This is a genomic window from Macrococcus capreoli, from assembly GCF_025628935.1.
Taxonomy (GTDB): Bacteria; Bacillota; Bacilli; order Staphylococcales; family Staphylococcaceae; genus Macrococcoides; species Macrococcoides capreoli.
In genome coordinates this window covers 57672-100408 of the sequence record NZ_JAOTIS010000011.1, presented here as the reverse complement: position 1 = coordinate 100408, position 42737 = coordinate 57672, and the positions used below count along the sequence as shown (strand labels likewise).

44 protein-coding genes, 2 tRNA genes and 1 other annotated feature (1 of these 47 only partly in view) are annotated in these 42737 nt (G+C 33.0%); of the genes, 24 read left to right on the top strand and 22 right to left on the bottom strand.

Going from position 1 to position 42737, the window contains the following annotated elements; all coding sequences use genetic code 11:
- Position 1 precedes the first annotated feature (1 nt).
- The gene (locus OCL94_RS13320) at positions 2 to 124 is read left to right on the top strand and encodes a hypothetical protein (protein ID WP_411268498.1); all 123 of its coding nucleotides are present in this window, start codon (positions 2 to 4) and stop codon (positions 122 to 124) included.
- A 19-nt stretch (positions 125 to 143) separates the two neighbouring features.
- Here the strand turns inward: OCL94_RS13320 and OCL94_RS09520 are convergent, their stop codons facing one another.
- The 5 genes from OCL94_RS09520 to OCL94_RS09500 form a co-directional block, all read right to left on the bottom strand.
- Entirely contained in the window at positions 144 to 755 is a 612-nt protein-coding gene (locus OCL94_RS09520; protein WP_262996687.1) for a metallophosphoesterase, read from the bottom strand.
- A 112-nt stretch (positions 756 to 867) separates the two neighbouring features.
- Entirely contained in the window at positions 868 to 1446 is a 579-nt protein-coding gene (locus OCL94_RS09515; protein ID WP_262996686.1) for a Fic/DOC family protein, read from the bottom strand.
- Positions 1446 to 1604 carry a hypothetical protein gene (locus OCL94_RS09510; RefSeq protein WP_210152346.1) on the bottom strand — a complete coding sequence of 53 codons (159 nt, stop codon included), beginning with the start codon at positions 1602 to 1604 and terminating at the stop codon, positions 1446 to 1448. The genes OCL94_RS09515 and OCL94_RS09510 overlap by 1 nt, the downstream gene beginning before the upstream one ends.
- 233 nt (positions 1605 to 1837) lie before the next feature.
- Positions 1838 to 2380: a hypothetical protein gene (locus tag OCL94_RS09505; RefSeq protein ID WP_262996685.1), complete on the bottom strand. Its 543-nt coding sequence runs from the start codon at positions 2378 to 2380 to the stop codon at positions 1838 to 1840.
- 4 nt (positions 2381 to 2384) lie between these two features.
- Complete coding sequence (locus OCL94_RS09500) at positions 2385 to 3902, bottom strand: serine/threonine-protein kinase (protein WP_262996684.1); 1518 nt, start codon at positions 3900 to 3902, stop codon at positions 2385 to 2387.
- 116 nt (positions 3903 to 4018) lie between these two features.
- Here OCL94_RS09500 and OCL94_RS09495 point away from each other — a divergent pair, with 116 nt between their 5' ends.
- From OCL94_RS09495 to OCL94_RS09395, 21 genes are all read left to right on the top strand, one after another.
- Positions 4019 to 4327, top strand: coding sequence for a hypothetical protein (locus OCL94_RS09495; RefSeq protein ID WP_262996683.1), 309 nt, complete (start codon positions 4019 to 4021; stop codon positions 4325 to 4327).
- 45 nt (positions 4328 to 4372) lie between these two features.
- On the top strand, positions 4373 to 4849 hold the full coding sequence (locus tag OCL94_RS09490) for a GIY-YIG nuclease family protein (protein ID WP_262996682.1): 477 nt from the start codon (positions 4373 to 4375) through the stop codon (positions 4847 to 4849).
- Between the two features lie 38 nt (positions 4850 to 4887).
- Positions 4888 to 6420, top strand: a complete 1533-nt coding sequence (locus tag OCL94_RS09485) for a DUF6038 family protein (protein WP_262996681.1) — start codon at positions 4888 to 4890, stop codon at positions 6418 to 6420.
- A gap of 114 nt (positions 6421 to 6534) precedes the next feature.
- A complete protein-coding gene (locus tag OCL94_RS09480; protein WP_262996680.1) occupies positions 6535 to 6846 on the top strand; it encodes a hypothetical protein in 312 nt (103 codons plus the stop codon).
- 59 nt (positions 6847 to 6905) lie between these two features.
- Positions 6906 to 7547: a hypothetical protein gene (locus OCL94_RS09475; protein ID WP_262996679.1), complete on the top strand. Its 642-nt coding sequence runs from the start codon at positions 6906 to 6908 to the stop codon at positions 7545 to 7547.
- 80 nt (positions 7548 to 7627) lie between these two features.
- Positions 7628 to 9379 carry a DUF927 domain-containing protein gene (locus OCL94_RS09470; RefSeq protein WP_262996678.1) on the top strand — a complete coding sequence of 584 codons (1752 nt, stop codon included), beginning with the start codon at positions 7628 to 7630 and terminating at the stop codon, positions 9377 to 9379.
- A 180-nt stretch (positions 9380 to 9559) separates the two neighbouring features.
- The gene (locus OCL94_RS09465) at positions 9560 to 10930 is read left to right on the top strand and encodes a recombinase family protein (protein WP_262996677.1); all 1371 of its coding nucleotides are present in this window, start codon (positions 9560 to 9562) and stop codon (positions 10928 to 10930) included.
- A gap of 63 nt (positions 10931 to 10993) precedes the next feature.
- Positions 10994 to 12619, top strand: coding sequence for a recombinase family protein (locus OCL94_RS09460; protein ID WP_262996676.1), 1626 nt, complete (start codon positions 10994 to 10996; stop codon positions 12617 to 12619).
- Positions 12620 to 13037: 418 nt separating this feature from the next.
- On the top strand, positions 13038 to 13400 hold the full coding sequence (locus OCL94_RS09455) for an SAUGI family uracil-DNA glycosylase inhibitor (RefSeq protein ID WP_262996675.1): 363 nt from the start codon (positions 13038 to 13040) through the stop codon (positions 13398 to 13400).
- Between the two features lie 63 nt (positions 13401 to 13463).
- Entirely contained in the window at positions 13464 to 13796 is a 333-nt protein-coding gene (locus OCL94_RS09450; protein ID WP_262996674.1) for a DUF960 domain-containing protein, read from the top strand.
- A 12-nt stretch (positions 13797 to 13808) separates the two neighbouring features.
- Positions 13809 to 14312 (top strand): DUF1643 domain-containing protein, encoded by a 504-nt coding sequence (locus OCL94_RS09445; protein WP_262996673.1) that lies wholly within the window; start codon positions 13809 to 13811, stop codon positions 14310 to 14312.
- A gap of 19 nt (positions 14313 to 14331) precedes the next feature.
- Complete coding sequence (locus OCL94_RS09440; protein WP_262996672.1) at positions 14332 to 14775, top strand: JAB domain-containing protein; 444 nt, start codon at positions 14332 to 14334, stop codon at positions 14773 to 14775.
- Positions 14776 to 14954: 179 nt separating this feature from the next.
- A complete protein-coding gene (locus OCL94_RS09435; RefSeq protein WP_262996671.1) occupies positions 14955 to 15854 on the top strand; it encodes a helix-turn-helix transcriptional regulator in 900 nt (299 codons plus the stop codon).
- The gene (locus OCL94_RS09430; RefSeq protein ID WP_262996670.1) at positions 15838 to 16314 is read left to right on the top strand and encodes a hypothetical protein; all 477 of its coding nucleotides are present in this window, start codon (positions 15838 to 15840) and stop codon (positions 16312 to 16314) included. The genes OCL94_RS09435 and OCL94_RS09430 overlap by 17 nt, the downstream gene beginning before the upstream one ends.
- A gap of 21 nt (positions 16315 to 16335) precedes the next feature.
- Entirely contained in the window at positions 16336 to 16584 is a 249-nt protein-coding gene (locus tag OCL94_RS09425; RefSeq protein ID WP_262996669.1) for a hypothetical protein, read from the top strand.
- A 209-nt stretch (positions 16585 to 16793) separates the two neighbouring features.
- Positions 16794 to 17078: a hypothetical protein gene (locus OCL94_RS09420; protein WP_262996668.1), complete on the top strand. Its 285-nt coding sequence runs from the start codon at positions 16794 to 16796 to the stop codon at positions 17076 to 17078.
- Positions 17079 to 17162: 84 nt separating this feature from the next.
- Complete coding sequence (locus tag OCL94_RS09415) at positions 17163 to 17900, top strand: hypothetical protein (RefSeq protein ID WP_262996667.1); 738 nt, start codon at positions 17163 to 17165, stop codon at positions 17898 to 17900.
- Positions 17901 to 17902: 2 nt separating this feature from the next.
- A complete protein-coding gene (locus OCL94_RS09410; protein WP_262996666.1) occupies positions 17903 to 18094 on the top strand; it encodes a hypothetical protein in 192 nt (63 codons plus the stop codon).
- A gap of 160 nt (positions 18095 to 18254) precedes the next feature.
- Positions 18255 to 18638, top strand: coding sequence for a hypothetical protein (locus OCL94_RS09405; RefSeq protein ID WP_262996665.1), 384 nt, complete (start codon positions 18255 to 18257; stop codon positions 18636 to 18638).
- An 83-nt stretch (positions 18639 to 18721) separates the two neighbouring features.
- A complete protein-coding gene (locus tag OCL94_RS09400; RefSeq protein ID WP_262996664.1) occupies positions 18722 to 20818 on the top strand; it encodes an HsdM family class I SAM-dependent methyltransferase in 2097 nt (698 codons plus the stop codon).
- Complete coding sequence (locus OCL94_RS09395; protein WP_262996663.1) at positions 20806 to 21960, top strand: restriction endonuclease subunit S; 1155 nt, start codon at positions 20806 to 20808, stop codon at positions 21958 to 21960. Before OCL94_RS09400 ends, OCL94_RS09395 begins: the two co-directional genes overlap by 13 nt.
- Positions 21961 to 22019: 59 nt before the next feature.
- Here OCL94_RS09395 and rlmH read toward each other — a convergent pair whose 3' ends face one another.
- From rlmH to OCL94_RS09355, 8 genes are all read right to left on the bottom strand, one after another.
- Positions 22020 to 22499, bottom strand: coding sequence for a 23S rRNA (pseudouridine(1915)-N(3))-methyltransferase RlmH (gene rlmH, locus OCL94_RS09390; protein WP_262996662.1), 480 nt, complete (start codon positions 22497 to 22499; stop codon positions 22020 to 22022).
- A gap of 317 nt (positions 22500 to 22816) precedes the next feature.
- The gene (locus OCL94_RS09385) at positions 22817 to 23608 is read right to left on the bottom strand and encodes an MBL fold metallo-hydrolase (protein WP_262996661.1); all 792 of its coding nucleotides are present in this window, start codon (positions 23606 to 23608) and stop codon (positions 22817 to 22819) included.
- A 16-nt stretch (positions 23609 to 23624) separates the two neighbouring features.
- A complete protein-coding gene (locus OCL94_RS09380; RefSeq protein ID WP_262996660.1) occupies positions 23625 to 24416 on the bottom strand; it encodes a two-component system regulatory protein YycI in 792 nt (263 codons plus the stop codon).
- Positions 24416 to 25741, bottom strand: coding sequence for a YycH family regulatory protein (locus OCL94_RS09375; protein WP_262996659.1), 1326 nt, complete (start codon positions 25739 to 25741; stop codon positions 24416 to 24418). The genes OCL94_RS09380 and OCL94_RS09375 overlap by 1 nt, the downstream gene beginning before the upstream one ends.
- Positions 25722 to 27560 (bottom strand): cell wall metabolism sensor histidine kinase WalK, encoded by a 1839-nt coding sequence (walK, locus tag OCL94_RS09370; protein ID WP_262996658.1) that lies wholly within the window; start codon positions 27558 to 27560, stop codon positions 25722 to 25724. The genes OCL94_RS09375 and walK overlap by 20 nt, the downstream gene beginning before the upstream one ends.
- A gap of 6 nt (positions 27561 to 27566) precedes the next feature.
- The gene (yycF, locus tag OCL94_RS09365; RefSeq protein ID WP_262996657.1) at positions 27567 to 28268 is read right to left on the bottom strand and encodes a response regulator YycF; all 702 of its coding nucleotides are present in this window, start codon (positions 28266 to 28268) and stop codon (positions 27567 to 27569) included.
- 147 nt (positions 28269 to 28415) lie between these two features.
- Positions 28416 to 28488: transfer RNA gene (locus OCL94_RS09360), tRNA-Asp, on the bottom strand.
- A gap of 14 nt (positions 28489 to 28502) precedes the next feature.
- Positions 28503 to 28577: transfer RNA gene (locus tag OCL94_RS09355), tRNA-Glu, on the bottom strand.
- Between the two features lie 133 nt (positions 28578 to 28710).
- Between OCL94_RS09355 and OCL94_RS09350 the strand changes: the two genes are divergently transcribed.
- Positions 28711 to 29598: a YitT family protein gene (locus OCL94_RS09350; RefSeq protein ID WP_262996656.1), complete on the top strand. Its 888-nt coding sequence runs from the start codon at positions 28711 to 28713 to the stop codon at positions 29596 to 29598.
- A gap of 71 nt (positions 29599 to 29669) precedes the next feature.
- Here the strand turns inward: OCL94_RS09350 and OCL94_RS09345 are convergent, their stop codons facing one another.
- The 7 genes from OCL94_RS09345 to serS all read right to left on the bottom strand — a co-directional run bounded on the left by OCL94_RS09345 (position 29670) and on the right by serS (position 38228).
- Positions 29670 to 30965, bottom strand: coding sequence for an adenylosuccinate synthase (locus OCL94_RS09345; protein WP_262996655.1), 1296 nt, complete (start codon positions 30963 to 30965; stop codon positions 29670 to 29672).
- A gap of 312 nt (positions 30966 to 31277) precedes the next feature.
- Entirely contained in the window at positions 31278 to 32675 is a 1398-nt protein-coding gene (gene dnaB / locus OCL94_RS09340; protein WP_262996654.1) for a replicative DNA helicase, read from the bottom strand.
- 20 nt (positions 32676 to 32695) lie between these two features.
- Positions 32696 to 33142 (bottom strand): 50S ribosomal protein L9, encoded by a 447-nt coding sequence (gene rplI / locus OCL94_RS09335; protein ID WP_262996653.1) that lies wholly within the window; start codon positions 33140 to 33142, stop codon positions 32696 to 32698.
- Positions 33142 to 35112 (bottom strand): DHH family phosphoesterase, encoded by a 1971-nt coding sequence (locus OCL94_RS09330; protein WP_262996652.1) that lies wholly within the window; start codon positions 35110 to 35112, stop codon positions 33142 to 33144. The genes rplI and OCL94_RS09330 overlap by 1 nt, the downstream gene beginning before the upstream one ends.
- Positions 35113 to 35136: 24 nt before the next feature.
- Complete coding sequence (locus OCL94_RS09325; protein WP_262996651.1) at positions 35137 to 36057, bottom strand: YybS family protein; 921 nt, start codon at positions 36055 to 36057, stop codon at positions 35137 to 35139.
- A 134-nt stretch (positions 36058 to 36191) separates the two neighbouring features.
- On the bottom strand, positions 36192 to 36707 hold the full coding sequence (locus tag OCL94_RS09320; RefSeq protein WP_262996688.1) for a YceI family protein: 516 nt from the start codon (positions 36705 to 36707) through the stop codon (positions 36192 to 36194).
- Positions 36708 to 36956: 249 nt separating this feature from the next.
- Positions 36957 to 38228 carry a serine--tRNA ligase gene (gene serS, locus OCL94_RS09315; RefSeq protein WP_262996650.1) on the bottom strand — a complete coding sequence of 424 codons (1272 nt, stop codon included), beginning with the start codon at positions 38226 to 38228 and terminating at the stop codon, positions 36957 to 36959.
- A gap of 65 nt (positions 38229 to 38293) precedes the next feature.
- Positions 38294 to 38498 (bottom strand) — a binding site (T-box leader).
- Between the two features lie 117 nt (positions 38499 to 38615).
- Here serS and OCL94_RS09310 point away from each other — a divergent pair.
- Positions 38616 to 39428, top strand: a complete 813-nt coding sequence (locus OCL94_RS09310; RefSeq protein ID WP_262996649.1) for an NAD(P)H-hydrate dehydratase — start codon at positions 38616 to 38618, stop codon at positions 39426 to 39428.
- Between the two features lie 32 nt (positions 39429 to 39460).
- Here the strand turns inward: OCL94_RS09310 and gyrA are convergent, their stop codons facing one another.
- Together gyrA and gyrB are read right to left on the bottom strand one after the other, a co-directional pair.
- Positions 39461 to 42124, bottom strand: a complete 2664-nt coding sequence (gyrA, locus tag OCL94_RS09305; RefSeq protein WP_262996648.1) for a DNA gyrase subunit A — start codon at positions 42122 to 42124, stop codon at positions 39461 to 39463.
- A 27-nt stretch (positions 42125 to 42151) separates the two neighbouring features.
- Positions 42152 to 42737, bottom strand: the 3' end of a protein-coding gene (gyrB, locus tag OCL94_RS09300) for a DNA topoisomerase (ATP-hydrolyzing) subunit B (RefSeq protein ID WP_317618554.1). The gene runs 1337 nt beyond the window's last position; only the last 586 of its 1923 coding nucleotides appear in the window; the start codon falls outside the window, past its right edge; it ends in the stop codon at positions 42152 to 42154.

The window sequence follows — 42737 nt, the reverse complement described above, 5'->3', positions numbered from 1 at the left end:
AATTGGTTTCATTCCATTATTCGTATTTTCAATCGCCTCATTTGTATACGCAATATTAGGTATTGTGACAACTAACAAAGGTGAAGATTATGTAGTGCCTTTAACGTTTCCAATCATCAAATAATTTTTCCCCTATCCTATAATTAAGGATAGGGGGTATTTTTTATCATTAAATCTTCAATGATTATACCTGATAACTTATTTCCTAAGCCCATTCCTGTATCAATGTTACAAGAATTACTTTGTTGATTGATTTCAACATCTCCACTATGAGTTGGTGTATGCCCATGAATTTGAAATTTATTTAATCTCTTCAATGGCAATCTATTCCACAAAATCCCATGTTCATTATCTTCATCCCAATAATCCGTTTCTATATTCGCGATCCCTGCATGCGTCACCAGAATATCATCCGTTTCGTACTTCAGTGGTCTATGATTTAACCAATTGATATATTCCTCGTAATTATCACTTAGCTGTTCTAATGTTTGTTTTCCCATTTGATTGTACCAATACTTATTCATACCAGATTCATGATGAAGCAACAACTCAAATTCATGATTTCCCTTTAAAAAGATATATTTATCTTCTTGATCTAACTTGATAGCTAAATCCAATACTTCTTTCATCGAAGGCCCACAGTCAATTAAATCACCTAACTGTATCACTATATCTACTTTATCCGCATACCTATCGATTAATTGCTGAAATGGCTGAAAGTATCCATGTACATCACCAATGATCAATATTTTCATAAATAATCTCCTCTAACTACTTATTGATATATCAAAAAATAGCATTTTTAAACAATTATTAGAACTTCTCTTACTTTATTTAATTAACAGCAAATAAAATATTCGAAAGGATTTAATGAATAGGAAATAATGTATTTTCAAAAACTATTATTAAGGGGCGCTCATCAAAACTTGATTTTCTCATAGCATTTAAATAACTTTCTCTATCTAATAATTCAGTACGCCAATCAAATCCTTTCTTTCTGGCCATTTCTCGAACAATTATCCTTATTGTTCTTCCGTTACCTTCACGAAATGGATGAATCATATTGATCTCTGTTTTAAAATACGCCAATCTTTCTGTGGCAATTTTTATATCTGACCATTCATTTTCTGAATTAAATTTATCAAATAGATCTTTCAAATTTATATTAATATACTGAGATTCACAAAACCTTGTCTCATCTTTCATAAGACTAACTTCTCTAAATTCGCCGGCAAAACTGTATATGCTTCCAAACAACTTTTTATGAAGTAATTTAATTGATTTTATCGTTAAAGGAAATAAAAACTCAAATCCCTCTCCTTCTATTAAGCCTTCTGCAATATAAAAAGCAACTTTCTCAAGTTGCTCTAATTCCTCTATTGTTTCTGCTCCCAGTAAGTTAGAAGTTAAAAGATATTCCTCTTGAAAAGTTGCTTTATATTTCATTATTTAAATGCAATTTTACGAATGAGTTCATTCGTAATTTCTTTCTTATTATTAATTACTTCAAGAATTTGTTTTTGTTGTTTCTTTGTTACTTCCATACCTTCAAGCGAAAGATTTTTAGCGATTTGTTTATTAACTCTTGAATCTATTGTAATCATAACATCGCCTCCTAATAGTAATATTATACCATAATTATTATTATTCTATCGACAAAGATATATCAATGTTTCACACATTTATCTCAAGATACTATTCTACCGAAAACCTCATCACTTATGATAACTTTCAGCGTATCGGTTAAGAGTGAGGTTTATTTCAATTGTCCAAGCCATCATTAAATATCAACGGTGTGCTTTTTATAATAAATTACATAAGACTATCAAGTTTATCATTATATCCTTCTAACCTCATTAAACAATTGCTCTATTACATTCATTGCTTTTGGATTACTTTCAAAAATTTTATTTTCTTCTACAGTTAAATTTATATTTAAAGGCAAATCGATATCAGTTGTTGCATTTGACCAGTCGTTTAAAGAATAACTTTGTTTAGTATACCTACCATTACCTGAATTATTTTTTTGGGTTACATGCTCTTTTTCATGGATTTCATTTACCATGACAGATATACGATCCATTAATACATGAACATTTTTACTAACTGGATCTTGATCAATAGACTGGAGTTCAATTATAAAATGCCAATACCTTTTGTCAAAATAGAAGCTTCCCTCAATATACATCCAATTAGTTAAATCAAACTCAGCTATGCTTCTTTTTCTCGTATATGCACTCGATCCTTGACTACCTTTCTTCACTACACCATCAAATGATTTTTCCAAATATAGTTTTAGTAGCTCACGTAAATCATCTCTTTCAGTTTTTCTAGCACCTTTATATCTATCTTTCATATCTTGAAAATGATTAACTTTCATCTCATCACTCTCCCTGTTCTGTCAAAATATCTTCAATCATTGGGTCAATTCCAAAATTAATTACTTCTTTAACAAGATCTTGTGCATAAAATCTATTCACTGAACAAGCAACAAAAACTAAAATTTTAGCAGATATCTCTAAAACTATAAATGAAAATGACATTTTAAGAATGGTTGATGAAAGTTTTGCAAATCCATCGTATCGATTATAATCTTTACCTGCCACATCAATATAATTATTAAATATCTTAGCTATCATAATTTGAGCCTGTTTATCATCATTTTCCATGCATTTAATAATAGCTTGATTAATATTATTATGCTTATTAGCTATTAACTCACATATTCTGTTTCCTGCTAATCCATATAAATATTCTAAAACATCATCTTCATATTTACCTTTAATAATCTTAGCTAACATCTTCTCATCATGATTTTTATCATTGATAATTTTCATCCTGCGTTCAAAGTTTATATACAAATCGCTAGCATTATTAAAACGGTAAGCTGGATTTTCATTACATGCTTTGTCAATTAAATTCATAAATTGATGATCATCAGATTTTATTTCTCCTGTCAATACAAAAGTTATTATTCTGCCTAATGAATATACATCACTTTTCATGTCTCCATCTTTAAGCAACATAAACTGTTCGGGTGCACAATAGTAGAATTGTCCCACACCGTGTGTTGTTATAGTTTGATGAGAGCTAAACATATTTAAATCTTTCCCCAGACCAAAATCCGAAATTTTAATCATGCCATTTAAAATAAATATATTAGTAGGACTTAAATCTCTATGAATAATATCTCTTTCATGTACTTTACTCATTATATCCAATATTTGTCTTATCAATGTGATTCTTTGTTCAAAAGTTATATCATAGTTTTTTATATATTTTTCTAACGTAACTTCCGCCTTTTCCATCTGGTAAGAACAACTTTGTTCATCAAAGTCATATACCCTTATAATATTCGATAAATCATTCAATGATTTTGTAATATTAAATTCTCTCTTGAATCGGCTTCTTATTGCACTATCAACAACAAAATCCTCTTTTAGCTTTTTCACTATATACCCTGTAGATTGTTGTAGATATACGTTAGCATAGCCACCACTAGCAACATATATTAAATCTTTATTAATACTAACTAATTTTACTTTACTATCATTACTTTTAATTAAATCATAAGAATATGGCCTTAGTATTCTTCTTAGCTCTTGAAAAATTACAGTTGAATGACTTATTGCATCAACTTCATCCTTTTTGCGTTCTGTTAAAATGAATTCTTTACTAAGAATCAACGTAAAAAACTGATTGATCTTACCTTTGTTATATAAATCAATCAAGTTATTACTGACATAAAACCATCGACTTGGAAACCCCTGTTTATATACATCTCTATAGTTAAAATATTGATTAAAGAATTCTACTAGCTTTGCTCCTGTTTTATAATTATATAAATCAACTTTATCTCCAATAAAAACATTTGATATCTCTTTAAATGCTTCATTTAGCAATGTCATCACAACTCCAAATTTTGATAATTTGTATCAATTATTTTCAATTCTATTATCTCACAATCACGCTTATTTGATATGATTATATTACTTAACTAGAAGAGGGAGCAGGGATAATGTCGCAAATAAAACTCAATGATTTACTTGGCTTTACAGAAGAAGAAATGAATCATGTAAAAATCAAGTTCAACCAATCAAATGGTTTTGTTGATCCTATGGAAGTATTTAAGCAAAACCCAGAAGAAGTGAATACACAATGGCTATTTTGGAGGAACAAATCGAGGTACTTTAATATAGGTCAGACAGCAGTATGTTTACTCAAACTTTCATACGATACGTGGTTACTTACGACTATTAAGAAAGTGACTAAAGAATTAGATGTATTAGAAGGTATCAATTATGAAGGTGTTGAACTGCCACAATAAGAAAAATATTATGGTCGAGTTATCATCAAGTTTAAAAAATCTTTCATGGCACAAGGACGTTTTTATAAAGATTTACATCAAGAGTTAATCGTTCAACAGATATTACCTACAATCTATGACGGCGATGATTTCCCAGGTTATGATAAGGTTATGCTATCCTATCAACAACTCGCAACAATTATTCACCGTGGCAAACGTGACTGGATTGCCGCCCTTGAGAATCAAAAAGCAGTTTATCTCATTACCGATAAAAGTAATGGTAGGTTATATGTAGGATCAGCAACGAGTATGAGTAAGATGTTGCTTACAAGATGGTCTAACTATGTAGCAAATGGTCATGGTGGTAATAAAGAGCTAATAGCACTAGTTGAAGAAAAAGGCTTTGATTATATTAAAGAAAATTTCCAGTATACGATACTTGAGAACTACAATGGTAAGGTCGATGATAAGTTGGTACTTCAAAGGGAGTCATACTGGAAAGAAGCATTGCAAAGTCGACAGTTTGGTTATAACTCTAACTAAAGTTTCTCTATAAAAATAAATACAAAGGGAGATAAAATATGGATAAAAATTTTATGAAAGATGAAAGAGAGTACTTTAAAGTATACTCTTCAGCAGATATAAAAAAACAATTAAACATTACAGCTAAGATGTTTGATAATAGATCTAAAGCAATTGAGGCCGTTTATGGAATTTCAATAGATGATTTTCGTGAAGATCCAACGAATAGACATTCAAACTTCAAACTGAATATATATGAATTCGAACTCTTAAAGGTTATATTCTCAAATATAGCTGACTATCCTTTCGGTACTGGAAAGAAGTTGAATGATTTAGAAAAAAAGAAGCTCGAGAAAAAAGAAGGTGCTGCTTTTACAAACTATTTAAAAAATATTTCAAATTCAATTGATAGCATTCAAAATGTAAAGCTTAAAGCATATATATATGCTTCCAGTACATATGAAAGTACGATGGAATGGATTAGCGCTCATGACAAGTTAAATGAAACATTATCAAACTTCTTTCAATATACCAACACGTTAAATGATGATAGGTGTTCAGATTTATATAGGAAATTATCATATAAAATTGATGAAGTAATATATGAATCTATCGAAGAGCATGTAAATAATGAGCATTTTTCATCTCAATATGAGAGCGATTCATTATTTCATGATTTAAAAGATTATAAATTTTCTTATTCAAAGAATAAATGGTTAAAAAGAAATAATCCTGATGCTCTTAATACAACTTTAATATACGAAGACCAGGAAATTCAGAGTATCCTTAAAGAGTATAATATTCCTAATATTGATAACATTATTAACACAAGAAGAACCATTCCTAAAAACTCTACTACAATGAATCATTCTACCTTAGATGTGTTTTTAATTGATTTATTAATGAATGTACATTCTACTCCTTTAAAACAAAGAATAAATACAGCATTGAACCAAGAGTTAAAAGAAATAGATATTGCACACCTTTCAGATGAAGAAATATCTAAGAAAACTGATCGAATAAAAAAACTTGAAACGATAAAAATGTTTTATGGTGGAGATCAAGCTTTTTCTCTCATTAACGATAATTATTACGAAAATATATTAAGAATTTCTTATGCTGTAAATTCATATAATAATGTACGTGCTGATTTACAGACATATTCTAATCGTCTCAAAAAAATAAATAATGAGATTTATAAGCTTAGTAATCATGAAGGTTTCACATATCATTTTGATAAACTGTATAAAGAGCTAGTTCGTTTTTCAGGAGTTATGATGATGAATAAAAATAGTTTTATTGAACATGGTGTTGATAAAGATATAATAGATTATTTATTTATTGATTTATATAAAATTTATCAATTGATAGATACTTATCATCTAAAACGTAATATTAAACCAGAATATATGTATAATTCTCCCTTACTAACTGAAATTCATTCGAAATTTTCAGGAGCAACGAAAATAAAAAAAGATAAAGATGTAATTTCTAACAATGTTGATAAACTAACATCATGGACTGTATCGCAAAAATTTTACGACAACCTAAAAAATATGAACAGTTTTAATGAACAAGATAAAAACGATTAATATAAACCGGTTATCCTCAAAATTTATATGAGGATAACCGGATTTTTTTAAATTACATAGCATATAAACTTAACTTAGCTTCTGCAGAAGCAACTAAGGAAAGGAGGCATTAACATGACACATCCGTCGATTTGGTTACGTAGGATTGCAAAGCAATCACCTGAAGTACAAAACGCATTTAACGATATTGTATTACCTAAGTGTATGCAGTGGTGGGATTCCGGTTGTACAGATAAATTTACGATGGCTGATTTTAAACAAATTAATCCGTATATGAGTAATTTACAACCTAAGCATATGAGAAGCTTGGGGATATTGTTCAGTGATCTTGCCAATGTGAATCCGAATATATTTATATGCCATGGGAAAAACAGTCAAAATCACAAGGTCTACTCAATAATCCCACGCTATAGATTAGCACCCTAAATTGTTGGTAACATTTTAGGTTACTTCAACTCTATAACTTAAATCAAAGGAGAGATAAAATGGAAAATTTAAGTATATCTCAAGTAGAATTATTAACAGCAATCATATCAGAGACGCAGAAAATGAAACCAGGTGACAGATTCACATATTACAGATTGTTGAATCAAATTAAGAAAAAAAATCAGGATTTCAAGAATATATGGAATTCAGATGATGTCTGGACAGTAGAAAAATCATTTGAAAAATTTGCTTTAGATGCAAAATCCATATCGCTTAAACTTTTAGAACGTTTGCATAGCAACTCCCCCAACATCTATGAAGTTATTGATAACAGCAAAAATTCAAAGCAGCTAAAGAATTTTTATGGTTCGAATAAGCAACTTGAAGTAGAAAATTATTCATCTGGTGCGCAAAAAGTAAGTATACGTTTTGACTTTTACTTAGATAAAGAGGGGGCTGTAATGATAGAAGATATGCTAAGTGCTATTCATCACGTACCCAAAGGGGAGGAATTTTGCGAAAGTTACATCTGGGAGTTTATTCCAGAGCGTTTCAATCCGGATGTATATGAATACAATATTAATGAACTTATTGAAGTATTCAATTTGTACTGCACATATTTTAACGATCCATATACAACCCATGGTTTTGATGGTGGAGGGTTCCTCCCTCTATATCGTTGTGAAACAAAGGATCAATAACCTTTGAATGTAGAAGTAAAATTTTAAAGAGCATAACCTTTTAAAGGGTTATGCGCACTCATAAAGGAGCGGTGTTATAGATGGAAAACATATCTAAGTACGGAGAGTATGAATTAGATACTAACGGGTGGCATAAATATCACATAACAAAAAGCGAAAATAGACGTATTAATTTCGCACCTTACATCATAATCACTCACCGTTTTAAGAATGTCTCCTCCCGTGAAGAGGAGCTAGTTATAACGGATAGTTTCGATACAAGTGTAAAAGAATCCGCGGATATTCTAATGACAAGTAATTTACCTAATCTTATCAAAAAAGGATTCACGATAAATCATAAGTACCTTCCAGATTTGTCTCTTGCGCTTCAATTAATGCGCAATTCAATTCAACCGACAATACAGTATAAAGAAATTGGTTTAATTCCAAATCATGACGAACCGCTAATTTTACTTAATAAGTCTTATTCACCAATACAACTACCGTATACCCCCGTATCATCAAGCCAATTAATGATACAACCGAATGGTAATTTAGATGATTGGATGAAGATGTTCGATACTCATGTAATGGGTAATCACAAACTAGAATTAGCAACAGTTATCGGAATATCCGGGCTAGTAAATGCATTTATGAATAAAGAAGGTGTAAGTCCCATAAAATCATTAATGTTTCACTTAGTCGGCAATAGTTCTAGCGGTAAAACAACTAGCGCAATGCTTGCTTTATCAACAGCTGGATCACCAAACAATGAAACAACAAGCCTATACAAAAATTGGAATGCTACACCAAATAGTATTATTACTGCTATAGCAGATAATTATGGTATTCCAATACTTTTTGATGAAGTATCCATGGTAAATACGAATAGTCTCACATCCACAATTTATAGTATAACGGATGGACGGGAAAAATCTCGACTAAATCAAGATGGTACTGCTAAACAGGTTCGTACTTGGAATACTGCTATCATTAGTACGGGTGAATACTCAATACTGAACAGTAATAAAACTGCAAAAAACGATGGATTAAATGTCAGAGTGATAGAACTCGATAATCCATGGACGACAAGTAGTCATAATTCTGATGAGATTAAAAAAATCGTAAAAAAACACTATGGACATATCCTTCCTCTAGTTGCAGATTTTTTAATAACAGGAAACTTTCACGAAATAGTTAAATCATATGATTATTTCAAATCAATAATAACAGAGAAACTGGCCAATGATAAATCAAATACTGGTACACGAATGAGCGATTATTACGCAATTATACTGTTGTCAGCTAAAATTCTAGAACATGTTTTAGATAGAAAGTTACAACTTTCAATGATGATTGATGAATTAATTCAGTATCATTGGAATACTTTAACCAATCGTAATCTTGCAGAAAAAGCAATCGATACTATTACACAGTTTGTATTAACAAACAACGCGTATTTCTCAAGAAATAAATGGTTAAATAATGGATTTACCAATTACGGTTTTATCAACTACGACGAAAAAAATGGCTATATCAAAACGGACATTTTAAAAGATGTGTTCCATAAAATGCTTATTAATCATAACTATCAAGACAAAAATGTTGTCATTAAAGCGCTCTTAGATGAGGGTTATCTTATCACTCAGGAAAAAGACAGAAACACTACACGTCATGGATACATTGATGGAAGTGGTCAAAGGAAAAAAGCTGCTTTCTATAGTTTAAAATTAGATGCTTCACACGCTGAGGCATTTGGTTACTCAACAAATCACTCACAATCAAACATATCAAGTGAGCTGCAAGAAGTATTTGGTACAATGAAGAGCGATAATATGAACGGCTCCGAATAATATTTATTACGGTATTCAAAGAAAGGGTGGTAACAAATGAATGAACTTATCGAACTTATTTCAGAAATTGTAATAAATGAATTAAATGAAGATAAGTAATACCATGAGCTAGCATTCTATATGCTGGCTCGTTATTTCAATTTGTTATCAAATTTATATTATCTTTATGGAGGTGAAAGTATGATCGTCGCTTATGTAAGACAATCAACTAAGAAACAACAGTCAATACCTACACAGAAAGAATTGATATGTAAATGTGCTGAAAAGCACCATATCGATGTAGATAAAATACATTTCTACAGCGATATTGGTTCTGGTCGGAATACAAACCGTACAGATTATCAACGTCTGATACAGGAAATTAAGAACAATCAAGTGACTACCCTACTTATTTATCGAATTAGTCGTATCGATAGGAACTTAAAAAATGCACTTGGATTTGTAGAGCTATTGCAAAAATATCAAGTGAAACTAATAAGTGTTTCAGATGGTTTCTTCGATTTGTCGTTGGCATTTGACCGTATGAAGTTACAGTTATTATTATCATTTGCCGAGAACGAAGTCGAAAACATACGTGATAACGTTGCAAAAGCAACACATGAAAAAGTAAAACAAGGCATGCTCATTACCACAAATGCACCATTCGGATATAGGTATAAAAACGGTAATCTTTTTGTGCATCCTGAAGAAAGTAATACAGTTAAAAAGATATTCCAACTTTACTGTGACCAATATGGTTATAAAGCTATCAGCAAGTTTATTTCTGAAGATAAACGCTATGTATCACTTACAAGCATTCGAGTTCGAAATATATTGATGAACAAAATTTATACAGGAATCGTTCCTTCTAAGTATGGAGAGTATCAAGGACATCATCAAGCAATCATAACACACGAAGCCTTTGAAGAGGCCAAACGCATTCGGTTTTCTAAGCAAACCCAACGAAAGCCAATGAACACGTTATTAAAACGTAAGATACATTGCCCGTATTGTAATGCAAAGCTTCACTCACACAAAGTAAAAAAGAATAATAAAACGTATACAATGTACATCTGTCGCAATCATGCTATAGATTATTCTGGATTAAATAACCGTTGTCCTTTTACCTCAATAAATGCTGACCATATCGAAAACCAAGTCATTGATGCCATAAAATCATTCTTAAAGGATAAAGAATGTGCTAAGCGCATTGAACAAGCTGTTAACAAAGTTATTCGCATTCATCAGAAGAACCAAAGAAAAATCAGACAAATCAATACTAAATTGATTAATGATCTTGCAGAAGGTAAAATCAGCGCACAAGAATTCCAATTAAACTACGTATCTCATGATGGAGCTGTACAAGCGAGTAAAAACTTTTCAATACAGAAGATGAATAATATTGTATCTACACATGTTTCATTCTTAAAACTAACGGACATCAACCATGTCATTGAAAAAGTCATCATCGATGACAAGAACGAATTGATAGGTCTCTATATAACAGATTATCCACTTAATCTGATACCAGCAAAAAAAGTCAAAAATCAATTCTATCAAGCAATTGGATAAAAAAACTAAAAATAATGATAAGTTCAATCTAACTTTTACAAAAATAATAACGGAGGGAATAACATGACTAAGAAAAGAGCTGCTATTTATACAAGGGTATCAAGCGCTTTACAGAGAGATAACTTTTCAATTTCTGGTCAAAGAAAGCTACTAGAAGATGTGTGTAAAAGAAACGATTGGGAAGTATATCAGGTTTATACCGATAACGGTTTGACTGGTAAAAACATGAACAGACCAGCATTACTACAGATGAATGAAGATGCGAAGAATGGAAAGTTCGATGTCATCCTAATCTATAGACTCAATCGTCTTGCTCGTAATACTAAACACATGATAGATATGGTAGACTTCTACAACAAATATAACGTAGAGGTCTATAGTGATACTGAAAGGTTCGATACGAGTACTGCATCAGGGAGACTGATGCTTCAAATATTGGCGAGTATGGCAGAATACGATCGTAATCAAATACTAGAGAATATGTTAACAGGGTTAATCTCCAGAGCAAATTCCGGCTACTACAATGGTGGTCAAGTATTAGGTTACTCACAAGTCCCTGGAAACAAAAGAGCGTTATTGATAGCAGAAGATGAAGCTATAATTGTTAAGCGTATTTTCAAAGAATACGCTTCTGGAAGAGGTTACAGAGCAATTGCGAATGCATTAAATAAGGATGGTTATCGCACTAAAAAAGATAATCCATTCGACATCAGTGCCATTAAATATATCTTATCCAATGTCTTGTATATCGGAAAGGTTCGATACCTACAATACACTGGATGGAATGAAAAAAGACGTCGTGGATACAATCCTAAGCCTATCATTGTAGAAGGAAAGCATACTCCGATTGTTGATAAAGATTTGTGGGATAAAGTACAAGCTAGAAGGAAAAAAGCTAGTAAGCATCCAATGATTAATGGTAAAGGTGAAAATCTCTTAACCGGACTTGTTCGTTGTCCAGCATGTGGTTCGGCACATGCTGCAAGCAATACAACCAACACCCTTAAATCTGGTGAGAAGAAACGCATTCGTTATTATAGTTGTTCTCAATTTAGAAATAAAGGAGCTTCTGTATGTAGTGCTAACTCAATACGAGCAGACATTGCTGAGGCATATGTATTCAAAAGAATACAAGAAGTTATATTTAATGATAAAGTACTTCAACAAGTTCTTGATAATGTAAATAAAAATTTGGAAACTAAACCTACCGAAATGAATCAACAAATCACGCATAAAAAACAACAGTTAGAGGAAATACAGGTCAAACTGAATAACCTCAATATAGCATTATCTACATCTCCTGACCTTATCCATACACTAAAGGCAACTATTGAGGAATACATGAGCACTATAGAGGCACTTAAAACGACAATAGCTGAAATGGAGCTCCATAAAGACGACGAAGTTAAACAATTAACAATTGAGGAGATTAAACCCCTACTTCATGTATTATTCAAAGATATGAATCGATTGGATAAAAAACAATTAAAGTCGTTGTATCTCTCTGTCATTGATTCAATTCACTTCAAAAAATGCAATGAATCCGGGAAAAAACATGATTTCTTTATTACGTTAAAGATTAATGAGGACGTACTCAAAGAAGTATATAACGGTATTCAACCCGAAGAAGCGCTACTCAGTGCTTCTTCTTTATTTACAGACAATGAGACATATTACCTATATATATAGTTCGTTCTGTTTATTGTATGAAAATAACGCACATAACTACATGTATGTATATTACAAAAATATACCTTTCTATCTTAGAAGCTTATATTTTCATCAATAAACTACACTCTCTATTTCATCAAAACATATGATAAATCACGTTAATCAGCATATCAAGATAGATGTTCTTCATTCAACATATAACAAAATACATTTCTATATTCCCCGTTTTCCCGTGAAATTTAATAAATATAGTACTTATTAAACAAGTAATAAATTTCCTTCAAACGCCCCCTCTATTCATCAAAAAATACGGTAAAACGGGGTTCCAAATCCATAAAATCAGTTAGTTACACGTGGAACAAACTCATCTTTAAATATATATTCTAATAATGATGTTTAACATCAATCAAATAGTATATAGGAGGATAACAATCTTATGCAAAAAATCAAAAACAATCTTACCCACTATGTAGAGAAAATTCACCATCTGCTCCCTCAAGAATACCTTACAGAATTTGTCCAACTGGGCATACAAGAAATAGCTTTGGATCCGAATGACATTCCCTCCAGACTAAAAGGTACAACAATCGATACACACACTTTTTATAGTCCATTACTTATGGAGGAAAATATCTATAGCTTTATCGCTAGCTACAAAGGAAAAATCATTCTTATTGGATACTTAAATGATGACTATCAGCGTTACTTTTATGTCAATGATACAAAAGAAACACTATTCAATGAACTACATCTATTAAATCTAACAGAGGAGGATATATTAAGTGTCAACATGGATTAAGATTGCTCAAATTGCTGTCATTGTAGTAAGCGAAATAATATTAAAATTTGGAGATGAAGATTAATGACTACGAAAGAATTGTACATTACTCGTGGCATACAGGAAAACTTCTCTGTACAATTACAACAAGTACTATGGAATATCGTGATGCAGAGAGAACAAGAAGCTAAAAAAATTGGAATACTGCCTGATTACCTAAGTGTATTCCATATACGTGATACTGAAAATAATGGTGAATCATGTATCAAACTACTTCAAGAAGAACCTCCTTACAGCTATAAATACCGAATAAAAACTAAAGAAACATTCAAAAAGAGAAAAGTCTATGTCATTCGTGAAGATTGTAATGACATAGACTCTTCTTATTTTGTGATGCTTTTACCAGAAGAATATTAGGAGGATGACTATATGCTAGAAACTCTATCAAACACAACCATAACAGAAGCCGTATTCAGCAAAGACGGTCACCACCGTTATGTATTGAAAAAAATAATATATGAAGACAAACCAACCGTCACAATCATTACTATGTTTCCGCATTATGATGGTGTTATTACATTAGACCTAACAACCCAACTTTGTATCAATGCCCTTACCAAACTCGGTTTTGGCACAATAAACTTCGTCAATATTTTCTCCAACATTAAAAGTCCCGAAAGCAAACGCCATTTGTCGAATGGCTATGACAATCATACCGATATTCAAATTATGAAGTGTGTAAAAGAATCTGATGAATTAATCATCGCTTGGGGAGCATATGCAGAACGTCCATCAGTCCTCCCACGTGTACAAGAAATCGAAAAAATGATTAAACCATTTTCTAAAAAGACAAAGCGATTAATCAATCCTATGAACAGTAATATCATTCATCCATTAAACCCAATCGCACGACAAGAATGGGTACTAAAATAAAGATACGAGGAGCAATAACATGCACAAAAAGAAGATAAATATTGTATCAATTCAAATGGTTAAAGAGAAGGTAATGTGGTACTCCGAAAGAAAAATAAAATCACCAGAGGATGCTTATCATATCCTTAAAAAGTTTTCTGGTGATTCTGATCGTGAGCAAATGATTATGATTGCCTTAAATACTAAAAATGAACCTACTCATATCCAAACCGTGAGTACAGGTAGTCTAAATGCGTCGATTATTCATCCGAGAGAGATATACAAGACAGCAATATTAAGTAACGCAGCCAACATAATCATTGGTCATAATCACCCATCAGGTGATACAGAACCTAGCTATGAAGATATTGACGTTACTAAACGTCTCTCACAAGTGGGCGAAATATTAGGTATTTCATTATTAGACCATATCATTTATTCAGATAGTACTTTCACATCTCTGAAAGAACAGGGCAATTTGTAAGGTTAGACATATTGTGTCTAACCTCTATTTTTTTTACATCAATATTGCATATATTTCTTAAAAATAACAGAATTACTGTCATCCCATATATGTAAAAACAAAACAGTTTTTTTCTGACGATGACAAAATATGTCTAAGTGGTTTTATATAATAAAGTTACAGCGATAAGGGGTGGATTGATGAACAAAGCACAACGTCTTCTAACGATTTACACTCGTCTCATTAACAATCAAGGTATCAACAAGATAAATTTAGCCGATGAGTTAGAAGTCGACGAAAGGACTATACAACGAGATATAGACGATATTAGAAATTATTTATTCAGTAATGAAGAATACCAACAGAGCATGGAAGTTATCTATCAATACAATTCTAATGAGTATAAGTTACTAAGACATGAAATCTTACATGATAGCAGTACCTTCTCTCTTCTCATTATGCATTTAAAAAATCATACATCTGTGATTACACGTGATATTTATGATTTATTAAAATCAATTATTTATAAGTTCTATAGCCATGATACAAGAAACTTATTAGAACAGATAAACCAATTTCACGTTATAGATAACTCGATTATCACTATGATTCCTAAAATACAAGCAGCAATAATGAAGCAGCATACAGTAAGTTTTAAATATAACAATGAAAAAATAGTGGGTGTTCCTGTTGATATTACTAGTTGGCACAGTCAATATGCATTGTGGTTGAATAAGAATAAGCAGCAATTTCATTTAGACAAAATTAAACATTTAAAAATTATTGATTCAGAAAATACAGTATCTGAAAAAGTCGTATTAACTATGACAAAAGATGTTTGGCACATTTTAAAGAATCAATATAGCGTCGATATTATAGAAAACATTTCAGATGATCAAATTACAGTAACATTTAATATGACTTATCCGGAAACACTATCTGTTTGTATTCTCTATAGTCCTCACATCATGTTAATCTCACCCTCATATATGCATCAATCCTTAGTCAAATTTTTATTGGCAACAAACGCTGTATATATGAATAAACAAATTCTAAATTGCACAAGAAACGAGGAGGTTGACAATGAAGATAAAAAATAAAGAGGAATTGAATAAAGCAAAAAAAGCCGCTATGAAAATTGTTCAGCAACGTTCTACAGCAAGTGGAGCAATTGCTGCTATTCCTATTCCAGGAGTTGATTTAGCTGCAGATGTTGGCTTAATCATGGAAGTTGTCAATAAGGTAAATAGGAAATTCGGTTTATCGCACGAAGAGATAGAGGAACTAGATGCCGATGAGAAACAAAAAGTACTTGTAATCGTTACTTCTATCGGTAATCAATTTGTAGGTAAAGTACTTACAAAGGAACTTGTAACTCGTACTCTAAAAAAGATTGGGATTAAGAAAGTTACACAGAAACAAGTCGCAAAATATATTCCTTTTGCAGGAGCCGCTATTTCTGGTGGTATCAGTTATGCTGCTATGTATTCATTAGGTAAAAACCATGTTGAAGAATGTTACGAGATATGTCTGCAACTACTTGAAGAAAATAACAAATAAACAAATTAACGGAGGTCTAGTATGGGGATACTTAGCTTTATAGGCACTGTAATAAGTGCCGGTGCATCTGCTATATATGATTCAACTGGCGGTAGAAAAATAATGTATGAAGTATTAGAAACTGAAAGCGATAAAGACGTTATGGAGTTTTTTTACGGTCATAAAGATGATGGTGATTATGATACTTATCGAGCTGCAAAATTAATTTTAGAAATGCGTGGATATAGCTATGATGAAAAAAATGATACTTGGAATAAAAAAGATAGCTAATACTCCATCAATCTGTCTGAAAAAGCCCCTACCCCTTGGAAATGATTTAATAATTATTAATAAATCATACAAGAATTTGTCGGATCATTCATTACAGAAAATTTATAAACGAAATAAAAATAATGGAAATTTTCAAAAGTATATTAATGCAAAGAAAGTATTGGAAGATAGAGGCTACTCATTTGACTAATGAAAAAGGAGGAATAATAATGAGCGAACTATTAAATAAAGCTGGTTCAATAGCCGGAAAAGTAGCACGTGGCGCAGGAATAGCAGTTGTAGGTTTAGGTGCAAGCATAATACGGGATGGTAAGAATGCTGTAGATAAACGTATGAAAGAAATCGAAAAATATAAAGCCGAACTTAAAAACAAGTCTGATTCATCATTACAAAGTGAATATAGAAATGCTCAAGGTGCTAAAAAAGTAGCGATTAGAAACATATTAAAAGATCGTGGATACAAATACAACGAAGATACAAAACGTTGGCATTAAAAGAATGGATATTAAAACATTATAAAGAAACGAATACTAATCATAATCGGTATAATCATCTCGTTATTTTTAGCGTTTAAAATCGTGTTACCTCAGACTTTTGAAACTAATGCGCTTGAACCTGTAAATATTCAAAATTTACAGTTAAAAATCCATGGTTCAGGTAGTTATTACAATGTTATTCAAGTCGAATTAGATATATTACCTAATACAGGTGAAGGTAAATTCAATCCTTATAAGAACTTTTCGAAGATAGCAGACGGAAAGAAATTAAAGTTACAGGAGCTTAACGATAAGAAGGAAATCGCTAAAAAATACCTAGTAACAAGAAATTCTTACATTCGCTGGATAGTGGGATACGAATATAATGAAAAACCAACCGATTTAATATTCCAAATTATCGACAGAAAGCTATTTGGAAATAAAGTGTATGAATATAACATGGAAACACATTACTTAAAAATAACAGGAGGTAGCAACGTGGCAGATTATAAAAAGATTGCTAAAGACAAAATTAGTGAAGCTAAGTTAGATGAAAAAGCAAAAACATTTTATGCAAAAGGAAAACAATTATCACAGGATAAAGACTTAAAGAAGAATTCTGCTGAATATGGCAAAGGATTCATTAACGGACTAAAAAATATGGAAACTATCCCTGTGCTAGCATTAACATTCGTTATGATGTTATTGCTATGGATACCGATGATGTACGGATCCATGACGATTTCTCTACTTACAGGTCAAGACGGTATGAGTAATAAAGAAATGCGTGAACTAGACGGCAGATTACAAGAGCGCTATAACGATATGATAGGAGAATAACAATGACAGCTTCTAAAATTATACAGTTACTATTATTACAATTCCTTTGCGTATTCATCGTAATACAAATAGGATTAGTGATGGTTGGATTTTCATTTATAACCATTCTATTCTGGTCATACTTACTGTTTGTAATTATCTATGTTGGATTTTTAGCACCTCGCTGGAAGAAAAAAGACAAAATTGTTAAATAATAAAGTACGCTCATCTCTAATTGCAGAGATGAGCGTACTTTATATTTTTTTAGTTTTTTAATTATATGTAAATATTCTAAATTTACATGGATAATTTTACACAACACGTATATGCCATTATAAAATAATAATAACAAAATCAATCATCAGGAGGCACTTTATGATACTTGCTGATAGAATTAAAGACATTATCTACATAGATTATAAAATCAACCAAGACCTAAGAGATTATGGCAGTTGTTACATCGGAAAACAAGATATCAACGAGTTGCATAAAGCGTTAAAAGTCCTTAATGATAGCAATAGATTTCGTTTTATTGTGGGCTATAACGCTGACGATCCAGAGAATATTACCTACGAACGCTTCGATGAGAAGAAGACTGCTCGAGTGTCGCCTGAAGCGGTTATTAAGCAATTACAAGATACTATCGATACAATTCAGCAGCTAGTTGATGAAGATAGACTTGCAATAATCGTTAATGATAATGAGACAATAATAATACAAACTATTTCACTATCTGAAATTAATATCAACATTTTTTAGATTACAATTTTACTAAAGAATATCAAAAAATAAATTAGTATCGTATAATACTGTATATACAAAAGATTTGAGGGATACTAATTATGTCAAAATCAGAACAAGTAATTCAAAATGAAATTTATTCAAATAATGTAACAATACTCGATAAATATGAATGTTTAAGCTTAGGTTCTACAACTATTAACTCATTAATAAATTCTAATATTATTAAAAACTATTCTGTTTCTCAAAATATTGGTAACAAAAAACCAGACGTATTAATTATTAATCGTAATAAAGAAATAATAATCTATGTAGAACAGAAAATACCCAAAAAGTTTAAATCGAAAAAAGATATAGAGTCAGCAATACATCAACAAATCGATGTTGCTAAAGCACTAAATGCTTTGATTTATATTGTTTCAGACGGCCATTCATACATATGGATTAATCCTAAAACTGGTGAAAGTATACTGGATAAAAACGGAAATCCAATTAATATTCAAATAAAACCTAAAGAAAATTCTAAATACATAGCTAAATTAATAAATGAAATCAGTCAATCCATTGATGATAAAAATAATTCTATTTTAAAAAAAGAAGCTTTAGATCCAACTGATTTAGCAATCAATATCAATAGAATATTAGTTAATTTAACATTTGCTTCATCAAAAAAGTCACTATATACTTTTGTGGAGTTATTTTTATTTAAATATTTATCAGATATTGGTGTACTAAAAGGTGAAAATTCTTTTCAATATATCACTATGCTTTACGAAAATCAAGATAATAATAATCTCAATGATGCTTCTGTCTTAGGTAAATATATTGATGGAGCTCGTGAAACTATGAAAAAACTATTCCCGAATGGTAAGGATGGAACTAGCATAATAAATGGACAAGTTTTTCATGTAGAAAGAGGTCCGTTTAATGAATATATTAGTAATGATGATACGGATAAAATCTTCAAACAAGTAATATTAGAATTCAAAAAATATGAGGAAGCTAATGGGAAATTTTTAAATATATCAAATGATTTCAAATCTAAATTATTTGAAACTTTCATGAAAAATTCAGATGATACTTCTAACATGGGACAATTTTTTACACCTCTTAAAATCGTAAATGAAATGGTAGAAATGGTAGATATAAAGCCTAATATGACAATCTGCGATCCTGCTTGTGGAGTTGGAAAGTTCTTACTAGAAGCTATTGAAGATAAAATTTATGAGTATTTCAAATATGAAAATAATACTGTCTCAAAAAGTGTTGAATTAATTGGTTTTGATAAGATGATGTCTGATCAAGATGATTTAACTATCATCCTTGCTAAAGCTAATATGTTAATATATTTTTCTGAACTTTTTCAGGAAAATAATTCTATGCACGATGTAAAAAATATTGCAAACCAATTACTTAACGAAACATTTACATTAAACAAATCAATGCTAGGTACATTAGGTTTCCTAGAGGAAAAGAAATACGACTTAATACTAGCTAATCCTCCTTATTTTACTTCTAAAACGATGATGGATAATGCAAAATCAACAGGGAATTACACTTTAAATGGTGCTGGTGTCGAAAGTTTATTTCTCGAATGGATAATGAAGTCATTAAAACCCGGTGGTACTGCATCAATAGTATTACCTGACGGTATTTTTTCAAACTATGCCAATTCAAAGTTAAAAGATTTTGTTTTAAAAGAATTTTTCATTGAAGCAATAATATCGTTACCAGTTGGATCATTTTTTAATACACCTAAAAAAACATACATTTTGACAATTAAAAGAAAAACAGACAAAGAGATTGAAGACAATGTTATCCAATCTTATCCCGTCTTTTCTTATATTGCTACATCAATCGGAGAAACTTTAGATTCATATAGATTTGATATTGAAGATAACGATTTAAAAGAGGCTACTACTAAATATAATTTCTTCAAAAATACAAACCGACATAATATTATTGAACCAATAAAAAGCTTCATTGAAAGTGATCCGAAACTGAAACTCATAGATATATCTGAATTTAAATTTGATTCATCATGGATTATTGAAAATTGGTGGAGCGAAGAAGAAAAAATAAGTATTGGCCTTAAAAAGGCAAAGGTATTTGTAAATCCTACAGAATTTCAAGATTTAATAACTGATATGATTTCATCTCTAAATGATTTTAAGGAGGAGATTGAATGGCTGAAGTGAAGGTAAAAGAAGTATTATTAAGCGAAGTGTTTGAAAGCAAAAGAGGAAACAGTAAATATACAAAGAGATATTGCAATCAAAACTCAGGAGAATTTGAGGTTTTTACAGGTACTACTATAGGTTCTTTTGCATTTATTAATACCTACGATTATGAACAAGATTATCTTTCCTATACTACTGACGGTGAAAATGCGGGAACACTAAAAATTTTAAAAGGTAAATATAGCGTTGGTGCCCATAGAGCATTACTTATACCTCTACAAGAGAATTTAGATATAGAATACTTTAAAATAATACTACAACCAATATTGTTTTCAAATGTTAAAAGAGGAGATATTCCTTCTATTTCATGGCGATCTATAAAAGATATTTTATTATCTATACCAGTAAAGGAAGATGGGAAATTTGATATAGAATCTCAACGCAAATTGGTGGAGAAAAACAACGCAATTGAAATTAAAAAAAAAGAGATTAGAGAAAAATTAGATTATATAAATAAAGTAGAAATAGACTTCATTAACAGTAGTGACTATCAATTTACAAAATTAAAAGTTAAAGAAATCTTCAATCTAAAAGCTAAAACTAATTCATCTAAATTCACAAAAGGCTTTATTAAAGATAATAGTGGTGATATCCCTGTATATGGGGCAAGTAAAGATGATTTGCCTAGTTACGGTTATGTTAAAGATAATGCTGAAATTATAACCAATAAGCATGGAGAAAAAAAATATACCAAAGTATTGTATTTTGAAGATTGTTTAACATACAATATAGATGGGTTAGCTGGTTATATATTCTATAGAAAAGGAAAGTTTTCATTAAGCGAGAAAGTTAGACCATTAATAATACAAAATGAATATAAAGGTAAACTTGACCCTCAATTTTTGAAATATTTTTTACAACCTTTATTTAGAGAGAATGTCAAAGGTAGATTAGGAAAAGACGGGAAAAATGAATACACTAAATTAAACCAAAAAATGATAGAGAATATAGAAATTAAAGTACCTATAAATAGTATAGGTGAAATAGATATAACTATACAACATGAGATAGTAAGAAAATATAAAAGTATCGAAAATATTAAAAAGCATCTTAATTTAAAAGTAAATGAAATTTTAACTACATCTGTTAATTTCGATTAAATAAGATAGAAGGAAGGATACTCATGTGTATGAGTATCCTTCCTTCTTTTAAAACCGCATCATTTGTGGTAACTTTCCCCCCTAATTATCCTAAACGCTCTATAGACTTGCTCAAGCAGGATTACCTTCATCATTTGATGCGGGAAGGTCATTTTGCTGAATGATAAGGCGAAGTTTGAGCGGGTCAAGACACTTTGATGTAGCCCGTTTGATCCACCGATTATAAATGTCAGGTCGCTTTTACCTGTATTCATCTTCTGCTCAATGTTCTTTGATAACTCCACTGAATCGAGTTGCTTCCCTAAGATCTCTAACGTATACACAAAGCTATCGTCTTTTACACGTGCGAGTATTCTTTGCGCTTCTTTTTCTTTTGCAATCTCAATATCTTTCTCACTCATATTATCAAAGTCTTTCTCATCCGCTACTTCAATAAGTTCTATTTTAGAATACGCTCCGAGCCTTTTCACATACTCATCGACAGCTAGCTTCCAGTACTTTTCTTTCAATTTACCCACAGTTATTATCGTTATTTTCATTTTTATTCATTTCCTTTACAAAGTTATCCTACTTATCCACAAGTTAATCACATATACACATTTCACAACCCTATTATAATCATATTTTCATCATTTTCAATAGGAATTGTAACATTTTACTCTGTATAAAAATAAAAAAGATGCCCTTTTTACCGGACATCTTTATACATTGTGTATAAATCAACAGTTATCCACAAAGTTATCCCTAGTTATACACAAAATTACGTGAATAACCCGACTTATCCACTGTTAATAACTAATTCATTCGAATTTAATTATTAATTTACGATTTTCTAATAATAATTCATATATTTTATCTATATCTCATATATTTTCGTCGCTACAGCCTTATCCGTATCATGAATCTGCACTTCATTCACTGTATCAATATCATGCTTATTCAATATTTGCTCCACACTCATTCTCGCTAAATCTTTCATATTATTATCCTGCGATAAATGTGATAGATAAATACGTTTCGTACTGCCAGTAATCACATCGCGCATCGCATATGCCGCATCTTCATTCGAAACGTGCCCCATATCACTTAATATACGTTGTTTCGTACTCCACGGATAACGTCCCATTCTTAACATATCAACATCATGGTTACTTTCAAATACGAAACAGTCCGATCCATGTATCATCCCTTTCATACGATCTGACACGTATCCTGTATCAGTAATAACTGTTAACTTCTTATAGTTATTATTGAAGATATAGAACTGTGGATCAACGGCATCGTGCGACACATTAAATGATTCCACATCCATTCCTGCAAGCGTCTTTGTCTCATATGGATTAAAGATAAACTTTTGTTCATTTGGTATCTTACTATCTGCGCGTTCAATGCGTTCCCACGTCTTTTCATTTGCATAAATCGGCAACTGATATTTTCTCGCTAACACACCTAACCCTTTAATATGATCAATATGTTCGTGTGTTACCAATATGCCGTTCAAATTTTCTATTTTACGGTCGATTTGCTCAAACAAACCTTCCATTTTCTTTCCCGTAAGCCCCGCATCTACTAGCAGTGATCCTTTCTCACTCTCTACATAGACTGCGTTTCCTGTACTTCCACTCGCCAGTACGGACATTTTAATCATATTATCACTCACTTAATTACAAAATTGGTTGCTCTGGATTCACAGCATCAACATAAAACGTGATAGAAGTACCGTCTGCCTTCTGTACTGCGACTTGCCATGTTGGTTTCAGCACCTGGCCTCGTGTTTCACGTACGATTGAATAATAACCCAATCTCACACTCGTCACTTTATCTCCGCGCTCTAAAGCTGTCTGATAGTACAATACTTCTATCGCTTCCTTAGCCGGAATTACTTTTTTCTTTTCATTGTTTTTACCTAAACCTTCCTGAATATCTTTCAAGTAAGTTTGTTTATATGTCGTTACTTCGTTGTTCGCATTATAACTAAATGCGAGCTGTGCTTTATCATTATTTAATATTGGATATTCACCGTACACTTGATCAAAGTAAAGGATACGTTCTTTTCGGTCAATACCACTTAATGTGTATTCTTTTCCGCGATCAACTTGTGTCACAATATATTTCTTTAATCCTTTAATAATTGCATTTTCATCGATGCGGTCCAGCTTAATCTTCGGCTTAACTTCTACTGTCGTCATTGTTTTTAAACTTTCACTTTTCTTATCGAAATCTGCTGACGTTTCAGTAAATCCTGCGCTTTTAGCAGACATAATATTCATATAAACGTTCTTTGCAGATGGAAGTTTCGGTAACGTAATACCTTCTTTCGCAAAATCAATACGTTCTGATTTCGTGTCTTCAACAATATTTGCACGCTGTACTTTCTCATGATAAATAAAACCTAGCGCAATATTAATGATTAAGAATACAAAGATAAATAACGATGTGGCATGTTTCCAATCCATTATTTCAGCCTCCCATTATCGTATTCTTTCCATTCATCATTATATTTCACAAACCACGCTGGTCTAAATGACAACATCGATTGAATGGTTTCTTCGTCAGAGCGCTCCATACTGTATCCGACCATCATATTTGTAACACGTTCAAACTGGTATTGCTTATTCGACGCCAAAGCAAATCTCACTTCTTCGGCAGAAGGTAAGTTATTAATTTTTTGCTTAGAAGGGACTGCCACACTCGTTGTATATAAGCCACGTTTATATTCATACACATCTTTATCTCCCCAGATGATATCTATTTCAGATAAATTGTGTGTGTTAAATACAGGATGGCCTTTAAAGAACATTTGATAATTAATCGATTTATCGGCTGACTTTATTCCAAAATAACGATAATCATCCGTAAATCCATGATGCTCACTAACAAAGTTAAACGAATTGATTAAATTGTTCATCGGATTGGGTTTCCCATGATCTACTTCAGATAAGTTATTAAATTTATATAACTCATTATTACTCATCTTAACAATACCCGTATTCGAGTTATACGTTTTTGACAGATTGTTATCTGAACGTTCGATAATACTATTCTTATCACCTAACACAACTTTGTTAATGTCATCTACGTTAATATTATCTGCTAAATAACTATAGGCTTGTGTATGCGCGGGTTTTTCAGGGACATATATACTTGTAAGTTCATCCGTTGTTTTTTCATTCGTAATAATCCCTGTATAAGCGCTCATCTGCTTACGTGACTTACTTACTAATTCGTTAAATGCTTTACTTGACCCATTCGTTTCAATTTCAACAATTTGATGCGATGATGTCATCATATATAACAATATATTTGATTTAGAGCCACTATCGATAAAGATACGATGGAATGTAGCATTCGTGTCACCTTTAACGACATTGTTCAATATATCCGTTTGATACATCATGACTGGCAACTCACCCGCATAATCGAGCATTACGAAGTTATTTCTCACCATTTTTGATAGTACGTTGTACCCTTGTTTACTGCTCGTAATTTCAGTTGCCTTTAAATTTGAAATACGTTTAATATACTCTAAAAGTACATCTTTATCAGATGTACCATAAATATTGTCATCCGAATACGAAATAATTTGATATGGTAAAAACACGCTATTAATGTTATCCAGGTTTTTTGGACTTAATGCTGTATTCGTCTTTGTAATAGACGTTTCGATGTTGGCAAGGTTCGGTTTAAAGTTCCAGATTTTATATGTTAGTACGATACTCGACATTACGAGTGCAAAAAGAATAACACCTTTAATAATGCCTTTAAACATCCCAGTCACCATCGTCTAATACTTCACATGGAAGTGTAATATAAACTGATGTGCCAAATCCTTCTTTACTATTTGCCCAAATACGTCCATTATGCGCTTCTATTATTTCTTTACTAATCGCAAGTCCTAAACCTGTCCCACCCATTTTTCGTGTTCTTGCTTTATCCACGCGGAAGAAACGATCAAAGATTTTATCTACTTTGTTAAGAGGAATACCAATCCCGTTATCTTTAATCTGTATCGTCATTCGATTGAATAACGTGTTTTGTTTCACGTGGAATTCAACTTTTTTCTTACCTTTTGAATATTTTAAAGCGTTCGTAATCACATTATCAAATACTTGCGTCATCTTATCCGGATCAATTTCTACAAAGATACCCGTTTTCGGAATATCACGAATAAACGTCGCATTTTTTCCTTCTGACATTTCAAAGCGATTAATAATCTTATGAATAAACATGTTGAAATCAATTAATTCTTTATTTAAATGATCATCCGTATTATCCATCTTCGACAATTGTAATAAATCATTTACTAATCGAATCATACGGTCTGTCTCTTCACGCGTGACACTTAAGAACTGTGGTGCAAGATTCTCATCCTGCCATGCACCTTCTTCAAGTGCTTCAATATAACTACGCATCGACGTTAAAGGTGTACGTAATTCATGCGATACGTTCGCAACGAACTCACGGCGCTCATTCTCAACATGATGTTGTTCTGTAACATCATGTAATACCGCAATATATCCTGTAATAAATCCTGTGTCTTGTATAATCGTAGAAAATGATGCTCTCACAATTAATTGTTCTTTTTCATTTAAATCAATGATAATACCACCTGCGATATCTTGCAGTTCATCCAATGAATAATGTTCTTCAATATTTAATATGTCCAGAACATGTCGTCCTTCTACTTGATCTTTATTCATATCCAGCATTTTTAATGCCATTTCATTCACAATACGCACACGACCACGTCTATCTGTTGCAATAACGCCATCAGACATGTGCGTAATGACCGAGTCTAATCGACGTTTCTCACTTTCCGTATTCGCTTGAGCTTCCTGTACACGCTTCGATAAATTGTTAAACGTTAATGCTAATTCACCAATTTCATCATTACCGTATACTTTAACACGATTCGTATAATTCCCTTTAGACATTTCAAGCGCCTGATTACGCATATCAGAAATCGGCTTCGTAATAGTACGCGCAATAAAGAAACCTAAAATAATCGTGATTAATAACGACAAACCTGTACCAATAATGAAAATACTATTAATCTTCATTAATTGCGCATACACAGGCTCAATCGACTCTTCCACATGGATAACACCTAATATTTTATTATTATCTTTTATCGGGAAATTTTTAACCCATACACGAACTTTACCACCTGGATCATCACGTAATTTCACACGATCATTTGTTTTACCTAAAGAAAGTGACGTTTTAATTTGGCTATCATTGATTTTCTGATTAATACTTTCACGATTTGAATCATTGCTCGTAGCTAGTATCACTTCATTATCGTCTACATAGCGAATCGTATCTATTTCAGTACGCAATGCATACTCATCCACTATTTTTTGAATTTCACGCTGCACTTTATTCGGTGTTTTTTTATTTTCTTTATATATATTTCGTATATCGTAGTTGATTGATTTAATTTGTTGATTAATATTCGTCTCGAAATTTTTTGTTAATTCTTTTTCCAGGTTATTCGTGAAGTATAACCCAATAATTTGCATCCCGATAATAATCAGTAATACATAAATCACAACTAATTTAATGTGTAATGATTGTAGTTTTTTATATAACGTCTTCATGTGCAACTACTCCTGAGTTTGTAAGAAGTATCCTACCCCTCGGCGAGTTACGATATATTCAGGATGACTTGCATCATCTTCAATTTTTTCACGTAAACGACGAATCGTAACGTCAACTGTACGTACATCACCAAAGTAGTCATAGCCCCATACCGTTTGAAGTAAATGCTCACGCGTCATTACTTGACCAATATGCTTCGCTAAATAATGGAATAGTTCAAACTCTCGATGCGTCAATTCAATATCAACGCCACGTTTCTTAATTGAATACGCTTCTGGATATACGATAATATCTTTTATTGTAATGTCAGTTGACTCTTCTTTTTCCTCTGTCTGTGCTTGAGTATAATGGCGGCGTAAATTTGCTTTTACACGCGCAATTAACTCACGTGTTGAGAATGGCTTCGTTACATAATCATCCGCACCAAGTTCTAAACCTAACACTTTATCAATTTCTGAATCTTTAGCTGTCAGCATAATAATCGGCATATCATATTTTTTACGCACTTCACGACAAACTTCCATACCATCGCGACCCGGTAACATAATATCAAGTAATACAATATCAGGCTGTACTTCATATATCAGATTGACTGCATCATCACCATCATACGCAACATGCACGTCATAACCTTCTTTTTTTAAGTTAAATTCTAATATATCAGCAATCGGTTTTTCATCATCAACAACAACGATTTTTCTCGACATCTTAATCCCTCTTCTCTGGTAAAATTCAATAGTATCCTACTCTATAATTTACCACTGTTTCATACTTTTTTCTATAACGTCGTCTGAAACGCGTGGACGCATAAAAAAAGAAGCTAGACAAATGTCTAACTTCTTTTCTATTTAAAGCGGTCCCGACGGGAATCGAACCCGCGATCTCCTGCGTGACAGGCAGGCATGTTAACCGCTACACCACGGGACCTTGCTTATTTAAAATGGTGACCCCTACGGGATTCGAACCCGTGTTACCGCCGTGAAAGGGCGGTGTCTTAACCGCTTGACCAAGGGGCCATTAATTAATAGCACAAGATTGATTATAGCATGTAGAAAATAAATTTATCAAGCATTATTTTTAAAAAACTTTAAAATTTTTAGTATAATTATTATATAAGCATCAATATTTATTCAAAGAAAGGAGCATGTTATGTCGAATTCGATTGAACAAGTGACAAAACAACATAAAAAGTTACCATTGAAAGAAAAGATTAAACGTTTTTGTTTCATAACTTTAGGCGCCATCTTAATGGCTGTCTCACTAGAACTCTTTCTAGTACCCAACAGTTTACTTGATGGTGGTATCGTTGGTATTTCTATCATGGCTTCCCATTTACTTAAATTACCTCTCGGTGTGTTTATCTTTATTTTAAACATTCCATTCTTTTACCTCGGATATAAACAAATCGGTAAAACTTTCGCCATATCAACACTTTATGCCATTACAATCTTATCAATCAGCACGGCATTGTTACATCCCGTACCTCCTTTTGCAAACGAAAAATTTCTAGTGACTATTTTTGGAGGCGTTATTTTAGGTTTAGGTGTCGGACTTGTTATACGATATGGTGGTTCATTAGATGGTTCTGAAATATTAGCCATTCTTATCAGTAATAAATCTCCATTCTCTGTAGGTGAAATCGTAATGGTCATTAACTTCTTTATCTACGTTGCTGCAGGTTTCGTATTCAACTGGGAGTCAGCAATGTACTCTGTTATCGCCTATTTCATTGCATTTAAGACGATAGATATTGTACAGCAAGGACTTGATGAGTCTAAATCAGTATGGATTATTAGCGATCAACATGAAGAAATTGGCGATGCCATTAATGCACGTTTAGGTCGTGGCGTCACTTATTTATCTGGTGAAGGCGCTTATACTGGTGATGATAAAAAGGTTATTTTCTGTGTCATCACACGTTTAGAAGAATTCAAACTAAAAGATATTGTAAATCATTATGATGAAAGTGCTTTTGTCGCAATTGGGAACGTCTCAGAAGTCAAAGGTGGTCGCTTTAAGAAACGCGACATTCATTAATTTTGCATATAAAAACAGCAATAAAGTCATCTATAGTATAGATTGCGTTATTGCTGTTTTTATATCTTTACTTATTTACTTGTATCCCATAAATCTTCTAAAAGGTTCGTTTGTGTTCTATCTGGTCCTACTGAGAAGATAGAAATCTTTACGTTACATAATTCAGAAATACGCTCTAAATAACGACGTGCGTTATCAGGTAATTCTTCTAACGTTTTGCAAGATGTAACGTCTTCTGTCCATCCTGGTAATTCTTCAAATACTGGTTTACAACGATTTAACGCATTTAAGTTCGCTGGATATTCCGTGATGATTTCGCCATCTAACTCATATGCAGTACAAATCTTAACTGTTTCTAAACCTGTTAATACGTCAATTGAGTTAATTGATAAATCTGTAATACCACTTGCACGACGAGAATGACGTAATACAACAGAGTCGAACCAGCCGACACGACGTGGACGTCCTGTTGTCGTACCATATTCACGGCCAACTTCACGGATATGATGTCCATCTTCATCAAATAATTCAGTTGGGAATGGACCATCTCCAACACGAGAAGTATATGCTTTACATACCCCTACTACTTTATCAACGAAAGTTGGTCCAACACCTGTACCTACTGTTACGTTACCTGCAATGGGGTTACTAGATGTAACGAATGGATATGTTCCATGATCAATATCCAGCATAACACCTTGTGCACCTTCGAATAATACTTTTTCTTTTGCGATAAATGCATCATCTAATACTTTCGCTGTATCCACTGTATATTGTTTTAAACGTTGACCTGCTGCAAAGTATGGCTCAAAGATTTCATCGAAAGTAAATCCTTCAGCATTAAACATTTTTTCAAATAATTCATTTTTAGCATTTAAGTTTTCTGTTAACTTCGCTCTAAATGTTTCTTCATCTAATAAATCAGCCATACGAATACCGATACGTTGTACTTTATCTACGTAAGCTGGACCGATACCTTTTTTCGTCGTACCGATTTTGTTATCGCCACGCTTTTCTTCTTCTAACTCATCTTGTTTTAAATGATATGGTAAGATGACTTGCGCACGATTTGAAATACGTAAGTTATCTGTTGAAATACCTCTTTCATTTAATCCATCTAACTCTTTTAATAAAGCAACCGGATCTACAACAACACCATTACCGATTACTGATAATTTATCTGAATAGAAAATTCCTGATGGTACTAAGTGTAATTTATACGTTTCTCCACCGAATTTAATTGTATGTCCTGCGTTATTACCACCTGAAAAACGAGCAATCACATTCGCTTGTTCTGCTAAAAAGTCTGTGATCTTACCTTTACCTTCGTCTCCCCATTGCGTCCCAACAACTACGATTGATGACATAAGTGCACCTCCAAATTTTCTTAACTAACCTTAGCCATTCTATCAATTTAAAGATAAAAAATCAACCAAAATCCGAACATTAATAAATATACAATATTATATGCTTTTAAATAAGGATTTATAAGTTTATTCATGTGCAAGTGTATAAAAACTTTTATTTTGTAACTTATTATTTAATAATTCGTGATATATATTCAAAAAAATATTCAACAAACTAAAAAATTATTCCATACATTCCTATAATACGCGCATCACTTTCACATAAAAACACGTACTTTATTTTAAATACAAAAAATAAAGTACGTGTTTTTATTAAACCATATTTGCATGTACATAATCAATATCTGTAAATTTGTTATATTGCTTTAAGAAGTGAAGCTTTACAGTACCCGTCGGGCCATTACGCTGTTTCGCAATAATAATTTCGATTTCACCATTTTCATCTTGTGCACCTGCGTCTATTTCTGCATCATCTCCATCTTCCCCTTGACCACGGTTATAGTAGTCATCACGGTAAAGGAATGCCACAATATCTGCGTCCTGCTCAATCGATCCAGATTCACGAATATCACTCATCATCGGACGTTTATCTTGTCGTTGTTCTACTCCACGAGATAATTGTGATAATGCGATAACAGGGCACTTTAATTCACGTGCTAGTGCCTTTAACATACGTGAGATTTCAGATACTTCTTGTTGGCGATTCTCACTTGAACGTCCTCCAGAACCTTGTATTAATTGAAGATAATCAATTAATATCATATCTAAACCATGCTCTTGATGCAGTCGTCGACATTTTGAACGAATATCTGTAATTCTAATCCCTGGTGTATCATCAATATAAATATTTGTTCGAGATAATTTACCAACTGCTACAGTAAATCGATTCCAGTCTTCACTATCCATTTGACCCGTACGGAGCTTATTCGAATCAACATTTCCCGTACTACAAATCATACGCGTCGCTAATTGATCGGCCCCCATCTCAAGACTAAATATTGCAACCGTATATGGTGTATCATTCGTAGCAACTTGTGTTGCTATATTTAAGGCAAATGCCGTCTTACCTACAGATGGACGGGCTGCAATAATAATTAAATCATTGCGGTTAAATCCAGCCGTCATTTGATCTAAATCTCTATATCCAGTTGGTATACCTGGTGTTTGGCCTTTATTATTATCCAGCTCTTCTGCGTTATTAAATACTTCCGTTAACACATCTTTAATTTCTTTAAAACCATCCGCACCACGGTTCGTTGAAACTTCCATAATACGCTTTTCAGCATCTGATAATAATGTTTCTAAATCAAGCGATTCATTATAACCATCTTCAACAATACTATCTGCAACATGGATTAATCGTCGTTTAATCGCATCACGATAAACGATATCTACATAAAAATCAACGTTTCTTGCAGTAGGTACTTTCTCCGACAGTTCAATTAAATACATTTCACCGCCACTTGCCTCGAGCGTACCATCTTGTGTCATTTGATTCATGACCGTAATAATATCGACAACATCATTACGCTCTGATAATGTGAGCATTGCCTGGAATATGTTTTGATGGCTTTGTCTATAAAAATGTAGCGGCAATAATGTTTCAAGTACAGAAGATAATACTTCATTATCAATAAAGATAGCACCTAATACAGATTGCTCCGCTATTAAATTAAAGGGTAGTTTCTTACCTTCAAGATAATCTGACATATTATCCTCCTCGAATACTATTATTCTGTAGTTACATGTACTTTTAAAGTGCCTGTTACTTTGTTGTGTAACTTAACTGGCACGTTCGTATAACCTAAGCTACGAATACCATCATGTAAATCCATTTTTCTTTTATCTAATTTAATACCGTGTTGTTTATTTAATGCTTCTGCAACTTGTTTAGAATTTACTGAACCGAATAAACGACCACCTTCTCCAGATTTCGCAGTAACTTTCACTTCTAAAGCTTCTAATTTTACTTTTAAGTTTTCCGCTTCTTCTAATTCATGTTGCTTATCTAATTCAACACGTTTCTTTTGAGCTTCTAATTGCTTTAAGTTACCTGGTGTTGCTTCAACAGCATATTTATTTTTTAATAAGAAATTGTTCGCATAACCTACAGGTACTTCTTTAACTTCACCTTTTTTACCTTTACCTTTAACATCTTGTGTAAATATTACTTTCATTATTGTTCGTCTCCTTCTTCTTGTGCTTGTATTGTTTGTTGTAAATATTGTATCGCTTCATCGATCGTCATGTTCTCAAGCTGTGTAGCAGCATTCGATAAGTGACCGCCACCACCCATGCTTTCCATAACGAGTTGAACATTAATTTCCCCTAATGATCGGGCAGAAATGCCAATCACATTCTCTTTTCTCTCTGCTACTACAAATGATGCTTCGACACCTTCGATACCAAGTAGTTCATCTGCTGCCTGGGCTACAATTACTGGATGAACAACTTCTCCAACCGGTCCATGCGCAATAGCAATACCATTATCCGACAGTTGGACTGTACGTATAATCTCAGAGCGTTTAATATACGTTTCAATATCATCCTTTAAGAAATGTTGACAAAGAATCGTATCTGCACCGTGGTTCCTTAAGAAACTCGCCGCATCAAATGTACGAGAACCTGTTCTCAATGTAAAGTTACGCGTATCCACAATAATACCCGCAAGCATTACTGTCGCTTCTAAACGCGTCAACTTATGCTCAGTTGGTTGATATTCTAATAACTCTGTCACTAACTCTGCTGTTGAACTTGCATATTGTTCCATGTATACGAGTAATGGGCTTTCAATAAATGATTCTCCACGTCGATGATGGTCAATGACAACTTTTCGGTATGCTTTATTTAATATACTTTCATCAATCACCATTTCCGGTTTATGCGTATCCACTATCACTAAAGTCGTCTTCTTCGTCATCATATTCCATGCTTCTTCAGATGAAATAAAGATTTCGTCTAATTCAGGCTTCTCAGCAATTTCAGCCATGACGCGTGACAGTGTATCATCTACATCATGATTATTTAAGATAATATTGGCCTTTAAATTATTCATTTTAGCGAAACGTGCAACACCAATGGCAGCACCAATAGCATCCATATCCGGTCGTTTATGTCCCATAATAATGACGTTATCGCCTTCAATTAAAATATCGCGTAATGCATGAGAGATAACACGCGCACGTACGCGTGTACGTTTTTCCATTGGATCTGTCTTTCCACCATAAAAACGTACATTACCATTCATATTTTTAATGGCCACCTGGTCACCACCGCGGCCTAGCGCTAAATCTAAACTTGACTGTGCTAGCGTCCCTAAATCCAATAAGTTTTCGCTACCCTCACCTATACCAATACTTAATGTAATATGTGTCTTGATTTCACGACTTTTATCTCGGATATTATCTAACAAATTAAATTTCGTTTCTTCAATTTGATGTAATATCTTCTGGTTAAAAAACATCATATATTGATCAGATTGATAACGTTTAATGTAAACATTATTTTCTTCAGCCCATTTGTTGATTTCTGTAGACATCATACTATTAATCTTTGTACGTTGTGCATCCGCCATATTTTGTGTAATTTCATCAAAGTTATCTAAGAATAATATACCGATGATTGGCTTACTTTCTTCATAGAGTGCCTCTGTTTCGATTTTATCCGTAATATCAAAGAAATACAGAATATTATTCGCATCCGCATAGTTCACTTTAAACTTATAGTGCTCAAATACAGCAGTCGTTTCTTTAATACTCGTATTCTTAAACTGATTTAACAAATTTGGGAATACATCATGAATTGATTCAGATATTAGCGGCACGGTGATTTTATCGTTAATAAAATGGTTATGCCATTCAATATGTTCATTCTCATCTAATAATATGACACCAATTGGTAATTCACTAATTGCATAGCGTTTTCCACGATCAATCGACGTTGAAAGGTTTGCAATATATGTTTCATTCTGTCTAATGCCATGTCTCAAATAGAAAAGACTGACGCATGTAATGACCATTAGTATGCCGAACGTCACTAATGCTGTCATCGGGTGAACCGTATACAGTATCCCAGTAACAATAAATGCAGCGATACACATAACAATAAATGGCATAACTAATGTTTGCTTATTGTACTTCCTATTCATTGTGACACCTCATTCAATTATTAATTACTTTTTCTTTCCAGGAATTCTTTTCTTTAAGTTTACCATCAAATCAATAATGCCGAAAAGTTGTGTAATTGGTGCATAAATGAAGGCGATAAAGAAAATAAATACATTTAATACTGGATGTGTCTTTCTCACTCTCATAAAAAAGTGAAATAAAGATAAACCTTGTATAAATAATAACCACTCTAAAACATATCTTAAGTTTATCACGACTCCTAAAAGAACATAATCTGTATCTCCAATACTCAATTGAATCACTACAGCAACGACATATAAGATTAATAATGTTCTAGGTAATTGCCATGAATATAATGGTCTAAAATTAGGTGTCGCTATTTTGAAATTACGAAGTAACGGTAATGTGATTGTGATCTGTAATAACACTAATAAAAATAGCATAAATATCATGATACCCGGTACTTGTTTCAACATAGCATCCATACTTAAATTAAACATTTCTAACTGCGATTGCGATATTGTACCATCTTGAATCCCTGTAGACAAATACTCATTATATAGTTTCAACGTTGGCTTAAACCAAGATTCTACTTTCGGCAGGAAACCCGTGATTTGAAGGAATATAATTGATAATAAAGTATAAATACTATAGAACACCGTCAATATATATAATATGCGTTCTTTTGATGCTCTTTCAATTAATAACTGCCCAGTGATATATCCAGCAAATATCGCACCCATCATGACTTGCATCGTAAATATCGACAAAAATAGGGTGACTAGAATGACGATTACACTCATGACATAATAGCCATTACGTGATTTGCAATATAAATACGCAGTGGGTAACAATAAAAATGGCGCGATAAATATTACCAAAGACGGCACGATATTTATCAAGAATGTTATCATCATCATAATGATTGTGACGATAACGGTTTTACTTAAATCTATTTTCAACATAAAATCTCACTTTCTAAAAAATATTTCTATAACTACTCTATTTTACAACTTTACATAGAATACCTCAATGTATGTATCTTTTCTTCAAAAACAAAAAAAGACTACCCCATTCAGGATAGTCTAAAAAAATTATATTAACCTTCGATTGCGTACTCAACGCCAGCTTCGAATTTAATGTCTTTACCAACCATTACACCGCCAGTTTCTAATACTTGGTTCCAAGTTAAACCGTATTTCTCACGGTTGATTGTACCAGATACAACTAAGCCTGTTACGTCTCCACCTGACATTGGATTTTTATGAACACCGTTAAATTCTAAATCAAATGTTTCTTCGTTAGTAACACCTTTAATTGTTAAATCACCTGTAATTGAATTGTTCGTTACTGATTTTGATACGAAAGTGATTTCTGGGTATTGTTCTACATCAAAGAAATCTCCTGATTTTAAATGACCGTCACGATCCGCATTGTTTGTGTCGATTGAATCCACTTTAACAGCTGCAGTAACATTTAAAGATGGTAAATCATTAATATCGCCAGTTACAGTTGAAGTGAATTCAGTAAATTCACCTTTTACTTTTGAAACCATCATGTGTTTTACTGAAAAATCGATGCTTGAATGTGCATTGTCTAATGTAAAGTTTGTCATTGTTAAATTACCTCTTTCGTTGTTTGTTTTATTTTCTTTGTTTTTCCCGAAAAGCTTCTTAAACATGTTGTATCATTCCTTATCCCTAACTTATATACTTAATATATCAGATATATTAAGTATATGCAAGTATAAAAAATATATTTTTAAATTTCTTTCGATAAGTGATTTGATAAAAAAACAAGGTATCTATATTCTATAGATACCTTGTAAAACTACACTTTAAACATTTTATATTTTTATTCGTGATTATTTAATTACTGTTTGTCCACCCATATATGGTACTAATACTTCAGGAATTGTAATAGAACCATCTTCGTTTTGATAGTTCTCAACCACAGCTGCAAATGTACGTCCAACAGCTAAACCAGATCCATTTAAAGTATTAACAAATTCAGCTTTTGCATCTTTATCACGTTTGAAGCGGATATTTGCACGACGTGCCTGGAAGTCCGTCATATTTGAACATGAGCTAATTTCTTTATATGCATTATAGCTTGGTAACCATACTTCAACGTCGTATGTTTTCGCAGCGCCAAATCCAATATCACCAGAACATAAATTAATTGTACGGTATGGAATTTGTAATTTTTCCAGAATCAATTCAGCGTGACGTGTCATTTCTTCTAATGCTGCATAAGAATTTTCAGGTGTTTCAAAACGTACCATTTCAACTTTGTTAAATTGGTGCATACGGATTAAACCACGCGTATCACGTCCTGCAGATCCTGCTTCACTACGGAAACATGCTGTCATTGCTGTAAATTTCGTTGGTAACATATCTGCAGTCATTATTTCATTGCGATAGAAGTTTGTTAACGGTACTTCAGATGTTGGGATTGTGTATAATCCTTCTTTTTCAACTTTAAATAAGTCTTCTTCAAATTTTGGTAATTGACCTGTACCAAACATTGAATCTGCATTCACAAGTTGTGGTGTTACCATCTCTTGATAGCCATTTTCACGGTGCGTATCTAACATAAAGTTCATTAAAGCACGCTCTAAACGCGCCCCATCTTTCGTTAAGAATGCAAATCGTGCACCAGATACTTTCGCTGCACGCTCAAAATCAGCCATCTTTAAATCTTCAACGATATCCCAGTGCGCTTTCGCTTCGAAATCAAATGCGCGCGGCGTACCCCATTTGCGCACTTCAACGTTCTCATCCTCATCTTTACCAAACGGCGTATCATCGCTGACTAAGTTCGGTAAACGTACTAATTTATCACGTAAATCAGCTGAAACAGTATTCAATTCAGCATCGATAGTTTTAATTTCATCTCCTACAGTACGCATTGCTGCAATGGCATCATCTGCATTTTCTTTATTGCGTTTTTTCAAAGCAATTTCTTCACTTGCTTTGTTACGTTTCGCTTTTAATTCTTCAGTCTTTGCAGTTAACTCACGTGTTTTAGCATCTAAATTTAAGATTTCATCAACGATAGAAGTCTCAATACCACGCATTTCTAATTTTTTCTTAACAAATTCAGCATCCGTTCTAAATAATTTAATGTCTAACATGTTGAATTCCTCCTATTTTTATATTGAATATTATTTCCGGGTACAAAAAAATACCACATCCCTATACAAGGGACGTGGTATTTACGCGTTGCCACCCTAATTAATAGATAAACTAAGTTTAACTATTCACTCCATTACATAACGGCTTATCACCGGTTTGCCAATCTTTATATATGGGTAGAATTTCATGTATACAACATCATAGTTTGCACCAACCACTATGTCTCTATCAATTGTCTCAACATTACTTATCCCAAATGACAAATGTATTATTTGATTTGCTATTATAGTATCATAGGACTATCTGAATTGACAATCATTTATATTGAAAAAAATTAATGATATTATTTTAAGATAATATCACCATTATATTAAAGGAGAATGAACATGGAAATCATTGAAAATATTCAAATCCCTAAACGGAAACTCGTTTCACACAAAGGGGATTATGGTCGTATATTATTGATTGGTGGCAATCAAAATATGGGTGGATCAATCATGATGGCGGCTAGAGCATGTGTATATAGTGGTGGCGGCTTAACAACTGTAGCGACACATCAGTCAAATCATACAGCTCTTCATTCAAGATGTCCTGAAGCAATGGTATCTGACATTAATGACATCAAACGCCTCACAAAGTTAATTGAAAATGCTGATAGTATATTAATAGGACCAGGGCTTGGACTTGATTTCCAGGGAAATAATGTACTCACAATATTATTTCAACATATAAAAGAACATCAAATACTCATAATTGACGGTGATGGTATTACAATATTAAGTAAATTAAAACATCCATTACCGAAATGTAATGTCATCTTCACACCACATCAAATGGAATGGGAACGACTAAGTGGTATACCGATTGCAGAACAAACACCAGAACGTAATCGTGCGAAAGCCGATGAATTAGGCGTACATGTTATCGTGAAAAAACACGAAACAGAACTGTATTTAAAGAGTGGTGATTATAAGATTACAGTCGGCAATGCTGCAATGGCATCGGGTGGTATGGGAGATGCATTAGCAGGTGTAATTGCTAGTTTCTTAGGGCAGTTTCATTCAGAAGATGCCATTAAACATGCTGTTTATATTCATAGTTTAATTGGCGATAAGCTCGCTCAAGAAATGTATGTAGTGCCTGCAAGTCGTATTATTGATGAATTACCATATATGATGAAGCAATTAGAAGAGAAATAACATCAATCAAAAAACAGAGTAAGCCTGATGGCCTACTCTGTTTCATTGTCTTCTTCAAAAATATCATCAAAATTACTATTATCTAAAATATCTTTGTTCGATTCGTAATCTTCTTCTTCAACTGTACCTACAACATGTCCCGCTTCAGTATCGATTTCTTCATTGTGCTCTTCTAAAGCTTCATCAGTTAACGTCGTTTCTTGCTTTGCTACAACTTCTCCAGGTGCTTTATCAGCATCAATGGCTTCAATATCTTCTTCTTTTTCAACTTTAGCAACAGTCGCCACAAGTTGTCCTTCACCTAATTTAATTAAGCGTACACCTTGTGCTGAACGACCATTTTGAGAGAATTCGGCAACATCTAAACGAATGACTACACCTTGATTCGTCACAATCATAATATCTTCATCACCATTAACCGTTGTGATACATACTAGATTACCATTTTTCTCGGTAATGCTTGCTGTCTTAATCCCTTTACCGCCACGATTAGAAATACGGTATTCAGATTCTGTTGTACGTTTACCGTAACCATTCTCAGTAACAATTAATACTTCATGTTCGCCGTTCGATTCAATCACGTCAAGTCCAATTACTTCATCGCCTTCACGCAACGAAATACCTTTCACACCGGCTGCTGTTCTTCCAAGTGGACGCAATTTATCTTCTTCAAAACGAATGAGTGAAGCATTCTTCGTACCGATAACTAATTGTTTATTTCCATCCGTTAAACGGACTGCAATCAGTTCATCATCTTCTCTAAAGTTAATCGCAATCTTACCATTCTTGTTAATACGCGCAAAGTGTGATAGGCTCGTACGTTTAATTAAACCTTGTTTCGTTGCAAAGATAATAAAGGCATCTTCACGTTCTAAGTCTTTCACAGCAATCATCGTACTAATCTTCTCATCTTTATCCAGCTCGAGTACGTTAACGATTGGAATACCTTTCGATTGACGAGATAACTCAGGAATTTCATATCCTTTTACTTTATATACGCGTCCTTTATTCGTAAAGAATAATACATTATCATGCGTAGACGTTGTCACCATTTGACTCACAAAATCTTCATCTAACGTATTCATACCTTGCACACCACGACCACCACGGTGTTGAGTACGGTAAGTCGACGCAGGTAAACGTTTAATATAGTTGTTATGACTTAACGTGATTACGACATTCTCTTCATCAATTAAATCTTCATCTTCAAGCTGATCAAATCCGCCTGCAGTGATTTCTGTACGGCGTTCATCACCGTATTTATCGCGGATTTCAATCAATTCTTCACGAATGATTTCAAGCAGCTTCTCTTCATCTGCTAATATCGCACGTAACTCATCGATATATTTCAGTAATTCTAAATATTCCGCTTCAATCTTATCACGTTCTAAACCTGTTAAACGACGTAAACGCATGTCTAAAATTGCTTGTGCCTGGCGCTCAGATAACTTAAATTGCTCCATTAAGCCTTCCATAGCTTCAGCATCATTTTTAGAACCACGAATTAATGCAATAATCTCATCGATATGATCTAATGCAATACGTAAACCTTCTAAAATATGCGCGCGATCTTCTGCTTTCTTTAAGTTGTATTCTGTTCTTCTTCTTACTACAACTTTTTGATGCTCTAAATAGTGATAAATAGCCTGCTTAATATTTAGCGTCTTCGGCTGTCCATCAACAAGCGCTAACATATTCACACCAAATGATGTTTGTAATGGTGTTAATTTATATAAATTATTCAAGATGACGTTCGCATTCGCATCACGACGAACATCAATTACGATACGAACACCTTCTTTTAAACTTGTTTCATCGCGTAAATCTGTAATACCGTCAACCTTTTTATCACGCGCAAGCTCAGCAATCTTCTCAACTAAGCGTGCTTTATTCACTTGGTACGGGATTTCTGTAACGATAATTGTTTCTTTACCATTCGGACGTGTTTCAATTAACGTCTTCGCACGCATAATGACAGAACCTCGTCCTGTTTCATATGCACGACGAATACCACTGCGTCCTAATATTAATCCTGCAGTAGGGAAGTCAGGTCCTTGAATATATTCCATTAATTCAGGAATTGAAATGTCAGGATTCTTACTTAACTCTAATACACCATTAATGACTTCTGTTAAGTTATGTGGAGGAATGTTTGTTGCCATACCTACCGCAATACCAGATGCACCATTCACAAGTAAGTTCGGAAATCTTGAAGGTAATACAATTGGTTCGCGTTCGTTACCATCATAGTTATCTTTGAAGTCAATCGTGTCTTTATTAATATCACGCATTAATTCCATGGCAATCTTAGACATACGGGCTTCTGTATAACGCATTGCAGCCGCACCGTCTCCGTCCATAGAACCAAAGTTTCCTTGACCATCTACTAGCATATAGCGATAACTGAAATCCTGTGCCATACGTACCATTGCCTCATAAATTGATGAGTCACCGTGTGGATGATATTTACCCATAACATCCCCAACGATACGCGCAGACTTTTTATATGGCTTATCAGGCGTCATCCCCATATTATTCATTCCGTACAAAATACGACGATGAACAGGCTTCATTCCGTCACGGACGTCAGGTAAAGCACGTGAAACGATAACACTCATCGCATAGTCAAGAAACGATTCTCTCATTTCACTTGTTATATTTCTATCCTGTAGTTTTGAATCGTGTTCTAAAGCCATAAATGGCGCCTCCTTAAAATACTATCTTTATGCATCAACATTTGCGTAAACGGCATTCTCTTCGATGAATGTACGACGATGTTCTACAACATCTCCCATTAACATTTCAAATACTTCATCCGCTTCAATCGCATCACCTAATGTCACTTGTAACATAGAGCGGTTCTCAGGGTTCATTGTCGTCTCCCATAGTTGATCCGCATTCATTTCACCTAAACCTTTATAACGTGCAAGTTGCCATTTCGGTGTCGTTGGCAATTCTTTTCTTAATTTTTCTAATTCTCGTTCATTATATACGTAATATTTCTTCTTTCCTTGTTCTACTTTAAACAATGGTGGTTGTGCAATATAAACATATCCTGCTTCAAGTAACGGTCTCATAAAGCGATAGAAGAATGTTAATAACAACGTACGAATGTGCGCACCATCGACATCAGCATCAGTCATGATGACAATCTTATGATATCTCGCTTTAGAAATATCAAACTCTCCACCAATGCCGGTACCCATTGCTGTAATCATTGAGCGAATTTCATTATTACCTAATATTCTATCTAAGCGTGCTTTCTCAACGTTTAAGATCTTACCACGTAACGGTAATATCGCTTGTGTC

Excerpts from the sequence above, each read along its gene's own strand:
- OCL94_RS09320 (WP_262996688.1), bottom strand. The coding sequence starts at position 36,707 with ATGACAAACTTTACATTAGACAATGCACATTCAAGCATCGATTTTTCA.
- walK (WP_262996658.1), bottom strand. The coding sequence starts at position 27,560 with ATGAAGACGTTATATAAAAAACTACAATCATTACACATTAAATTAGTT.
- OCL94_RS09310 (WP_262996649.1), top strand. The coding sequence starts at position 38,616 with ATGGAAATCATTGAAAATATTCAAATCCCTAAACGGAAACTCGTTTCA.
- OCL94_RS09505 (WP_262996685.1), bottom strand. The coding sequence starts at position 2,380 with ATGAAAGTTAATCATTTTCAAGATATGAAAGATAGATATAAAGGTGCT.
- serS (WP_262996650.1), bottom strand. The coding sequence starts at position 38,228 with ATGTTAGACATTAAATTATTTAGAACGGATGCTGAATTTGTTAAGAAA.
- OCL94_RS09385 (WP_262996661.1), bottom strand. The coding sequence starts at position 23,608 with ATGATTAAAATGTCCGTACTGGCGAGTGGAAGTACAGGAAACGCAGTC.
- OCL94_RS09440 (WP_262996672.1), top strand. The coding sequence starts at position 14,332 with ATGCACAAAAAGAAGATAAATATTGTATCAATTCAAATGGTTAAAGAG.
- OCL94_RS09330 (WP_262996652.1), bottom strand. The coding sequence starts at position 35,112 with ATGAATAGGAAGTACAATAAGCAAACATTAGTTATGCCATTTATTGTT.
- OCL94_RS09400 (WP_262996664.1), top strand. The coding sequence starts at position 18,722 with ATGTCAAAATCAGAACAAGTAATTCAAAATGAAATTTATTCAAATAAT.
- OCL94_RS09510 (WP_210152346.1), bottom strand. The coding sequence starts at position 1,604 with ATGATTACAATAGATTCAAGAGTTAATAAACAAATCGCTAAAAATCTT.
- OCL94_RS09420 (WP_262996668.1), top strand. The coding sequence starts at position 16,794 with ATGAGCGAACTATTAAATAAAGCTGGTTCAATAGCCGGAAAAGTAGCA.
- OCL94_RS09480 (WP_262996680.1), top strand. The coding sequence starts at position 6,535 with ATGACACATCCGTCGATTTGGTTACGTAGGATTGCAAAGCAATCACCT.
- OCL94_RS09325 (WP_262996651.1), bottom strand. The coding sequence starts at position 36,057 with ATGTTGAAAATAGATTTAAGTAAAACCGTTATCGTCACAATCATTATG.
- OCL94_RS09465 (WP_262996677.1), top strand. The coding sequence starts at position 9,560 with ATGATCGTCGCTTATGTAAGACAATCAACTAAGAAACAACAGTCAATA.
- OCL94_RS09485 (WP_262996681.1), top strand. The coding sequence starts at position 4,888 with ATGGATAAAAATTTTATGAAAGATGAAAGAGAGTACTTTAAAGTATAC.
- OCL94_RS09345 (WP_262996655.1), bottom strand. The coding sequence starts at position 30,965 with ATGTCATCAATCGTAGTTGTTGGGACGCAATGGGGAGACGAAGGTAAA.
- OCL94_RS09375 (WP_262996659.1), bottom strand. The coding sequence starts at position 25,741 with ATGGTGACTGGGATGTTTAAAGGCATTATTAAAGGTGTTATTCTTTTT.
- yycF (WP_262996657.1), bottom strand. The coding sequence starts at position 28,268 with ATGTCGAGAAAAATCGTTGTTGTTGATGATGAAAAACCGATTGCTGAT.
- OCL94_RS09460 (WP_262996676.1), top strand. The coding sequence starts at position 10,994 with ATGACTAAGAAAAGAGCTGCTATTTATACAAGGGTATCAAGCGCTTTA.
- dnaB (WP_262996654.1), bottom strand. The coding sequence starts at position 32,675 with ATGTCAGATTATCTTGAAGGTAAGAAACTACCCTTTAATTTAATAGCG.
- gyrA (WP_262996648.1), bottom strand. The coding sequence starts at position 42,124 with ATGGCTTTAGAACACGATTCAAAACTACAGGATAGAAATATAACAAGT.
- OCL94_RS09380 (WP_262996660.1), bottom strand. The coding sequence starts at position 24,416 with ATGGATTGGAAACATGCCACATCGTTATTTATCTTTGTATTCTTAATC.
- OCL94_RS09430 (WP_262996670.1), top strand. The coding sequence starts at position 15,838 with ATGAAGATAAAAAATAAAGAGGAATTGAATAAAGCAAAAAAAGCCGCT.
- OCL94_RS09395 (WP_262996663.1), top strand. The coding sequence starts at position 20,806 with ATGGCTGAAGTGAAGGTAAAAGAAGTATTATTAAGCGAAGTGTTTGAA.
- OCL94_RS09475 (WP_262996679.1), top strand. The coding sequence starts at position 6,906 with ATGGAAAATTTAAGTATATCTCAAGTAGAATTATTAACAGCAATCATA.
- OCL94_RS09520 (WP_262996687.1), bottom strand. The coding sequence starts at position 755 with ATGAAAATATTGATCATTGGTGATGTACATGGATACTTTCAGCCATTT.
- OCL94_RS09405 (WP_262996665.1), top strand. The coding sequence starts at position 18,255 with ATGATACTTGCTGATAGAATTAAAGACATTATCTACATAGATTATAAA.
- OCL94_RS09455 (WP_262996675.1), top strand. The coding sequence starts at position 13,038 with ATGCAAAAAATCAAAAACAATCTTACCCACTATGTAGAGAAAATTCAC.
- OCL94_RS09445 (WP_262996673.1), top strand. The coding sequence starts at position 13,809 with ATGCTAGAAACTCTATCAAACACAACCATAACAGAAGCCGTATTCAGC.
- OCL94_RS09350 (WP_262996656.1), top strand. The coding sequence starts at position 28,711 with ATGTCGAATTCGATTGAACAAGTGACAAAACAACATAAAAAGTTACCA.
- OCL94_RS09495 (WP_262996683.1), top strand. The coding sequence starts at position 4,019 with ATGTCGCAAATAAAACTCAATGATTTACTTGGCTTTACAGAAGAAGAA.
- OCL94_RS09425 (WP_262996669.1), top strand. The coding sequence starts at position 16,336 with ATGGGGATACTTAGCTTTATAGGCACTGTAATAAGTGCCGGTGCATCT.
- OCL94_RS09435 (WP_262996671.1), top strand. The coding sequence starts at position 14,955 with ATGAACAAAGCACAACGTCTTCTAACGATTTACACTCGTCTCATTAAC.
- OCL94_RS09410 (WP_262996666.1), top strand. The coding sequence starts at position 17,903 with ATGACAGCTTCTAAAATTATACAGTTACTATTATTACAATTCCTTTGC.
- OCL94_RS09450 (WP_262996674.1), top strand. The coding sequence starts at position 13,464 with ATGACTACGAAAGAATTGTACATTACTCGTGGCATACAGGAAAACTTC.
- rlmH (WP_262996662.1), bottom strand. The coding sequence starts at position 22,499 with ATGAAAATAACGATAATAACTGTGGGTAAATTGAAAGAAAAGTACTGG.
- OCL94_RS09515 (WP_262996686.1), bottom strand. The coding sequence starts at position 1,446 with ATGAAATATAAAGCAACTTTTCAAGAGGAATATCTTTTAACTTCTAAC.
- OCL94_RS09490 (WP_262996682.1), top strand. The coding sequence starts at position 4,373 with ATGGCACAAGGACGTTTTTATAAAGATTTACATCAAGAGTTAATCGTT.
- OCL94_RS09470 (WP_262996678.1), top strand. The coding sequence starts at position 7,628 with ATGGAAAACATATCTAAGTACGGAGAGTATGAATTAGATACTAACGGG.
- rplI (WP_262996653.1), bottom strand. The coding sequence starts at position 33,142 with ATGAAAGTAATATTTACACAAGATGTTAAAGGTAAAGGTAAAAAAGGT.